The sequence below is a fragment of the Streptomyces sp. NPDC048111 genome (genome assembly GCF_043202815.1).
GTDB lineage: Bacteria > Actinomycetota > Actinomycetes > Streptomycetales > Streptomycetaceae > Streptomyces.
Window position 1 is genome coordinate 56,908 of the sequence record NZ_JBIDBD010000023.1, and the last position, 41,717, is coordinate 98,624.

Annotated in this window: 40 protein-coding genes and 6 tRNA genes (1 of these 46 running past the window's edge); 12 read left to right on the forward strand and 34 right to left on the reverse strand. The window is 72.6% G+C overall.

Features of this window, described 5'->3' with window-relative positions; translation table 11 throughout:
* A protein-coding gene (locus ACGF3I_RS27410) for a DUF349 domain-containing protein (protein WP_393136483.1) crosses the window boundary here: on the forward strand, positions 1-988 show its 3' portion. 242 nt of this gene lie to the left of the window's left edge; 988 of the gene's 1,230 nt are visible here — the last part of the coding sequence; its start codon lies off the left edge, out of view; it ends in the stop codon at positions 986-988.
* A 97-nt stretch (positions 989-1,085) separates the two neighbouring features.
* Here ACGF3I_RS27410 and ACGF3I_RS27415 read toward each other — a convergent pair whose 3' ends face one another.
* The 15 genes from ACGF3I_RS27415 to pgsA all read right to left on the reverse strand — a co-directional run bounded on the left by ACGF3I_RS27415 (position 1,086) and on the right by pgsA (position 16,897).
* Positions 1,086-3,599, reverse strand: a complete 2,514-nt coding sequence (locus tag ACGF3I_RS27415) for a RelA/SpoT family protein (RefSeq protein ID WP_393136485.1) — start codon at positions 3,597-3,599, stop codon at positions 1,086-1,088.
* A 193-nt stretch (positions 3,600-3,792) separates the two neighbouring features.
* Positions 3,793-4,344, reverse strand: coding sequence for an adenine phosphoribosyltransferase (locus ACGF3I_RS27420; protein ID WP_393136487.1), 552 nt, complete (start codon positions 4,342-4,344; stop codon positions 3,793-3,795).
* On the reverse strand, positions 4,341-5,438 hold the full coding sequence (gene secF, locus ACGF3I_RS27425; RefSeq protein WP_393136489.1) for a protein translocase subunit SecF: 1,098 nt from the start codon (positions 5,436-5,438) through the stop codon (positions 4,341-4,343). The genes ACGF3I_RS27420 and secF overlap by 4 nt, the downstream gene beginning before the upstream one ends.
* 1 nt (position 5,439) lies before the next feature.
* Positions 5,440-7,203, reverse strand: coding sequence for a protein translocase subunit SecD (secD, locus tag ACGF3I_RS27430; protein WP_393136491.1), 1,764 nt, complete (start codon positions 7,201-7,203; stop codon positions 5,440-5,442).
* Between the two features lie 141 nt (positions 7,204-7,344).
* The gene (gene yajC, locus ACGF3I_RS27435) at positions 7,345-7,842 is read right to left on the reverse strand and encodes a preprotein translocase subunit YajC (RefSeq protein ID WP_393136493.1); all 498 of its coding nucleotides are present in this window, start codon (positions 7,840-7,842) and stop codon (positions 7,345-7,347) included.
* A gap of 164 nt (positions 7,843-8,006) precedes the next feature.
* The gene (gene ruvB / locus ACGF3I_RS27440; RefSeq protein WP_393136495.1) at positions 8,007-9,098 is read right to left on the reverse strand and encodes a Holliday junction branch migration DNA helicase RuvB; all 1,092 of its coding nucleotides are present in this window, start codon (positions 9,096-9,098) and stop codon (positions 8,007-8,009) included.
* A 49-nt stretch (positions 9,099-9,147) separates the two neighbouring features.
* A complete protein-coding gene (ruvA, locus tag ACGF3I_RS27445; protein WP_393136497.1) occupies positions 9,148-9,753 on the reverse strand; it encodes a Holliday junction branch migration protein RuvA in 606 nt (201 codons plus the stop codon).
* Positions 9,750-10,280 carry a crossover junction endodeoxyribonuclease RuvC gene (ruvC, locus tag ACGF3I_RS27450; RefSeq protein WP_393136498.1) on the reverse strand — a complete coding sequence of 177 codons (531 nt, stop codon included), beginning with the start codon at positions 10,278-10,280 and terminating at the stop codon, positions 9,750-9,752. The genes ruvA and ruvC overlap by 4 nt, the downstream gene beginning before the upstream one ends.
* A gap of 127 nt (positions 10,281-10,407) precedes the next feature.
* Positions 10,408-11,160, reverse strand: coding sequence for a YebC/PmpR family DNA-binding transcriptional regulator (locus ACGF3I_RS27455; RefSeq protein ID WP_393136500.1), 753 nt, complete (start codon positions 11,158-11,160; stop codon positions 10,408-10,410).
* Positions 11,161-11,273: 113 nt separating this feature from the next.
* Complete coding sequence (gene pdxT / locus ACGF3I_RS27460) at positions 11,274-11,861, reverse strand: pyridoxal 5'-phosphate synthase glutaminase subunit PdxT (RefSeq protein WP_393136501.1); 588 nt, start codon at positions 11,859-11,861, stop codon at positions 11,274-11,276.
* Between the two features lie 6 nt (positions 11,862-11,867).
* Positions 11,868-12,788: a pyridoxal 5'-phosphate synthase lyase subunit PdxS gene (gene pdxS, locus ACGF3I_RS27465; RefSeq protein WP_393136503.1), complete on the reverse strand. Its 921-nt coding sequence runs from the start codon at positions 12,786-12,788 to the stop codon at positions 11,868-11,870.
* Positions 12,789-13,099: 311 nt separating this feature from the next.
* A complete protein-coding gene (locus ACGF3I_RS27470; protein WP_393136505.1) occupies positions 13,100-13,654 on the reverse strand; it encodes a hypothetical protein in 555 nt (184 codons plus the stop codon).
* Between the two features lie 527 nt (positions 13,655-14,181).
* Positions 14,182-15,342, reverse strand: coding sequence for a glycosyltransferase family 4 protein (locus tag ACGF3I_RS27475; RefSeq protein ID WP_393136506.1), 1,161 nt, complete (start codon positions 15,340-15,342; stop codon positions 14,182-14,184).
* Positions 15,339-16,235, reverse strand: a complete 897-nt coding sequence (locus tag ACGF3I_RS27480; protein WP_393136508.1) for a phosphatidylinositol mannoside acyltransferase — start codon at positions 16,233-16,235, stop codon at positions 15,339-15,341. Before ACGF3I_RS27480 ends, ACGF3I_RS27475 begins: the two co-directional genes overlap by 4 nt.
* The gene (pgsA, locus tag ACGF3I_RS27485) at positions 16,232-16,897 is read right to left on the reverse strand and encodes a phosphatidylinositol phosphate synthase (RefSeq protein ID WP_393136509.1); all 666 of its coding nucleotides are present in this window, start codon (positions 16,895-16,897) and stop codon (positions 16,232-16,234) included. Before pgsA ends, ACGF3I_RS27480 begins: the two co-directional genes overlap by 4 nt.
* A gap of 260 nt (positions 16,898-17,157) precedes the next feature.
* On the opposite strand from pgsA, the gene ACGF3I_RS27490 reads away from it, so the two are divergent.
* Both ACGF3I_RS27490 and ACGF3I_RS27495 read left to right on the forward strand, forming a co-directional pair.
* Positions 17,158-19,344 carry an elongation factor G-like protein EF-G2 gene (locus ACGF3I_RS27490; protein WP_393136511.1) on the forward strand — a complete coding sequence of 729 codons (2,187 nt, stop codon included), beginning with the start codon at positions 17,158-17,160 and terminating at the stop codon, positions 19,342-19,344.
* Positions 19,345-19,520: 176 nt separating this feature from the next.
* Positions 19,521-21,194: a hypothetical protein gene (locus ACGF3I_RS27495; protein WP_393136513.1), complete on the forward strand. Its 1,674-nt coding sequence runs from the start codon at positions 19,521-19,523 to the stop codon at positions 21,192-21,194.
* A 51-nt stretch (positions 21,195-21,245) separates the two neighbouring features.
* Here the strand turns inward: ACGF3I_RS27495 and ACGF3I_RS27500 are convergent, their stop codons facing one another.
* The 4 genes from ACGF3I_RS27500 to ACGF3I_RS27515 form a co-directional block, all read right to left on the reverse strand.
* Positions 21,246-21,806 (reverse strand): HIT family protein, encoded by a 561-nt coding sequence (locus tag ACGF3I_RS27500; protein WP_393136515.1) that lies wholly within the window; start codon positions 21,804-21,806, stop codon positions 21,246-21,248.
* A 103-nt stretch (positions 21,807-21,909) separates the two neighbouring features.
* Positions 21,910-23,892 (reverse strand): threonine--tRNA ligase, encoded by a 1,983-nt coding sequence (thrS, locus tag ACGF3I_RS27505; RefSeq protein WP_393136517.1) that lies wholly within the window; start codon positions 23,890-23,892, stop codon positions 21,910-21,912.
* A 99-nt stretch (positions 23,893-23,991) separates the two neighbouring features.
* Positions 23,992-25,215 carry a hypothetical protein gene (locus ACGF3I_RS27510; RefSeq protein ID WP_393136519.1) on the reverse strand — a complete coding sequence of 408 codons (1,224 nt, stop codon included), beginning with the start codon at positions 25,213-25,215 and terminating at the stop codon, positions 23,992-23,994.
* On the reverse strand, positions 25,215-25,787 hold the full coding sequence (locus ACGF3I_RS27515) for a DUF4365 domain-containing protein (protein WP_393136521.1): 573 nt from the start codon (positions 25,785-25,787) through the stop codon (positions 25,215-25,217). The genes ACGF3I_RS27510 and ACGF3I_RS27515 overlap by 1 nt, the downstream gene beginning before the upstream one ends.
* Before the next feature lie 192 nt (positions 25,788-25,979).
* Here ACGF3I_RS27515 and ACGF3I_RS27520 point away from each other — a divergent pair, with 192 nt between their 5' ends.
* Positions 25,980-26,705 carry a 3'-5' exonuclease gene (locus tag ACGF3I_RS27520; RefSeq protein WP_393136523.1) on the forward strand — a complete coding sequence of 242 codons (726 nt, stop codon included), beginning with the start codon at positions 25,980-25,982 and terminating at the stop codon, positions 26,703-26,705.
* 63 nt (positions 26,706-26,768) lie between these two features.
* On the opposite strand, the gene ACGF3I_RS27525 is transcribed toward ACGF3I_RS27520, so the two are convergent.
* The 4 genes from ACGF3I_RS27525 to ACGF3I_RS27540 form a co-directional block, all read right to left on the reverse strand.
* A tRNA-Val gene (locus ACGF3I_RS27525) sits at positions 26,769-26,840 on the reverse strand.
* A gap of 39 nt (positions 26,841-26,879) precedes the next feature.
* Positions 26,880-27,380 carry an SRPBCC family protein gene (locus ACGF3I_RS27530; protein WP_393136525.1) on the reverse strand — a complete coding sequence of 167 codons (501 nt, stop codon included), beginning with the start codon at positions 27,378-27,380 and terminating at the stop codon, positions 26,880-26,882.
* A 133-nt stretch (positions 27,381-27,513) separates the two neighbouring features.
* Positions 27,514-27,585, reverse strand: a tRNA-Val gene (locus tag ACGF3I_RS27535).
* 52 nt (positions 27,586-27,637) lie between these two features.
* The gene (locus tag ACGF3I_RS27540; protein ID WP_393136527.1) at positions 27,638-28,039 is read right to left on the reverse strand and encodes a TIGR02611 family protein; all 402 of its coding nucleotides are present in this window, start codon (positions 28,037-28,039) and stop codon (positions 27,638-27,640) included.
* 199 nt (positions 28,040-28,238) lie between these two features.
* Here ACGF3I_RS27540 and ACGF3I_RS27545 point away from each other — a divergent pair, with 199 nt between their 5' ends.
* Both ACGF3I_RS27545 and ACGF3I_RS27550 read left to right on the forward strand, forming a co-directional pair.
* The gene (locus ACGF3I_RS27545) at positions 28,239-28,655 is read left to right on the forward strand and encodes an SsgA family sporulation/cell division regulator (RefSeq protein WP_053723613.1); all 417 of its coding nucleotides are present in this window, start codon (positions 28,239-28,241) and stop codon (positions 28,653-28,655) included.
* Between the two features lie 194 nt (positions 28,656-28,849).
* Positions 28,850-29,407, forward strand: coding sequence for a CGNR zinc finger domain-containing protein (locus tag ACGF3I_RS27550; protein WP_393136529.1), 558 nt, complete (start codon positions 28,850-28,852; stop codon positions 29,405-29,407).
* A 51-nt stretch (positions 29,408-29,458) separates the two neighbouring features.
* Here ACGF3I_RS27550 and ACGF3I_RS27555 read toward each other — a convergent pair whose 3' ends face one another.
* Both ACGF3I_RS27555 and ACGF3I_RS27560 read right to left on the reverse strand, forming a co-directional pair.
* Positions 29,459-29,632 carry a hypothetical protein gene (locus ACGF3I_RS27555; RefSeq protein WP_393136531.1) on the reverse strand — a complete coding sequence of 58 codons (174 nt, stop codon included), beginning with the start codon at positions 29,630-29,632 and terminating at the stop codon, positions 29,459-29,461.
* A gap of 287 nt (positions 29,633-29,919) precedes the next feature.
* Positions 29,920-30,360, reverse strand: coding sequence for a hypothetical protein (locus ACGF3I_RS27560; RefSeq protein WP_393136533.1), 441 nt, complete (start codon positions 30,358-30,360; stop codon positions 29,920-29,922).
* A gap of 141 nt (positions 30,361-30,501) precedes the next feature.
* On the opposite strand from ACGF3I_RS27560, the gene ACGF3I_RS27565 reads away from it, so the two are divergent.
* On the forward strand, positions 30,502-31,020 hold the full coding sequence (locus ACGF3I_RS27565) for a DsbA family protein (RefSeq protein WP_393136535.1): 519 nt from the start codon (positions 30,502-30,504) through the stop codon (positions 31,018-31,020).
* Between the two features lie 17 nt (positions 31,021-31,037).
* Here the strand turns inward: ACGF3I_RS27565 and ACGF3I_RS27570 are convergent, their stop codons facing one another.
* The 3 genes from ACGF3I_RS27570 to ACGF3I_RS27580 are packed head-to-tail and all read right to left on the reverse strand — an operon-like array spanning position 31,038 to position 33,787.
* On the reverse strand, positions 31,038-31,868 hold the full coding sequence (locus ACGF3I_RS27570; RefSeq protein ID WP_393136537.1) for a GNAT family N-acetyltransferase: 831 nt from the start codon (positions 31,866-31,868) through the stop codon (positions 31,038-31,040).
* Positions 31,869-31,909: 41 nt separating this feature from the next.
* Entirely contained in the window at positions 31,910-32,731 is an 822-nt protein-coding gene (locus ACGF3I_RS27575; protein ID WP_393136540.1) for an aminotransferase class IV, read from the reverse strand.
* Positions 32,732-33,787: a chorismate-binding protein gene (locus ACGF3I_RS27580; RefSeq protein WP_393136543.1), complete on the reverse strand. Its 1,056-nt coding sequence runs from the start codon at positions 33,785-33,787 to the stop codon at positions 32,732-32,734. It abuts the gene before it with no gap.
* Positions 33,788-33,989: 202 nt separating this feature from the next.
* Between ACGF3I_RS27580 and ACGF3I_RS27585 the strand changes: the two genes are divergently transcribed.
* The 4 genes from ACGF3I_RS27585 to ACGF3I_RS27600 all read left to right on the forward strand — a co-directional run bounded on the left by ACGF3I_RS27585 (position 33,990) and on the right by ACGF3I_RS27600 (position 34,369).
* Positions 33,990-34,062 (forward strand) — tRNA-Gly (locus ACGF3I_RS27585).
* 38 nt (positions 34,063-34,100) lie between these two features.
* Positions 34,101-34,174, forward strand: a tRNA-Cys gene (locus ACGF3I_RS27590).
* Position 34,175: 1 nt separating this feature from the next.
* Positions 34,176-34,247: transfer RNA gene (locus tag ACGF3I_RS27595), tRNA-Val, on the forward strand.
* A gap of 47 nt (positions 34,248-34,294) precedes the next feature.
* A tRNA-Val gene (locus ACGF3I_RS27600) sits at positions 34,295-34,369 on the forward strand.
* A gap of 102 nt (positions 34,370-34,471) precedes the next feature.
* Here the strand turns inward: ACGF3I_RS27600 and ACGF3I_RS27605 are convergent.
* The 4 genes from ACGF3I_RS27605 to ACGF3I_RS27620 all read right to left on the reverse strand — a co-directional run bounded on the left by ACGF3I_RS27605 (position 34,472) and on the right by ACGF3I_RS27620 (position 37,236).
* On the reverse strand, positions 34,472-34,795 hold the full coding sequence (locus ACGF3I_RS27605) for a zf-TFIIB domain-containing protein (RefSeq protein ID WP_393136545.1): 324 nt from the start codon (positions 34,793-34,795) through the stop codon (positions 34,472-34,474).
* Between the two features lie 45 nt (positions 34,796-34,840).
* Positions 34,841-35,884 (reverse strand): phosphotransferase family protein, encoded by a 1,044-nt coding sequence (locus ACGF3I_RS27610; protein WP_393136555.1) that lies wholly within the window; start codon positions 35,882-35,884, stop codon positions 34,841-34,843.
* A gap of 565 nt (positions 35,885-36,449) precedes the next feature.
* Positions 36,450-36,659, reverse strand: coding sequence for a hypothetical protein (locus ACGF3I_RS27615; RefSeq protein WP_053723606.1), 210 nt, complete (start codon positions 36,657-36,659; stop codon positions 36,450-36,452).
* A 298-nt stretch (positions 36,660-36,957) separates the two neighbouring features.
* Entirely contained in the window at positions 36,958-37,236 is a 279-nt protein-coding gene (locus ACGF3I_RS27620; RefSeq protein ID WP_393136547.1) for a hypothetical protein, read from the reverse strand.
* A gap of 200 nt (positions 37,237-37,436) precedes the next feature.
* Between ACGF3I_RS27620 and ACGF3I_RS27625 the strand changes: the two genes are divergently transcribed.
* The gene (locus ACGF3I_RS27625) at positions 37,437-38,711 is read left to right on the forward strand and encodes a protein kinase (RefSeq protein WP_393136557.1); all 1,275 of its coding nucleotides are present in this window, start codon (positions 37,437-37,439) and stop codon (positions 38,709-38,711) included.
* A gap of 635 nt (positions 38,712-39,346) precedes the next feature.
* Here ACGF3I_RS27625 and ACGF3I_RS27630 read toward each other — a convergent pair.
* Positions 39,347-40,165, reverse strand: a complete 819-nt coding sequence (locus ACGF3I_RS27630) for a TrmH family RNA methyltransferase (protein ID WP_393136549.1) — start codon at positions 40,163-40,165, stop codon at positions 39,347-39,349.
* Between the two features lie 79 nt (positions 40,166-40,244).
* Positions 40,245-41,465 (reverse strand): uroporphyrinogen-III C-methyltransferase, encoded by a 1,221-nt coding sequence (cobA, locus tag ACGF3I_RS27635; protein ID WP_393136551.1) that lies wholly within the window; start codon positions 41,463-41,465, stop codon positions 40,245-40,247.
* Positions 41,466-41,717 lie beyond the last annotated feature (252 nt).

The following is a 41,717-nucleotide window of genomic DNA, read 5'->3' on the forward strand; positions in this document are numbered from 1 at the left end:
CGAGCATCACGCGGTCGGTGACCTCGACGCGTTGCGGACGCGCCTGGACAAGCTGGTGGCGACCGTGGAGTCGCGGCGCGAGGAGCGCAAGGTCCAGAAGGCCAAGCAGACCGACGAGGCCAAGCACGCCAAGGAGGCGCTGGTCGCCGAGGCCGAGGAGCTGGCGCAGAGCGAGCAGTGGCGGTCGGCGGGCGAGCGGCTGCGGGCGCTGGTGGACACCTGGAAGGGTCTGCCGCGCCTCGACCGCAAGTCGGACGACGAGCTGTGGCACCGCTTCTCGCACGCCCGCTCGGCCTTCTCCAAGCGCCGCAAGGCCCACTTCGCCTCGCTCGACGCGCAGCGCGAGGAGGCCCGCAAGGTCAAGGAGAAGCTGGTCGTCGAGGCCGAGGCGCTCTCGGGCTCCACGGACTGGGGCACCACGGCCGCGCGCTACCGCGATCTGATGGCGGACTGGAAGGCGGCGGGCCGCGCCCAGCGCGAGGCCGAGGACGAGCTGTGGAACCGCTTCCGCGGCGCCCAGGACGTCTTCTTCGCGGCGCGCGGCGAGGTCTTCGCCGAGCGTGACGCCGAGCAGACCGAGAACCTGAAGCTCAAGGAGGAACTGGCCGTCGAGGCCGAGAAGATCCTCCCGGTGACCGACCTGAAGGCGGCCCGCGCCGCGTTCCGCTCGGTCAACGAGCGCTGGGAGGCCATCGGGCACGTACCGCGCGACGCGCGTCCCAAGGTCGAGGGCCGGATGCACGCCGTGGAGCGGGCGATCCAGGAGGCCGAGGAAGGCGAGTGGCGCCGCACCAACCCGGAGGCGCGGGCACGCGCCGCGGGCCTCACGGGCCAGCTCCAGGACGCCGTCGACAAGCTCCAGAAGCAGATCGACGCGGCCCGCGCGGCCGGCAACGACGCGAAGGCGGACAAGCTGGCCCGCGAACTCGAAGGCCGCCAGGCGCTGTTGGACCAGGCGCTGAAGGGGCTCGAGGAGTTCGGCGGCTGACCCCGCCCCCGCCGCATGAAAGAGGCCCCCGGAACCTTTCGGTTCCGGGGGCCTCTTTCATGACCGCGCGGCCCGCCCCGGGCCCGGGGCGCCCCGGTTACGGGCGCCGGGCCGATGTCACCCGGTACACGTCGTACACGCCCTCCACCCCGCGCACCGCCTTGAGTACGTGCCCCAGGTGCTTGGGGTCGCCCATCTCGAAGGTGAAGCGGGAGGTCGCGACCCGGTCGCGGGAGGTCTGGACGGCTGCCGACAGGATGTTGACGTGCTGGTCGGACAGGACGCGGGTGACGTCCGACAGGAGGCGCGAGCGGTCCAGGGCCTCGACCTGGATGGCGACCAGGAAGACCGAGGACTGGGTCGGCGCCCACTCCACTTCCAGGATCCGCTCCGGCTGCTGGGACAGGGAGTCCACGTTGACGCAGTCCGCCCGGTGCACCGAGACGCCGCTGCCGCGGGTGACGAAGCCGATGATGGGGTCGCCCGGCACGGGCGTGCAGCAGCGCGCGAGCTTGACCCATACGTCGTCCACGCCCTTGACGACCACACCGGGGTCGGCGTTCTTGCGGCGCTTGCTGCGGCCGCGCGAGGGCGGCGCCGACTCGGCGATGTCCTCGTTGGCGGCCTCCTCGCCGCCGAGCGCCTGCACCAGCTTCTGCACGACGCCCTGGGCCGCGACGTGGCCCTCGCCGATCGCCGCGTACAGCGAGGAGATGTCGGGGTAGCGCATCTCGTGGGCGAGGGTGACGAGCGAGTCGCCGGTCAGGATGCGCTGGATGGGCAGGTTCTGCTTGCGCATGGCCCGCGCGATGGCGTCCTTGCCCTGCTCGATCGCCTCGTCGCGGCGCTCCTTGGAGAACCAGCCGCGGATCTTGTTGCGGGCGCGCGGCGACTTGACGAAGCCGAGCCAGTCGCGCGACGGCCCGGCCCCGGCGGCCTTGGAGGTGAAGACCTCCACCAGGTCACCGTTGTCGAGGGTCGATTCGAGCGGTACGAGCCGGCCGTTGACGCGGGCGCCGATGGTGCGGTGGCCGACCTCGGTGTGGACGGCGTACGAGAAGTCGACGGGCGTGGAGCCGGCCGGCAGCGCGATGACATCGCCCTTGGGCGTGAAGACGAAGACCTCGTTGCGCGAGAGGTCGAAGCGGAGCGACTCCAGGAACTCGCTCGGGTCCTCGGTCTCCTTCTGCCAGTCCAGCAGCTGGCGCAGCCACGCCATGTCGTTGAGGTGGTCGTCCTTGCCGGTCTTCCTCGGCACGTCGGTACGCACCTTGGACGCGCCGGCCACGGCCTCCTGCTTGTACTTCCAGTGCGCGGCGATGCCGTACTCGGCGCGGCGGTGCATGTCGAAGGTGCGGATCTGCAGTTCGACGGGCTTGCCGTTGGGGCCGATCACCGTGGTGTGCAGCGACTGGTACATGTTGAACTTGGGCATCGCGATGTAGTCCTTGAACCGGCCGGGGACCGGGTTCCATCGCGCGTGGACCGTGCCGAGCGCCGCGTAGCAGTCGCGGACCGTGTCCACCAGGACGCGGATGCCCACCAGGTCGTAGATCTCCGCGAAGTCACGGCCGCGGACGATCATCTTCTGGTAGACGCTGTAGTAGTGCTTGGGGCGCCCGGTGACGGTGGCCTTGATGCGGGCCGCCCGCAGGTCGGACTGCACCTCGTCGGTCACTATGGCGAGGTACTCGTCGCGCTTGGGGGCGCGCTCGGCGACCAGGCGCACGATCTCGTCGTACATCTTGGGGTAGAGGATCGCGAAGGCGAGGTCCTCCAGCTCCCACTTGATGGTGTTCATGCCCAGGCGGTGGGCGAGCGGCGCGTAGATCTCCAGGGTCTCGCGCGCCTTCTTCTCCTGCTTCTCGCGCTTGAGGTACCGCATGGTGCGCATGTTGTGCAGGCGGTCGGCGAGCTTGATCACCAGGACCCTCGGGTCCTTGGCCATCGCGACGACCATCTTGCGGACGGTCTCGGCCTGCGCCGCGTCCCCGAACTGGACCCGGTCGAGCTTGGTGACGCCGTCGACGAGCAGGGCGACCTGGTCGCCGAAGTCGCGGCGCAGGGTGTCGAGGCCGTACTCGGTGTCCTCGACGGTGTCGTGCAGCAGGCCCGCCATCAGGGTGGCCGGATCCATGCCGAGCTCGGCGAGGATCGTGGTCACCGCGAGCGGGTGCGTGATGTACGGATCGCCGCTCTTGCGCTTCTGGCCGCGGTGCCAGCGCTCGGCGACCTGGTAGGCCTTCTCCACCTGGCGCAGCGTGGCGGTCTCGATCTTGGGGTCGTTGCCGCGCACTATCCGCAGCAGCGGTTCGAGCACCGGGTTGTACGCGGACGAGCGCTGCACGCCCAGACGGGCGAGGCGGGCGCGCACCCGGTTGGAGGAGCCGCCGGAGCGCGAGACCGCACCGGCCGGCACGACGGGCTTGGCGACGGGCGCCGCAGCGGGCTCCTTGGCCGTGGCCCCGGCGCTCTCGGGCGTCGCGGGTTCCGGCTTCGCCGCGGGCTCGGGCTGCGCCGTGGGCTCGGGGGGCGTGGCCGGTTCCGCCGCGGGCCCGGTGGGCTGCTCGTCGGGCTGCGCGGCGGAGAGTGGCTGGGCCTCGTCTGGCAAAAGCGCTCCTCTGGGGGTCCCCCGGACGGCGTCTGGGAGAGGGTCCGGGTCCCCCGGACAGGCCCGGAAGTATCCATGATATCGAGCCGTGCGCCGGCGCTCTCCCCCGGCCGGTGGCGCCTTCGGCCCGCGGAACGCGGAAGGCGGGCGCCGGATTGCTCCGGGCCCGCCTCCGCGGTGTTCCGTGCGCCGCTCAGACGGCGATCAGGGCGTCGAGCGGGGCGGCGCCCAGGGCGTCCTTCAGCCGCTCCCGGCCGCCGAGGAAGCCGAGCTCCATCAGCACCGCGACGCCCGCGACCTCCGCCCCGGCCCGCCGGATCAGCTCCAGACAGGCCCCGGCGGTGCCGCCGGTGGCGAGGACGTCGTCGATGACCAGGACGCGGTCGCCCGCGCCGAGGGCCTCGGTGTGCACCTCGATCTCGGCGGTGCCGTATTCGAGCGCGTACGCCTGCGTGAGCGTGGCTCCGGGAAGCTTGCCCGCCTTGCGGACGGGGACGAAGCCGAGCCCGGCGCGGACCGCGACGGGGGCCGCCAGGATGAAGCCGCGCGCCTCCAGGCCGACGATCTTCGTCGCGCCGTGCTGGACGCACAGCGCGGCAAGCGCGTCGGTGAGGGCCGTGAACGCCTGCGGGTCCGCGAGCAGCGGGGTGATGTCCTTGAACATCACGCCCGGCTTCGGATAGTCCGGCACGTCACGGATGCGGCTGAGCAGCAGCCCCACGGTCTCGGTGGAGACGCCGGTCATCGGCGCTTCCCCCGGTTGTTGCGGCTCGGCTGGCGGCGCTGGCCTACGACCGCGCCGGCGGTCTCGGCGTCGTCGTCCTCGTCGAGCGGCGCCGCGTCCTGCGGCTCCTCGGGCTCGCCCTTGGCGGCGGCCGCGGCGCGCTTGGCCAGGACCCGCTTCTTGAGCGCCTTCATCTCCGGCATGGTCTCCTTCAGGTCGGCGACCAGCGGAGTGGCGATGAAGATCGAGGAGTACGCACCGGCCGCGAGGCCGACGAACAGCGAGAGCGAGATGTCGTTCAGCATGCCGGCGCCGAGGACGCCGCCACCGATGAACAGCAGTCCGGCGACCGGGAGCAGCGCCACGACCGTGGTGTTGATGGAGCGGACCAGGGTGCCGTTGAGGCTCTTGTTCGCCATCTCGCTGTAGGTGAGCCTGGTCTGCTTGGTGATCCCCTTCTGGCCCTCCTTGAGGCCGTCGAAGACGACGACGGTGTCGTAGAGGGAGTAACCGAGGATGGTGAGCAGACCGATCACGGTGCCCGGGGTGACCTCGAAGCCGACCAGGGCGTAGATGCCGACCGTGATCGTGAGGTCGTGGACCAGGGCGATCAGGGCCGCCAGCGCCATGCGCCACTCGAAGGCGATGGCCAGGTAGATCACCACCAGGATCATGAAGACGATCAGGCCCGTCCAGGCCTTGTTGGCGATCGTCTCACCCCAACTGGGGCCCACCAGATCGGCGTTGATGTCGTTCGCGTTGACCTTGAGGTCCTTGGCGAGCTCCGTCTTGATCTGGTCGGACTTGGCGGTGTCGACGCCGCCGATGGTGATGCGGATCGTGCCGTCGCCGAGCTTCTGGGCGATCGCGTCGTGTCCGGAGACCGCTTCGGCCGAGCTCTCCGCCTGCGAGGCGGACATCGACGTCTTGGGCGTGGTGAAGACCGCGCCGCCCTCGAACTCGATGCCCATCGTCAGGCCCCGCACCGCCAGGCCGACGATGGCCGTGATGGTGATCAGGATCGAGATGCCGTACCAGATCTTGCGCTTGCCGACGAAGTCGTAACCGACCTCACCGCGGTACAGCCTGGCGCCGAGAGTGCCGAGCTTCGACATCTCACGCCTCCTTCGGGTTGTCGACGGGGGCGGAGGTGGTGCGGCGGGCCCGGCGCAGCGGGGGCTTGGCGCCGAGCCGCTTCGGGTCGAGGCCGGACCAGGGGTGGCCACTGGCGAAGAACTTGCGGCGGGCCAGGAGCGTCATCACCGGCTTGGTGAACAGGAAGACGACGACCACGTCGAGCAGGGTGGTCAGACCCAGCGTGAACGCGAAGCCCTGCACCTTGCCGACCGTCACGATGAACAGCACCGCGGCGGCCAGGAACGACACGAAGTCGGAGACCAGGATGGTGCGCCGGGCACGCGGCCAGGCCCGCTCGACGGCGGGGCGCAGGGTGCGGCCCTCGCGGATCTCGTCACGGATGCGTTCGAAGTACACGATGAACGAGTCCGCGGTGATGCCGATCGCGACGATGGCGCCGCAGACCGCGGGCAGGTTCAGCGCGAAGCCGATGCCGGGGCCGAGCAGCGTCATGATCGTGTACGTCAGGACCGCCGAGGCGACGAGGCTGAGGATGGCGATCGCGGCGAGCCCGCGGTAGTAGGCCACCAGGTAGATGATGACCAGCGCGAGACCGATGGCACCGGCGATCAGACCGGCGTGCAGCTGGTCGGCGCCGAGGGCGGCGGTCACGGTGGTGACGCTCTGCTCCTGGAAGGAGAGCGGCAGCGCACCGTAGGACAGCACGTTGGCCAGGTCCTGGGCGGTGGACTGGGTGAAGTTGCCGGAGATTTCGGCGGAGCCGCTGAGCGTGGAGCTCACCGTGGGCGCCGAGACGACCTGGTTGTCCAGCGCGATGGCGAAGCGGTTGTTCGGGTACTGCTGCTGCGAGAGCTTGCCGGTGATCGCCGCGAACTTCTTCGAGCCGCCGCCGGTGAAGTCCATCTGAACGATCCACTGACCGTTCTGCTGGTTGATCACGGCCTGCGCCTTGGCGACGTCGGTGCCGTCGACCTCGGCCGGGCCGAGGATGTACTTCTCCTGGCCGTCCTTGTCGCACGCCACGGTCGGCTCGCTGGACTTGGCGCCCTCGCCGGCCTTGGACCGCGCTTCCTTGGTGGAGCAGTCGAGCGACGCGAACTGGGCCTGGAGCTTGGCCGCCGCCGCGGAGTCGCCGGAGGGCGACGGGTTGGGCGCGGGGCTCCCCGGCTTGCTGGCGCCCGGGGTGGGCGAGGCCTTGAGCGCGTCCGAGAGGGCGCGGCCCTGCGGGGTGCTGCCGGAGCTCGGCTTGCCGGCGCTCGGCGTGGCCTTGCCGGAGGCCTTCGGGGTGGGCTTGCCGGAGCTGCCGGCACTGGCCGACGGGCTGGGCTTGCCGGAGCCGCTCGGGGAGGCGCTCGGCTCGGGCGCCGCGGTCGGCTGGGCGGTCAGCACCGGCCGGAAGTACAGCTTCGCGGTCTGGCCGACCTGCTGGCGGGCCTGCTCGGAGTTCGTACCCTTGGGGATGTTGACAATGATGTTGTCGCTGCCCTGGGTCTGAACCTCGGCCTCGGTGACACCAAGACCGTTGACGCGGCGGTTCATGATCTGGACCGCGGTGTCCATGTTGGCCTTGTTGATCGCCGACTCCTGGCCGGGCTCGGCCTTGGCCTTCAGCGTGATGCTCGTGCCGCCCGCGAGGTCGATGCCGAGCCTCGGCGTGGTGTGGTGGGAAATGAACATCCCACCGGTGAGCGCGACCATGACGATGAGGATGAAGGCCAGGGCGCGGCCCGGCTTGCTCTGACCCCCCGCCGCCGGCCTTCGGCCCTTGTTCGGTGCTGCCACCTTGTCGTTTCTCCCTGTCCAACCGCCCTGCGCCGGGTGTGCGCGTGGGCGGCCACGAAGTGTTGTGGGGACGTCCCCCGCAGAAGTCGGCGCGCTCCCGGACCGCCGGCGCCGGTCAGGCGCGGCGGTCCCGGCGCGGGACTACTTCTCCGCCGCCCCGCCGTCGGCCTTGCCGTCCTTGCCGTCAGTGCCTTCCGTGGACCCGGCGGCCTCGGCGTCGTTCGCCTCGGCGGCGCCGTCCTTCTTGCCCAGGTCGATCTTCGCGTCCTCGGCGACCGCGGCGTCCGCCTCGGCGGCTTCGGTGGCCCCGGTCAGCGAGGAGGCGTCGTCCGGCACCGCCGGGAGCTCCTCGTCGGTGTCACCGTGCACGATGCGGTTGTACTCCGCGTCGGACAGGACCGCGCCGATGGCGTTCTTCGCGTAGACGGCGTGGACGCCGGGCGCCACCTCCAGGAGGACCGTCTCGTCGCCGATCTCCTTGACGGTGGCGTACATGCCCCCGATGGTGCGGACGCCGGTGCCGGGCTGCATCTCGTTGCGCATCGCGGCGGCCGCTTGCTGCTTCTTCTTGGCGGACCGGGTCATCAGGAACATGGCCCCGATAAGCACAATGAAGGGGAGGAGAGTGATAGGGCTCACGGGACGGAACTTCCTTCGCATGACCGCACCGGGGGCGCGGCCTGATCTGGGGGTGGGGACGCCGGCCTGGAAGGGCGGCATCGGCGGAGTCTAAGCGAGTCCGCACAGATGGAACAACGCCCAGCATCCCACCGGGGTTCCGTGCCGTGCGACCCTCCGCGCCGTCACGCCCCGAAGAGCCCCTGTTGTCCGCTTCCTGACGCTCCGCCGCCCTGCTGCGGAGGGACGAGGCCGAGGTGGGCCCAGGCGGCGGGGGTGGCCACCCGGCCGCGCGGGGTGCGGGCGAGCAGGCCCTCGCGGACCAGGAAGGGCTCGGCCACCTCCTCCACCGTCTCGCGTTCCTCGCCCACCGCGACGGCGAGCGTGGACAGGCCCACCGGGCCGCCGCCGAACAGCTTGAGCAGGGCCGTGAGCACGGCCCGGTCCAGGCGGTCGAGACCGCGGGCGTCGACCTCGTACACGCCGAGCGCCTTCGACGCGATCTCGGGGGTGATGACGCCGTCCGCCTTGACCTGGGCGTAGTCGCGGACCCGGCGCAGCAGCCGGTTGGCGATGCGCGGGGTGCCGCGGGAGCGGCCGGCGATCTCGGCGGCGCCGCCGGTGTCGATCTCCACGTCGAGCAGCCGGGCCGAGCGGTGGATGACCCGCTCCAGCTCGGCGGGCTCGTAGAACTCCATATGCCCGGTGAAGCCGAACCGGTCGCGCAGCGGCGGTGGCAGCAGGCCGGCCCGGGTGGTGGCGCCGACCAGGGTGAAGGGGGGCAGCTCCAGCGGGATGGCGGTGGCGCCGGGGCCCTTGCCGACGATGACGTCGACCCGGAAGTCCTCCATCGCCATGTACAGCATCTCCTCGGCGGGGCGCGACATCCGGTGGATCTCGTCGAGGAAGAGGACCTCGCCCTCCTGGAGCGAGGACAGGATCGCGGCGAGGTCGCCCGCGTGCTGGATGGCGGGGCCCGAGGTGATCCGGATGGGGGCGCCCATCTCGGCGGCGATGATCATCGAAAGGGTGGTCTTGCCGAGGCCGGGGGCGCCGGAGAGCAGCACGTGGTCGGCGGTGGCGCCGCGGGCACGGGCGGCGCGCAGCACCAGGTCGAGCTGCTCGCGCACCTTCTCCTGGCCGACGAACTCCTCCAGGTCCTTGGGGCGCAGGGCGGCTTCGACGGCGGTGTCCTCGCCGTCGGCGTCGGCCGCCACGAGGCGGTCGGCCGCCGTCGCGGACACATCCGCCGTCTCGGAGCCGTCTTCCCAGTTCATGACGTGTGCCTCGGATCGTGGTCGCGGTGGGGGGTGCGGGCGTACGGGGTCAGCGGGCGCGGTTCAGCGTCCGCAGCGCGGCCTTGAGGAGGGCGCCGATGTCCGGCCGCTCGGCCGCCTCGGCCTGCGGTGCGACCGCGGCGACCGCCTCGTCCGCCTCGCGGGGCGCGTAGCCGAGCCCGATGAGGGCCGCGTGCAGCTGGTCGCGCCAGCCCGGGGCGGCCGGGGCACCGGCTGCGGGGGCGCTGCCGACGGGCGCGCCGAGCCGGTCCTTCAGCTCGATGAGCAGCTTCTGGGCGCCCTTCTTGCCGATGCCCGGCACCGCGGTGAGCGCCTTCTCGTCGCCGGTGGCGAAGGCGCGGCGCAGCGCGTCGGGGGTGTGCACCGACAGGACGGCCTGGGCGACCCGGGGGCCGACGCCGTTGGCGGTCTGGAGCAGCTCGAAGACCTGCTTCTCGTCGTCGTCGGCGAAGCCGTACAGCGTCAGCGAGTCCTCCCGCACGACCAGGGACGTCGCGAGCTTCGCCGGCTGGCCGACGCGCAGGGTCGCCAGGGTATTGGGCGTGCACTGCAGGGCCATGCCGATGCCGCCGACCTCGACCACCGCGGCGTCGGGAGCGAGGGCGGCGACCGGGCCGCTGACGAAGGCGATCATCGGGTGACCTTCCGTACGGAGTGCTGGGCGTGGGCCTGTTGCAGGCGGTTGAGCGCGGGGGCCCGCCAGATGTGGCAGATGGCGAGGGCCAGCGCATCGGCCGCGTCGGCCGGTTTGGGCGGGGCGTCGAGCCGGAGCAGCCGCGTCACCATGGCGCCGACCTGTGCCTTGTCGGCCCGGCCGCTCCCGGTGACGGCGGCCTTGACCTCGCTGGGGGTGTGCAGCGCGACGGGGATGCCGCGGCGCGAGGCGCAGAGCATGGCGACCGCGCTGGCCTGGGCGGTGCCCATGACCGTACGCACGTTGTGCTGGCTGAACACCCGCTCCACGGCGACGAATTCGGGCCGGTGGGCATCGAGCCACTCCTCGATCCCGCGCTCGATGGCGACGAGGCGGTGGCCCAACTCGGCGTCCGCGGGCGTGCGGACGACGCCGACGCCCAGCATGGCCAGCGGCCGGCCCGCGACCCCCTCGACGACGCCGACGCCACAGCGCGTCAGGCCGGGGTCCACTCCGAGTACGCGCACGGCCCCTCCCCTCGCTCCCTCGGTGATCTTTGACGTGCCGCCAGGCTATCCGCTGCCACTGACAACGGCGGCGGGCCGATGGGACGTGTCCCATCGGCCCGCCGAAACCGCTTCACACGCGGCAGCGTTACGCGTCGAGCTTCTCCATGACCTCGTCGGACACGTCGAAGTTGGCGAAGACGTTCTGCACGTCGTCACTGTCCTCCAGCGCGTCGATCAGCTTGAAGATCTTCCGCGCGCCTTCCTCGTCCAGCTCGACCTGCATGGTCGGGACGAAGTTGGAGTCGGCCGAGTCGTAGTCGTAGCCGGCCTCCTGGAGCGCGGTGCGCACCGCGACCAGGTCGGTGGCCTCGGAGATGATCTCGAAGGAGTCACCGAGGTCGTTGACTTCCTCCGCACCCGCGTCCAGAACGGCGCCGAGGACGTCGTCCTCGGAGAGCTCGGCCTTGGGCAGGACGATGACGCCCTTGCGGTTGAAGAGGTACGAGACCGAGCCCGGGTCGGCCATGTTGCCGCCGTTGCGGGTCATCGCGACCCGTACGTCGGAGGCGGCACGGTTGCGGTTGTCGGTGAGGCACTCGATGAGCACCGCGACACCGTTCGGGCCGTAACCCTCGTACATGATCGTTTCGTAGTCGGCACCGCCCGCCTCGAGACCGGCGCCGCGCTTGAGCGCGGAGTCGATGTTCTTGTTGGGCACCGACTGCTTCTTGGCCTTCTGCACGGCGTCGAAGAGCGTCGGGTTGCCGTCGATGTCGGCGCCCCCGGTGCGGGCCGCGACCTCGATGTTCTTGATCAGCTTCGCGAAGAGCTTGCCGCGCTTGGCATCGATCACGGCCTTCTTGTGCTTCGTCGTAGCCCATTTAGAGTGGCCGGACATCTGCCTGTCTCCTTCGCGTAACCCATTCTGCGTCGTTCGGCAGAGATCCTACCGGGACCCGGCCCGCGCGTCGCCCGGCCCCCGCGCGGGGCGGGGGCCGGAGCGGGCGTCGTTCACACGGCGGCGCGCACCATGTCGACGAACAGCGCGTGCATGCGGTGGTCGCCGGTCAGTTCGGGGTGGAACGAGGTGGCGAGCGCGTTCCTGCGGCGCACCGCCACGATGTGACCGCCGTGCTCGGCGAGCACCTCGGTCTCGGCGCCGACCGACTCGACCCAGGGGGCGCGGATGAACACGCCCTCCACGGGGCCGACGCCCGCGACCTCGACGGTCGCCTCGAACGACTCGTTCTGACGGCCGAAGGCGTTGCGGCGCACGATCATGTCGATGCCGCCGAAGGTCTCCTGGCCCGAGCGCGGGTCGAGGATCTTGTCGGCCAGCATGATCAGGCCCGCGCACGTGCCGTACACGGGCATCCCGGCGCCGATCCGCTCGCGCAGCGGCTCCAGCATGCCGAACAGCGCGGCGAGCTTGTAGATCGTGGTGGACTCGCCGCCGGGCAGCACCAGACCGTCCACCTCGGCGAGTTCCTCGGGACGCCTGACCGGCCTGGCCACGGCGTCCGCCGCGGCCAGGGCGATGAGGTGCTCCCGTACGTCGCCCTGGAGGGCCAGCACGCCGATGACGGGGGGGTTTTTCATCGGTGACTACCAGCCGCGGTTGGCGTAGCGCTCGGTCTCGGGCAGGGTGTCGCAGTTGATGCCGACCATGGCCTCGCCCAGGTTGCGGGAGGCGTCCGCGATGATCTTCGGGTCGTCGAAGAAGGTGTTGGCCTTGACGATGGCGGCGGCGCGCTTGGCCGGGTCGCCCGACTTGAAGATGCCGGAGCCGACGAAGACGCCCTCGGCGCCGAGCTGGCGCATCAGCGCGGCGTCGGCCGGGGTGGCGACGCCACCGGCGGAGAACAGCACCACGGGGAGCTTGCCGAGCTCGGAGACTTCCTTGACCAGCTCGTACGGGGCGCGCAGCTCCTTGGCGGCGGCGTACAGCTCGTTGTTGTCGAAGCCGCGCAGCTTGGCGATCTCGTTCTTGATCTGGCGCAGGTGGCGGACGGCCTCGACGACGTTGCCGGTGCCGGCCTCGCCCTTGGAGCGGATCATGGCCGCGCCCTCGGCGATGCGGCGCAGGGCCTCGCCCAGGTTGGTGGCGCCGCACACGAACGGCGTGGTGAAGGCGAACTTGTCGCTGTGGTTGACCTCGTCGGCCGGGGTGAGGACCTCGGACTCGTCGATGTAATCGACGCCGAGGGACTGCAGGACCTGGGCCTCCACGAAGTGGCCGATGCGCGACTTGGCCATCACCGGGATGGAGACCGCGGCGATGATCTCCTCGATCATGTTCGGGTCGGACATCCGGGCCACGCCGCCGTCCTTGCGGATGTCGGCGGGCACCCGCTCCAGGGCCATGACGGCGACGGCGCCCGCGTCCTCGGCGATCTTCGCCTGCTCGGCGTTGACCACGTCCATGATCACGCCGCCCTTGAGCTGCTCGGCCATGCCGCGCTTGACGCGGGCGGTGCCGAGGGCGGGGCTGTCGGACTGGGGGGTGCTGGAAGGCGTGCTGGACACGGAGCGACCTCACTGGGCGGAGAAGGGATTCTGCTCTCCCGAGAGAACCCTGGGCGAGCAGGCCACATCAAGGGCCAATGAGGAGCCGGTGGATCGTTTTCGGCCGGGCTGCCGTTCGGCCCGGCTCGATGCCCGGCCTGTCGCCCGGCCGGGGCGGGCGTCGGGGCCCGGCTTCCGGGCCGGCCCGGAGCGGGGCTGGGCCCGGCTGTCCGGCTAGCCGGCCCGGGGCGGGCGGTTGCCGGGTTCGGCTGCCGGGCCGGTGCGGCCGGGGCGGGGTTGGGCTCAGGATCCTGGCCGGGCGGGCGTAGGGCTCAGGTGCCGGGCCGGTCGGCCAGGGCGGTCGGGGGCTCGTCGTCCATCTCGAAGGCCAGGGGGAACGGGGCATGGCCGGCGAGCCGGAGCCAGCGGACCGTGCGGTGCCGGCGCAGCGCGCGCGCCGCCCGCACCGCGTCGTTGTGGAAGCGCCGCGCCATCGGAACCCTGCGCACCGCCTGCGCCAGTTCCTCGGCGGCCTCGACGCCGCCGGGGGCCTCCCGTACGGCGTCCATCTGCGCGGGCTCACCGAAGACGGCCCGCAGCGTCTGGCTGAGCTCGCTCTCGGCGACCTCCCGGTGCTCCTCCTCGGCCTGGCGCGCGGCGTGCGCGGCCTCGTACAGGACGATGGAGGCGGCCGGGTCGAGCACGCCGCTGGTGGCCAGCTCCTGGGTGACCGAGGCGCGGCGCAGCAGTTGGGCGTCGAGGGCGGCGCGGGCCGCGTCGATGCGGGCGTGCAAGCGGTCGAGCCGGCCGGCGGTCCAGCTGAGGTAGAGGCCGATCGCGACGAGGGCGACGGCGATCCAGATGAGGGTTACGGTCACGGGCGGCAAGGCTACCCGGGGGGCCTTGGCAGGGCGGGCAGTGCGGCCGGGTTCACCCCGCCGGGCCGCTCAGCCCTGGCCCATGCGGCCCACCCCACCCGGCCCCCGGGTGCGGGCCGTGCCCGCGTCTCGCGCAGTTCCCCGCGCCCCTGTCAGCACCGGTACTGGGCCGCACCAACACCCCCAGCCCGTCCGGCGATTGAGGACGAGGGCCGTCCAGGCCCGAAGGGGGTCCGGGGCACAGACCCGGGCGACCCCGCCTCCAGGTGCGGACCGTGGGCGCTCCTCGCGCAGTTCCCCGCGCCCCTGGGAGGCTGACCCTGAGCAGGACGGCCCGCGCGGCCCCCCCGTCCGACAACCCCGCCTCCGGGTGCGGACCGTGCCCGCGTCTCGCGCAGTTCCCCGCGCCCCCGACAGCACCGGCACTGGGCCGCACCAACACCCCCAGCCCGTCCGGCGATTGAGGACGAGGGCCGTCCAGGCCCGAAGGGGGGCGGGGGCACAGCCCCGGGGAACCCCGCAACCCCCGACGGGGGTCAGTCGCGGGCCAGGCCGAAGCGGGCGCGCAAGGTCGGGCGTTCGTCGGCCGCCACCGCCGCCGCCCCGTGCGTCACCGTCTCGTACACCGCGAGGATGTCCGCACCGACCGTCGCCCAGTCGAAGCGCCGCACATGCGCCGCGCCGCGCTCGCTCAGGCCCGCCCGGCGCGCGGGGTCGGCGAGCAGGCGCACCGCCGCATCGGCGAGCGCGTCGGCGTCCTCGTTGGCGAACAGGTCGCCCGCCGCGCCCTGGTCCAGGACCTGCGCGAACGCGTCCAGGTCACTGGCGAGGACCGCGGCGCCCGCGGACAGCGCCTCGACGAGGATGATGCCGAAGCTCTCGCCGCCGGTGTTGGGCGCCACGTACACGTCCACGCTGCGCAGCAGCCGCGCCTTGTCCTCGTCGCTGACCATGCCCAGGAACTCGACCCGCGTGCGCAGCTCGGCGGGCAGGGACGCGACCGCCTCCTCCTCGTCGCCCCGGCCCGCGACCAGCAGCCGGGCCTCGGGGTGCTCGGCGAAGATCCGGGGCAGCGCCTTCATCAGGACGGGCAGGCCCTTGCGCGGCTCGTCGATGCGGCCGATGAAGCCGAGGGTCTGGCCCTGCCACTCCTTCTTCGGCTCGGCCCGCGCGAAAAAGTCGACGTCCACGCCGTTGGGGATGACCACCGCGTCGCCGCCGAGGTGTTCCACCAGCGTGCGCCGCGCGTACTCGCTCACCGCGATGCGCGCGCTGATCTTCTCCAGGGCGGGCTGCAGGATCGGGTACGCCGCGATCATCGCGCGGGAGCGCGGGTTGGAGGTGTGGAAGGTCGCCACGATCGGCCCCTGCGCGGCCCAGCAGGACAGCAGACCGAGGGACGGCGAGGCCGGCTCGTGGATGTGGATCACGTCGAACGTGCCGTCGTGCAGCCAGCGCCGCACGCGGGCCGCGGACAGGAACCCGAAGTTGAGCCGCGCGACCGAGCCGTTGTACGGCACGGGCACGGCCCGGCCCGCCGAGACGACGTACGGCGGCAGCGGGGTCTCGTCGTCCGCGGGGGCGAGCACCGACACCTCGTGCCCGAGCCGGATGAGGTGCTCCGCCAGGTCACGGATGTGGAACTGGACGCCGCCCGGGACGTCCCACGAGTAGGGGCAGACGATGCCGATCTTCACGGCCGTCGTTCCTCCAGGTCCGCGAGCCACAGGCGTTGCAGCATGTGCCAGTCCTCGGGGTGGTCGGCGATTCCGGAGGCGAAGGCATCGGCCATCGCCTGTGTCATGGAGGACGTCCGGGAGGCCCGGTCGCCCGTCCCGGGCACGTCGATGGGCGGGTGGACCCGGCCCTGCATGATCGGGGAGTCGTCGTACCAGAGCGTGACCGGAAGCAGCACCGCGCCGGTCTGCTGGGCGAGCATCGCCGGTCCCGCGGGCATCCGCGCGGTCTCGCCGAAGAACGTGACCTCGACGCCGGAGGCCGACAGGTCCCGGTCGGCGACGAGACAGACCAGACCGCCCGCGCGCAGCCGCCGGGCCAGCGTGCCGAAGGCCGCGCCGCCGCTGTGCGGCAGCACCTCCATGCCGAGGCTCTCGCGGTAGGCGACGAAGCGGTCGTACAGCGTCTCGGGCTTGAGCCGCTCGGCGACGGTGGTGAAGGGGATGTCCAGCTTGCTGGTGACCCAGGCGCCGGCGAGGTCGTAGTTGCCCATGTGGGGCAGCGCGACGATCACCCCGCGCCCGGAGGCGAGACCGTCGACGAGGTGGTGCACGTCCTTGGGCACGAAGCCGTTCGCCATCCGGTCCCGGCTCCACGACGGCAGCCGGAAGGACTCCATCCAGTACCGCATGTAGGAGCGCATTCCGGCCTGCGACAGCTGGGCCAGGCGCTCGGGCGAGGCGTCCGGCACGACCCGGGCCAGGTTGGACTCCAGGCGCAGCACGCTCTTGCCGCGCCGCTTCCAGACCTGGTCCGCGATGCGCCGCCCGAGCCCGTTCGCGACCGGTTCGGGGAGCTTCTTGACGGTGGACCAGCCGAGCCCGTACAGCGCGTCGGTCAGCCTGTCCTTCATGCGCCCGCCTCGCCGGCCGCCCGCGCGGCTTCCGCGTCGGCCTCGGCGGATTCGCGGCGTACCGTCACCACGCGCTGGATCAGTGTGATCAGGCTGCCCACGGCGACGATCCACAGCGCGATGGGAAGCAGCACCTGGATGCCCGGCACCCCGAAGCCGTGCAGCCCCGCGAGGCCCGCCGCGACCAGCGAGATGACGAGGCGCTCGGCGCGCTCGACCAGGCCGTTGACGGCGACCGGCAGTCCGATCGCCTCGCCGCGCGCCTTGGTGTACGACACCACCTGGCCGCTGGCCAGGCAGAAGATGGCCACCGCGCACAGCACGTCGTCGTCGCCGCGCCCCGCGTACCAGAGCGCGAAGCCGCCGAAGATCGCGCCGTCGGCGACGCGGTCGAGCGTGGAGTCGAGGAACGCGCCCCAGCGGCTGGAGATCCCGGCCTGGCGGGCCATGTTGCCGTCGACCAGGTCGGAGAAGACGAAGAGGGTGATGACGATGGTGCCCCAGAAGAACTCGCCACGGGGGAAGAAGACCAGCGCACCCGCCATCACTCCGGCCGTGCCGATGAGGGTCACCGCGTCCGGGCTGACTCCACGGCGGAGCAGAAATGCGGCGAACGGCGTGAGGACACGCGTGAAGAATGCACGCGCGTACTTGTTCAGCATGGCCTTCCCGAGGGGTCGGTGTGGCCGCGCGGCCCCTGCTGGCCACCGGCCGACCCATCGTAGCCACGACTGCGGGGCCGCACCGCCGGGCACCCGCCGGGCCGGCTCCGGGGCGCGGTCCCGTACGACGTATGGACGCACCGTGACCGGAGTGGAAAGCTCGAATTACCGCGGGCGTCGCAGATGCCGCCTCGGCACGCGGAGTCCGCGTGTCCGCGCCCCTCACCACCTCACCGCGCACGAAACCGGGAGGAACGGACATGGGCGACAAGACACACGCACACCCCGGGGCCGCCGGCAGGGCCACGGCGGCCGACCACCCCGCATCCGTACGGAACGTGGTGCTGGTCGGCCACAGCGGATCGGGCAAGACCACGCTGGTGGAGGCGCTCGCGCTGGCGGCCGGGGCCGTCAACCGCGCGGGCCGGGTCGAGGACGGCGGCACCGTCTCCGACTACGACGAGATCGAACACCGGCAGCAGCGTTCCGTACAGCTGTCGCTGGTGCCGGTCGAATGGGACGGATTCAAGATCAATATCCTGGACACCCCGGGATACGCCGACTTCGTCGGAGAACTCAGGGCCGGTCTGCGCGCCGCGGACGCGGCCCTCTTCGTCGTCTCGGCGGCCGACGGCGTGGACGGCTCGACGCGGATGGTCTGGGAGGAGTGCGCGGCCGTCGGAATGCCGCGGGCCATCGTGGTGACCCATCTGGAATCGGCGCGCGCCGACTTCGAGGCCATGACCGGGATCTGCGCCGAGGCCTTCGGCGGCGACGACCCCGACGCCGTCCTCCCGCTCTATCTGCCCGTGCGCGGGGCGGCCGCGCCCGACGGGCACGCGCCGGTGACCGGCCTGATCGGACTGCTCTCGCAGCGGGTCTTCGACTACGAGTCCGGTGAGCGCAAGGAGACCGGGCCCGACGCCGCCCAGCTCCCGCTGATCGAGGAGGCCCGCAACCGGCTCATCGAGGGGATCATCGCGGAGAGCGAGGACGAGACCCTCATGGACCGCTACCTCGGCGGCGAGGACATCGACTTCACGTCCCTGGTGGCCGATCTGGAGCGGGCGGTGGCCCGCGGCACCTTCCACCCCGTGCTCGCCGCGGCCCCCGCGGCCGAGGGCGCCCGGCACGGCCTCGGCACCATCGAGCTGCTCGAACTCGTCACCGGCGGCTTCCCCTCCCCGCTGGAACGGGCCGCCCCCGACCTCACCACCCCCGAGGGCGCCGCGCGCCCGGCGCCCGGCTGCGCCGTCGACGGGCCTCTGGTGGCCGAGGTGATCAAGACCTCGTCGGATCCGTACGTCGGCCGCGTCAGCCTGGTCCGGGTCTTCTCCGGCACCTTGCGGCCCGACGAGACGGTGCACGTGTCGGGGCACGGCATGGCCGACCGCGGCCACGAGGACCACGACGTCGACGAGCGCGTCGGCGCGCTGTCCTCACCGTTCGGCAAGCAGCAGCGCCCGCTGGCCCGGTGCGTGGCGGGCGATCTGGCATGTGTGGCGAAGCTGTCCCGCGCCGAGACCGGCGACACCCTGTCCGCCAAGGACGACCCGCTCCTGATGGCGCCCTGGGACATGCCCGACCCGCTCCTGCCGCTGGCCATCGAGGCGCACAGCAAGGCCGACGAGGACAAGCTCTCGCAGGGGCTCGCGCGCCTGGTGGCCGAGGACCCGACGATGCGGCTCGAACAGAACCCGCACACCCATCAGCTGGTGCTGTGGTGCCTGGGAGAGGCGCACCGCGAGGTCGCCCTGGAGCGGCTGCGCAGCAGGTACGGCGTGCAGGTCGACGCCGTGCCGCACAAGGTGTCACTGCGCGAGACGTTCGGCGCGAAGGCGACCGGGCGCGGCCGGCACGTCAAACAGTCCGGCGGACACGGCCAGTTCGCGATCTGCGAGATCGACGTGGAGCCGCTGCCCGCGGGCAGCGGCATCGAGTTCGTGGACAAGGTGGTCGGCGGCGCGGTGCCGCGCCAGTTCATCCCGTCCGTCGAGAAGGGCGTACGGGCCCAGGCGGCCCGGGGCGTGGCGGCGGGCCACCCGCTCGTCGACGTGCGCGTCACGCTGCTGGACGGCAAGGCCCACTCGGTGGACTCCTCCGACGCCGCCTTCCAGACCGCCGGGGCACTCGCCCTGCGGGAGGCCGCGGCCGAGGCCCGGATCCATCTGCTCGAACCGGTCGCCGAGGTCCGGGTCGTGGTGGCCGACGACTACGTGGGCCCGGTGATGAGCGATCTGTCGGGACGCCGCGGCCGGGTGGTCGGCACCGAGCAGGCGGGGCCGGGGCGCACGCTGGTGCGGGCGGAGATCCCGGAGATCGAGATCGGCCGGTACGCGCTCGACCTCAGGTCGCTCTCGCACGGTACCGGCCGGTTCAGCCGCACCTATGCCCGGCACGAGCCGATGCCGCCCCAGCTCGCCGACAAACTGCGCGAACAGGCGTAAGCCAGGCCATAGTTGACAGGGCATCAGGTGCCCGCCCACCGCAATCCCGTTGCGGTGGGCGGCCTTTGCGGTGCCCCCTGACGGACGGGCCGCGTCCCCGATACGCTGTGGTCCCTGTTCAGCAGGTGTGCGGGGTGCGGTGGTCGGGAAGAGGCCGCAGAGCAAGGACCGCGGCGATGGGGGCGGCAGTGACGACGGAAGAGCCATTCTTCGACTTCTTGCCCAGGCCACAGGTGCCGCTCCAGGGCTCCGCGGGCACGACGGCCGCGACCCAGGCACTCGCCTCGGCGGCGTACCGGGACAGCCCGGTGCAGGACATCCTGAAGGCGAACGGCGACGGACACGAGTCCACGGTCACCAAGGGCATGTTCTCGCTGTTCGAGCCCAACCTCGGCGAGGCGTTCTCGCGCGCCGTGCAGTCCCGGATGCTGGGCGCCACCCGCAAGGGGATCATCCAGTCCTTCGGCACCGAGCCGGGCACCATCGTCGAGCACTGCCTGGCCTCGATCCGCATCCGCAAGGAGCGCGACACCAAGCTCACCCTGGTCATGTCCGTCTTCGGGCTGCTCTTCCTGCCCGGCCTGCTGCTCTGGCTCGCCGTCTTCCAGCTGCGCCGCACGCTGGCGGGCGCCAAGGACCGGCGGGCCGGCGCGCTCGGCACGATCCTGCTCGCGGCGGCGGCCGTGCTCGCCGTGCTCTTCCTGGTCAAGCTGCCGTTCAACGGGGTGCTCGGGCTCTATCTGCGGGCGATGATGGTCGCCCCGGTCATCGGCTGGTACTGGGCCAAGGTCATCTGCGAGAAGACCGCACGGGACCTGCGCTCGCGCTGGGACAGCCTGCTGGGCGGCGGCGGCATCGGCGCCCGGATCCCGGAGGCGGTGCCCAAGAGCGCGGCGGCCGGCTCCGCCGAGCAGCTGCGCCAGTCCCTGGTCAAGCTGGCCGCCGAGGACCAGAGCAACATCGTCTTCTACGCCGGCCCCAAGGGCGTACTCGGCATGGGTACCCGGTGGGGCAGCTGGCAGCTCGCGGAGGAACTGGAGCCCAAGGAGCCCGGCAAGGAGATCCACGGCTTCCGCAGCTGGGACGTCATACGGGCCATCCAGGACCGCCTCCAGCTCCTGGAGCGCGGCCCCCTGCACACCGGGGGCTTCCCCACCCCCTCGATCAGGAACTGGGTGGTCTCGCCGATCGGCGAGGGCGCCAAGGAGGTGTCGCGGCCCAGCGGCCAGGACATCGACAACTTCCAGGTGCGCCAGCACGAGATACAGCGCATCTGCAACGAGCAGCAGTTCTCCAGCGGCAACCGGCACTACCTCGGCGTCCAGTTCACGCTGTGGGACGGCCAGTTGGTCATCACCATGATGGTCACCGTGACCGTGCTGCACGAGACGCTGCGGATCGAGGTGACCGGGCACGCGCTCGGCCCGGTGCACGGTCTGTTCACCACCAAGCCTGCGCCCAAGACCAAGGAGGTCGACAAGACCTTCCGGTTCTGGGAGAAGAAGACGGTCGCGCTGCCCCTGGTCGACGCCAACGAGGTGGTGCGTCTGACCGCCCGCGCCCCGCTGACCTGGTACCCGCCGCTGCTCGACCATCTGGGCGGCCGCATAGTGCTGCCCGAGCCGTTCGGTCTGCGGCACGCCTGGGCCGACAAGCCCTGGCGCCACCGCTTCATGGCCGACGACGCCATGCGGGCCGCGACGCCGGTCCTGCGGGTGGTGCACTCCGCGGCCATGAAGGTGCTCGACGAGCACGGAGTGAACACCGACCGCTTCACCAACCGCTCGATGATCCTCAGCGGCCTGGTCCAGGACCCGGCCCCGAGGAAGGCCGACGTGTACGACGCGTAGCGCCGGGCCGGGCCCGCTGCCGCGGCGCCCCGGCGCCTGCGCCGCCGGCGCCTAGTCCTGCGGCCAGGCGTCGGCCAGCATCGCGCGGGTGTCCGCGAGGAGTTGGGGCAGCACCTTGGTGTGGCCGACGACCGGCATGAAGTTGGTGTCGCCGCCCCAGCGGGGCACGATGTGCTGGTGCAGATGGGCGGCGATGCCGGCGCCGGCCACCGCGCCCTGGTTCATGCCGATGTTGAACCCGTGCGCGCCCGAGGCGGCGCGCAGCGCGGTCATCGCCCGCTTGGTGAGGTCGGCGAGCTCCAGCGTCTCGGAGGGGTCGAGCTCGGTGTAGTCGGCCACGTGGCGGTAGGGCACGACCATGAGGTGCCCGCCGTTGTACGGGTACAGGTTGAGCACCGCGTAGACGTGGGCGCCGCGCCGGACGATCAGCCCGTCCTCGTCCGACTTCGCCGGAATCGAGCAGAACGGACACCCGTCGCCGGACTCCGGCCCCGTCGGCTTGTTCTCGCCCTGGATGTACGCCATCCGGTGGGGCGTCCACAGGCGCTGGAACGCGTCCTGCGTCCCCACTCCGATCTGCTGCTCCGGCTCAGTCGTCATGGTGTGCAGCATATGACTTCGGCGGCCGGGGGCGTCGCCCGGGTGGCCGCCCGCCCACACGCACGGGCCCCCGGGAAGCGGGGCTTCCCGGGGGCCCGTGGGCCGCGGTGCGGGGTCAGACCTGGGCCCGCTCCGCCACGACCTTCTCGATCTTCGCGATGGCCTCGGCCACCGGGATGCCGTTCTCCTGCGAACCGTCGCGGTAGCGGAAGGAGACGGCGCCCGCGGCCATGTCCTCGTCACCCGCGATGATCATGAACGGCACCTTCTGCTTCTGCGCGTTGCGGATCTTCTTCTGCATGCGGTCCGAGGACGCGTCGACCTCGACCCGCAGCCCCTGGGCCTTGGCCTGGCGGGCGAAGTCCTGGAGGTACTCCACGTGCGCGTCACCGATCGGGATGCCGAGGGCCTGGACGGGGGCCAGCCACGCCGGGAAGGCGCCCGCGTAGTGCTCGAGGAGCACCGCGAAGAAGCGCTCGATGGAGCCGAACAGCGCACGGTGGATCATGACCGGCTGCTGCTTGGTGCCGTCGGAGGAGGTGTATTCGAGGCCGAAGCGCTCGGGCTGGTTGAAGTCGACCTGGATGGTCGACATCTGCCAGGACCGCCCGATGGCGTCCTTGGCCTGCACCGAGATCTTCGGCCCGTAGAACGCGGCGCCGCCCGGGTCCGGGACCAGCGGGAGGTTCTGCTTCTCGGCCGCCAGGCGCAGCGCCTCGGTGGCCTCCTCCCAGGCCTCGTCGGAACCGATGAACTTGTCCGACTCCGGGTCGCGGGTGGACAGTTCGAGCTCGAAGTCGTCCAGGCCGTAGTCGCGCAGCAGGTCGAGCACGAAGGTCAGGAGCGAGTCCAGCTCCTGCGGCATCTGCTCCTTGGTGCAGTAGATGTGCGAGTCGTCCTGCGTGAAGCCCCGGGCGCGGGTCAGGCCGTGCACCACGCCGGACTTCTCGTAGCGGTAGACGGTGCCGAACTCGAAGAGCCGCAGCGGCAGTTCGCGGTAGGAGCGGCCGCGCGCCTTGAAGATCAGGTTGTGCATGGGGCAGTTCATCGCCTTGAGGCGGTAGTTCTGCCCGTCGAACTCCACCGGCGGGAACATGCCGTCGCCGTAGTGCGGCAGATGGCCCGAGGTGACGAAGAGCTCTTCCTTGGAGATGTGCGGGGTGTTCACGAACTCGTAGTCGGCGGCCTCGTGCTTCTGGCGCGAGTACGCCTCCATCTCCCGGCGGACGATGCCGCCCTTGGGGTGGAAGACCGCGAGGCCGGAGCCCAGCTCCTCGGGGATGGAGAACAGGTCGAGCTCGGCACCGAGCTTGCGGTGGTCGCGCTTCTCGGCCTCGGCGAGGAACTCCAGGTGCGCCTTGAGCTCTTCCTTGGTCGGCCACGCGGTGCCGTAGATGCGCTGGAGCATCGGGTTCTTCTCGCTGCCGCGCCAGTAGGCACCGCCCGAGCGCATCAGCTTGAACGCCGGGATGGTGCGGGTGGTCGGCAGGTGCGGGCCGCGGCAGAGGTCCTTCCAGCACAGCTCGCCGGTCTTGGCGTCGAGGTTGTCGTAGATCGTCAGCTCGCCGGCGCCGACCTCCGCGTCCGCGCCGTCGGCGGCCTGGGCCGCGTTGCCCTTCAGGCCGATGAGCTCCAGCTTGTACGGCTCGTCGGCGAGCTCCTCGCGGGCGGCCTCATCGGTGGTGACGCGGCGCGAGAAGCGCTGGCCGCGCTTCTGGATCTCCTGCATCTTCTTCTCGATGGCCTTGAGGTCCTCGGGCGTGAACGGCTTCTCGACGTCGAAGTCGTAGTAGAAGCCGTCCCGGACCGGCGGTCCGATGCCGAGCTTCGCCTCCGGGTGCAGCTCCTGCACGGCCTGGGCCATGACGTGCGCGGTGGAGTGGCGCAGGATGTTGAGGCCGTCCTCGGAGGTGATCTCGACGGGCTCGACCTCCTCGCCGTCCCGCACCTCGTACGCGAGGTCCTTCAGTTCGCCGGCCACGCGGGCCGCGACGACGCCGCGCTCACCGGTGAAGAGCTCGGCGGCCGTAGTGCCCGTCGTCACCACGCGCTCTTCCCGCTCGGAATCGCGTTGGATGATCACACGGACGTCTGACACCGGACTTCTCCTGCCGTAGGGGGCGCGCAGCGCGTGTCGCGTACGCGGGACGATCCTACCGAGCCGGTGGGGTACGCCGCGAAACGGCTGCGGGCCCCCTCAGCCGGGGCCCCGGCCGGGTTCGGCCGCGCGGGGCGGAGCGGGCGCCTCCGCCCCGCAGGCCTCCTCGAAGAAGTCGACGTTCTCCTGGAGCGACTTCATCAGCCGGTCCCGTTCGGCGTCGTCGACCTGGACGGGCGTCACCTCGCCGGCGGCGGAGAGCCGGCGGAAGCCGCCCCGGCTCTCCAGGCGCCCCACCACCCGGATCGGCAGCCCGACCAGATGCGCGTGCCCGGCGATCCGGTAGGCCTCCTCGTCGAGCTCGATGCGCACGTAGGGGACCTCCGCCCCGGCGAGCACCCGCAGCCGTACGACGCCGGGGCCGCGCGGCCCCGTGCGCCGCAGCCGGACCACGGCCCCGGTGATCCGCACCGCCAGGGAGGGCTCGCGGCTCAGCAGACGGGCGCCGGCGGCGCGCAGGGCCGGCAGGTCGCCGGGCGAGAAGTCGACGGGCTCGGGGCGCGCGGCGCAGCCGGCCGGCACGCCGGCCGCGGGCGCCCAGTCCAGGGCGATGCGCACGCCCTCGCTGCCGTGCACCAGGGCGACCACGGACTCGGTCAGCTCCCGGCTGACGCCGGCCCGCACGGCGGCGTCGAAGGCCTCCATGCCGCCGGTGGTGCGCTGGTAGTCGACCGCGTCCCGCACCGCGTTGAGGGCCTCGTACAGCCGCACCACCGCCGGCCGTCCCGAGACGGCCGGCACGTACGCGGTCAGCCCGCCGCCGGCCGCCGGCTCCACGAGGACGCCGTCCAGCGAGGCGAGGGCCTTCGCGCGGTGGCGGGCCCCGTAGTACCCGGCGGCGCCGCGCGCGGCCAGCGCGCCGGCGAGCAGCATCCGGTGGGCGGCGCCGCGCAGGTGGTCCTGCTCGCTCCAGGAGGCCGCGCCGGCCGGGCCCTTGGGCACCTCGCGCCACCAGCGCACCTCGTCGCTGGGCACCGCGAGCGAGACCAGCACCTCGCGCGCGGAGGGCGCGGCGCTGCGGGCGAGCGCGGTGAGGGCCTCACCGAGCAGGTCGGCGCTGTCGGGATAGGCACGGCTCTCGGGGACGAGGAGGCTGGTGCCGGAGCCGGCCGCGCCGGGCGGCGTCCAGCGCGCGTAGCGTCCCGCCGCTCCCCCGCGCCGCTGCCAGCCGTGCCGCCGCAGCAGTGCGCCGAGCACCGCCGGATCGATCCGGTCCGCCGCCGGCGGGGTCGTACCGCCGGTTCCGTCGTCGGGCCAGCGCATCAGGGCATCCCTCCCACCCCGACCCGCGTCATGATCTCGCAGAGCGCGCGGTCGTCGAAGATCCGCGAGGTCGGTATTCGCACCGTGGTCCTGCGCCGGCCGGTCACCGGGTGTCCGGCCAGGTTGGTCCAGTAGCAGCAGTGCCGCAGCGCCAGCCGGTCGTGGCCCGCGAGCAGCCAGGCGTCCCGGTCCCTCGGCGCCAGCATCACGACCAGGATCTTGTGCACCGACACCGGAGTGCGGGCCAGCTTCACCAGGTGGTCGTTGTCCAGCGTGAAGGAGAAGGCCCCGCCCGGCGGATGCGGCGGGATCTGGTACGTGCACTTGAGCTGCACCTTGATCGTCACTTCGTCGTCGACCGTGTGGCCGGGGGCGCTGTGGCTCACGTGCCAGTCGATGCCGTTGTCCGGAAAGGGCTGCGACAGCGAGCACCCCGCGGCGGCGGCCACCGCGTGCAGGTAGCCCACCTGGAGGGTCTCCATGCAGGCGGTGGTGGCGAGCGAGCCGCGCAGCGATGCGATCCCCCCGGGCAGCAGCCCGGGCGCGGCCGGATCGGGCTGCGCGAGCGCCATGGCTGTCGTGTGCCTTCCGGAACTGTGCCGAACCCATTCCTTGACGGAGCGTCAAACAGCCGTCCCGTCACCTGAGTTGTCTCCGCACTCGGGACCCCGCAAACGGCGTATGTCGCAAACGGCCCGGGTATCACGGAATCGGGCAGGGGGACGCACGCCATCTGCCAGGAGTGCGCGAGGAGTTGAGTGAACATGACGTGCTGGTACGAGGGCCCCCTGGCGGCGTTCGACACGGAGACGACCGGGGTGGACGTCGAGGGGGACCGCATAGTCTCGGCGGCCCTGGTGGTCCAGGACGGTCCGGGCGCCCGGCCGCGGGCGACGCGCTGGCTGGTCAACCCGGGCATACCGGTGCCGGCGGGCGCCACCGAGGTGCACGGCCTCACCGACGAACACCTCCAGCGCAACGGCCGCTGGCCGGCGCCCGTGATGGACGAGATAGCGCGGGGCCTGGCCGAGCAGTGCATGGCGGGACGGCCGCTGGTCATCATGAACGCGCCCTTCGATCTGACGCTCCTCGACCGGGAGTTGAGGCGGCACCGGGCCGCGTCGCTGGGGCACTACCTGGGGCAGAACCCGCTGCGGGTGCTCGACCCCCGGGTCCTGGACAAGCATCTGGACCGCTATCGCAAGGGCCGCCGCACGCTCACCGATCTGTGCGAGCACTACGGGGTGACTCTGGAGGGCGCGCACGACGCCTCGGCCGACGCGGTGGCCGCCCTGGAGGTCGTGCGCGCGGTGGGCCGCCGGTTCGCGGCGCGCCTGGAGCGCCTGTCGCCCACGGAGTTGCACACGCTCCAGGCGACCTGGCACGCGGCGCAGGCACGCGGTCTGCAGGCCTGGTTCACCCGTCAGGGCACTCCGGAAGTGGTGGACACGGCGTGGCCGCTGCGGCCCGAACTCCCGGCGGCGGCCTGAGAGTTGCGCGCGGGGCGGACAGCAAGAAGGCCGGTCCGTCAGCGACGGACCGGCCTTTCCCGGTGGGCGATACTGGGTTCGAACCAGTGACCTCTTCGGTGTGAACGAAGCGCTCTCCCACTGAGCTAATCGCCCGGGAACGCACTGAACAATACAGGCCCCCGGGCCCAGCTTTCAAACCGCCCGCCCCTCCCCCGCCGGCCGCCCCCCGCCCGGGCGTTCCGCGCGGCCCGTCCGCGTCAGGAACCCGGCCAGCCCGCGTCTGCCGGAACGCATCATCAGGGCGTGGTTGGCGCGGAACACCGGGCGCCCCGGCACCGCGAGCCGCCGCATCAGGGGCTTGCGCACCACGACCTCCTGCTCGTAGACGGCCCGGGTGCCGCCCCGGTGCGCGCGCAGCGTCCAGCGCGCCCAGCCTTCGAGATCGCCGGTGAGCGCGGCCTCAAGGACGAGCGCCGCCGGGTCGCGCCGGCGTTCGCGGGCCGTGACGAACAGGTCGTACGGCACGAGGGAGCGCAGCCGCGCGGTGGCGGTGCGGTCGTCGACGGGGGTCACCTCGCGGACCTCGGGCCACCAGTGCGGGTACTCCTCGGTGCGCTCCAGGACCGGGTAGACGGCGTCGGGGGCCGCCGGCAGGTCCCAGACGCTGCGGAAGCGATAGCGGCACCAGTCCATGCCTCCAGTGTGCGCGCGGCCGCCGGGCGCAAACGCGCGCGCCGCCTCGCGGCCCGGACCGCACCGAACTCCGTACCCGGACAACGCCGAAGGCCCCGGAGATCGTGATGATCTCCGGGGCCTTCGGTCCGGGTGGGCGATACTGGGTTCGAACCAGTGACCTCTTCGGTGTGAACGAAGCGCTCTCCCACTGAGCTAATCGCCCGGGCGCAGCGCCAACATTACCGCATGTCAGCGGGGCCTTTGACCACCTGCGGTCACTCGTCGATCCGCCACGGCATCACGAAGCCGAACTTCCACACGTAGATGCCGACGAGTACGGCGACGATCACCAGGCCGGCCGTGGTGAGAATGATGTTGCGACGGCGCACCTTGGGGTCCAGCGCCTTCTGGGCGGCCTCGGTGACCTTGCGCTTGGTCCAGCGCAGGACCAGCTGCGCCCAGACGAATTCGGTCGCCCAGATCGCCATGCCACCGAAGATCACCAGCCAGCCGGGGCCCGGCAGCGGGAGCATCACGATGCCGGCGGCCACGACCGCGAGCCCCACCACGAAGACGCCGACCTGCCAGCTCAGATGCAGCGGCCTGGACGCCTTGATGAACTCCGGCGCACGCGATCCGAGGGCCGCGCCACCCTGTTCGTCACTCCCCGTATCCATGCACCCCAACCTACCGGACCGGTGTCGCGGATTGGCTTCACCGAAATGGACCTATGACTCAAAGTAATAGTGGGCCGTACGAGCTACGTGAAGCCCCGCAAAACGGTCAGAGGGGTTTACAACGGCACCGTAGGTGGCATGTCGATTTCGCCGACGTGCGAATCCCCGAGCGCACACTGAGCGAAAGGCCCTGGCGCTTATGAACACCACGGTCAGCTGCGAGCTGCACCTGCGCCTCGTTGTGTCGAGCGAGTCCTCACTGCCTGTACCCGCGGGCCTGCGGTATGACACGGCCGATCCCTATGCCGTGCACGCCACCTTCCACACCGGAGCCGAGGAAACCGTCGAGTGGGTCTTCGCTCGCGACCTCCTCGCCGAGGGCCTGCACCGGCCCACCGGAACCGGCGACGTAAGAGTCTGGCCGTCACGCAGTCACGGCCAGGGCGTCGTCTGTATCGCCCTGAGCTCGCCGGAAGGAGAAGCCCTGCTCGAAGCCCCGGCGCGGGCCCTGGAGTCGTTCCTGAAACGGACCGACGCCGCGGTGCCGCCCGGCACCGAGCACCGTCACTTCGATCTCGACACGGAACTCTCGCACATCCTGGCCGAGAACAACTGAGGCCAGGCAGAGAGCCGCACGGCGCCGTCCGACTCGGGGCGACGGCGCCGCGCGGACAACCCCATCACGGCAGCCACCGGCGCCGTCCCCCACGAAGCCGTCGTGGGGGACGGCGCCGGTGCGCGTCGGGCACGAGCCGCTAGAGTCGGCCAGCATCGACGGGCGCCCGCCCGCCGCAGGCCAGGGAGCGAATCGTGCTGATCCCTCACGACACCCGGATCGCGCTCGACATGGTGGTCGATCTGGTGAACACCGCGCCGGAGAGCGGGGCGGACGACCGCCTCGCCGACGTGGACGCGCTGTACGGCTTCGTCCAGGACCACAGCGTCAGCGGTGTGGAACGGCTCTCCCCCGGTGATCTGCTGGGCGTCCAGGGGGTGCGGAGCCGGTTCGCGGAGATCTTCGCCGCGCCGGACGCCCGCACCGCCGCCGAGCTCGTGAACCAGCTCGTCGCGGCCGCCGGCACCACCCCCCAGCTGACCGACCACGACGGCTACGACTGGCACGTGCACTACTTCGCGCCGGGCGCCTCGGTCGCCGACCACCTGGCCGCCGACGGCGGCATGGCGCTCGCCTTCATCGTCGTCACCGGCGAGCAGGAACGGCTGCGCCGGTGCGAGGCGCCCGACTGCGGCCGGGCCTTCGTGGACCTCTCCCGCAACCGCTCCCGCCGCTACTGCGACAGCCGTACCTGCGGCAACCGCCTGCACGTCGCGGCGTACCGGGCCCGGCGCAAGGAGGCGGCGGGCTGAGTCGGACCGGGCGCCCGGACGGCCTCGGGGCCGGGCCCCGGCGGGCCGGGCTCACATCAGGAACAGGTCGTGCACGGCCGCCATCAGCAGGAGACAGCCGATCACCCCCAGGAAGATCATCAGGGGTGGCTGCGAGAGCGCGAAGAGGCAGCCCCGCGCCTGGGGGTCCGGTGCGCTCGGCTTGTCGGGCGGTGCAGGGGCTGAGCCCTGGGAAGTGTCCAGCATCTCGGGGCCGATGATGACTCAGCCCGGGCGCATGGATATACCAACCCGGCCATATACAGCGGGAGTTCACCCGATCTTGTAGCGCGTATGGGAACAGCCGCGCGGACTCCCGGCGCCGTCGCGCGCCCTGCGGTGACGTTCGGCGCGCCCTCTGCCGGGACGGCTCGACGCACCTTCCGCCGGGACTCCCGACCGGGTCGAAGGCCGGAAGCGCCGGGGGCTGCCGGCCGGGGCGGGCCCCGACGCGGCGGGGCTGCCGGCCGGGACGGGGGCCGGGCGCGGCGGGGTCAGATCCCGTGTTTCTTCAAGATCGCCTCGATATCGCTGAAGTCCTCGCTCGCGGCCGGCTTCGCCTTGGCCGCGGGCTGGGCGGCCGGCGTGCGCGTGGCGCCGGGCAAGGGGGCCGACGCGGCGGGGGCGACCGCGTCGCGCCGGGCCGCCGCCGCGGCCCTGCGCTCCTTGCGCGTGCCGCCGCCGCGCCGCTCGACGGCGCGGGTCGTCAGGAAGAGCAGCCAGGCCGCCCCGAGCAGGCCGAAGCCGAGCCACACGCTCGGCTTGAAGACGATGCCGGACACCCATGCCACGACGCCGGTCATCACCAGGCCGAGCGGCACCAGCGAGTAGGCGGCGATCCGCGTGGCCGTGAGGAAGCGCTTGCGGTACGCAGTGACGGCGGCGATGCCCAGTCCGGCCGCGGAGACGGCGGAGCAGACGGTCTCGGCCAACATCCGGTTCCTCCTGGCATGGGGGGTATGGCTTCTTCCATCCTGCACCGGAACCCACCGCCGGGGCCACGGCCGGAGGCCGGCATCAGGGAGATCTCCGGGGCGGCCTCCTCCCCAGGTGCCGGTAGCTGGGAGACTGGTCCCATGAGCGAGACCACCCCCTCCGGCACCGCAGGCCCCGTCGTCCTCGATGTGTGGTGCGAGCTGCAGTGCCCCGACTGCCACGCCGCCCTCGACGACGTCCGGGCCCTGCGCGCCCGCTACGGCGACCGCCTCGACATCCGGCTGCGGCACTTCCCGCTGGAGAAGCACAAGCACGCCTTCGCCGCGGCCCAGGCCGCCGAGGAGGCCTTCGAGCAGGGGCAGGGCTGGCCCTACGTGGAGGCCGTGCTCGCCCGCACCGAGCAGCTCGCCGGGCAGGGCGAGTCCGTCCTGGTGCGGACCGCGGCCGAACTCGGCCTGGACGCCGACGAGTTCGACACCGCCCTCATCGACGGGCGGCACATGCTGATCGTCGACGCCGACCAGGCCGAGGGCAAGGCCATCGGCGTGACCGGCACACCGACGTACGTCATCGGCGACGAGCGCCTGGACGGCGGCAAGAGCCAGCAGGGGCTGCGCGAGCGCGTCGAGGAGATCGCCGACCGGCTCCTCGCCGGCTAGCCCTCCGGCTCAGCGGCTCAGAGCAGGTCCTTGAACTGGTGGTACTGGGTGGACCGGTAGCCGAGCGACTCGTACAGGCGCAGCGCCGGGGTGTTGCCCGCGAAGACGTGCAGACCGAGCGTGTCCCGGCCGCCGGCCACCGCCACGCGTTCGGCCAGGAGCATCAGGGAGCGGCCGTGGCCCCGGCCCCGGTGCTCCTCGGCGACCTCGACGTCGTAGACGTAGGCGCCGTCCCGCGGCTCGCGCAGCGCCACCCACAGGTGCCCCACGGCGCTCCCGCCGTCCTCCAGGACCATCAGGCGCGTCCCGGCGGTGGCGAGGCCGTCCGGCAGCAGGGAGCGGTGCTCCGTCTCGGACTTGGCCCGCGCCTCCGCCTCGGGCATGCCGCGCTCGGTCCAGCTGCGGGCGTAACTGCGGACCGCCTCGACATCCCAGCGCTCGAACTCGTCCCCGTCCATCGGGCGCCCCACCGCCCCGGCGGGCAACTCCGGCGCCGTGGGCGGGAGTTGCTTGACCATGTTGCGGCTGCGCTCCTGGTACCCGAGGGCGCTCGCCATGCGCAGCGCGGCGTCCGCCTCGGCCGGAACGGTCACCCGGACCTGGCCGCACCCCCAGCCCCGCAGCACCTCTTCGGCCGCGAGCGCGGCCACCGTGCCGCGCCCGCGACCCCGGTCGGGGCGGTCGATGGTGAGCCCCTCGATGCGGCCGACGGCGGCCCCGAACCACACATCGGTGGCGATCTTGACGTGTCCGACGCGTCGGCTGTTCACACACACGTCGTACGTACGCGACTTGGCGCCGTCGGCGCCCTGCTGAAGCGGCTCGGTCGGCCGAATGGTGGTGGTCATCAACGCCGTTGTACCTGCCGCGGCGCCGCCCGTCACCAGCTTTACGGGTCGAGATCCGATCCGGCGCGCTCCTCGAAGATCCGCATGGCCTTCGCGGTGACCGGACCCGGCGCCGTCGCCGACCGCCGTCCGTCGACCCGGTGCACGGCCTGCACGTCGCGCAGCGTGGAGGTGAGGAAGACCTCCTCGGCGCGCTCCAGGACGTCCATCGGCAGCGCGGTCTCGTGCGCGCCGGTCCATTCGAGGGTGAGGGCGCGGGTGATCCCGCCGAGGCAGCCGGAGGCGAGGGGCGGGGTGTGCAGGAGGCCGTCGACGACCACGAAGACATTGGAGCCGGTGCCCTCGCACAGCTGCCCCGCGGTGTTGGCGAACAGCGCCTCCGAGGCCCCGGCCCGGTGCGCCCTGGCGAGGGCGACGACGTTCTCCGCGTACGAGGTGGTCTTCAGGCCCGCGACCGCGCTGTGCTCGTTGCGGGTCCAGGGGACCGTGATCACGGCGGTGGTGTCGGGCCTGCGGTGGGTCTCACCGATGGCGACGACCAGCGTCGGGCCCGCGTCGCCCCGGTCGGAGCCGAGCGGCGAGAGCCCGCCGGTGTAGGTGATCCGCAGGCGGCCGAGCGCCATCGGGTTGGCGTCGAGGACGGCGGCGCACGCGTGCCGCACCTCGTCGAGGTCCGGGTCGGCGAGGCCGAGGCCGCGGGCCGAGCGGGTCAGCCGGTCCAGATGGCGGGTGAGCGCGAACAGACGCCCCCCGGTCGCCTTGACCGTCTCGAAGACGCCGTCGCCCACGGTGAGCCCGTGGTCCAGGACGGACACCTGCGCGGCATCGGCGTCCCGCAGAGCGCCGTTGACCCAGATCTGCATTTACGCGGTCCTTCCACTGTGCCCGCTGTGGGCGTACTCGCCCGACGCTACCGCCAGCAGGCGGGAGGCCTTCAGCTCGGTCTCCGCCCACTCCCCCTCCGGGTCCGAGCCCCAGGTGATGCCCGCCCCGGTGCCGAAGCGCAGCAGGCCCTGCGGCCGGTCGATCCAGAAGGTCCGTATGCCGACGGCGAGCTCGGCGGTGCCGCGGTCGGCGTCGACCCAGCCGATGCCGCCGCAGTACGGGCCGCGCGGCGCGCTCTCCAGGGCCTCGATGATCCGCAGCGCGCTGGACTTGGGGGCGCCGGTCACCGAGCCCGGCGGGAACGTGGCGTCGAGCAGGTCGCGCCATCCGGCGTCCTCGCGCAGTTCACCGCGGACGGTGGAGACGAGGTGGACCAGGCCCGGGTGCTCCTCGACCGCGCACAGCGCGGGCACGCTCACCGAACCGGTGGCGCAGACCCGGCCCACGTCGTTGCGGACCAGGTCCACGATCATCACGTTCTCGGCGTAGTCCTTCTCCAGGAGGTCGGCCGCGGTCCGCCCGGTCCCCTTGATGGGACCGGACTCCACGATCCGGCCGGTGCGCCGCAGGAAGAGCTCGGGCGAGGCGGTCGCGATCTCGACGCCGTGCGCGGGCAGGCGGATCGTTCCGGCGTAGGGCGCCGGGTTCCCACGGGCGAGCAGCGCGGTGAGCGCGTCCACGTCGGCGGACTCCGGGTCGGGCAGCGGGGCGCTCAGCACCCGGCAGAGGTTCGCCTGGTAGACCTCGCCGGCCGCGATGTGGTCCCGGATGCGGCGCACCCCGGCCGTGTAGGCGGCCCGGTCGAGGGAGGAGGTCCAGGCGTCGGGGCCGGGCCCGCGCCAGGCGCCGGGCAGCGGTGCGGGGACCGCCTCCGTCCGCACGTCCGCGAAGCGGGCGCAGACGAGACGGCCCTCGAAGTCGGCGGACACGGCCCAGAAGCCGGCGGAGTCGAGGGCCTCGGGATCACTGGTGACATCACGCAGGTCCGAGGCGACGAGGCGGCCGAAGCGGGCCAGCGGAGCGAGGTCGTGCACGGTTGCGAGTCTAGGGCCGGTGCAGGTGGGGTGCCCCTGAGCGGCCCCGGGGCGGCCACCGGGCCGGGGCCGGGCCGGGGTCCGGCGGTGGCCCGGGCCGGGCACAACGCAGCACGCTGCACAAACGCGTTTTTGTACTGGCCCGGGAATCCGCTAGAGTTCAACACGTCGCCGGGACGCGCAAGCGGAACGGAAACGACAAGCGGACGTGGCTCAGTTGGTAGAGCATCACCTTGCCAAGGTGAGGGTCGCGAGTTCGAATCTCGTCGTCCGCTCGATGTGGGGGATCTTCCCGAACCCCATATGCACTCCTGGTGGAGTGGCCGAGAGGCGAGGCAACGGCCTGCAAAGCCGTCTACACGGGTTCAAATCCCGTCTCCACCTCCAAGCGCGATTAGCTCAGCGGGAGAGCGCTTCCCTGACACGGAAGAGGTCACTGGTTCAATCCCAGTATCGCGCACGCAGTAACACGAAGTAACCGGTCCCGGCAACGTCGGCGGCCGTCCCGCGCGATTAGCTCAGCGGGAGAGCGCTTCCCTGACACGGAAGAGGTCACTGGTTCAATCCCAGTATCGCGCACCACCCGGAACCCCCGGCCTTTCGAGGCCGGGGGTTTTGTCGTACGCGCCCCGGCCTCCGTGCGCGCCCGCAGGTCCGAGGCCTGCGGGCGGAACGCAGGCCGTTTCAGGACGAGAAGAGCATGTGACCGAAGCTCTTGTGCCGCTTGTGTCCGTGGTGGTCGCCGTAGTGACCGCCGTGGCCGCCGTGCTGCGGGGCTCCCCAGGCCGGGGCGTGCGGGGCGGGGGCCGGGTAGCCCTGCTGGGGGTAGCCCGGCTGCGGGTAGGGCTGCGGGGGCGGGGCCTGCTGCGTCCACTGGCCTTCGAGCCGGGTCAGCGACTCCAGCTCCCCGTAGTCGAGGAAGATCCCCCGACAGCCGCTGCACTGCTCGATCTGGACGCCGTTGCGGTTGTACGTGTGCATCGGCGCGTGACACTTGGGACACTGCATCGTCGGCTCAGCTCCTCGCCGCTCGTTCTCTCTGGCCTCCGCAGCCTACGTCGGGGCCCCCTCCAACTCCGCCCGGGCGGCGCACACTCGGGCGCAGCTGTCCAGCATCATGCGCTCCGCCTCGTCCGGGGCGCGACCCTGCTCGGCGCACTTTGCGAGCGCGAGTGCGGCGGTCTGTACGGTCAACGCCCTTGCGGGTACGTCGAGTTGGGGCCAGGGATCGCCGTCCGCCGGTACGGCGGGACCGCCCTCGGCCCGGTAGGCGGCGAGGAAGCGGGCCCAGGTGTCCGGGGCCAGCAGCCCCGCGGCGAACCAGGCGGCCGGGCGGGCCAAGTCCCAGGCGGCGACGCCCAGTCCGAGGTCGTCGATGTCGATCAGCGTCCAGGCGCCCGCTCGCGCGGGGTGGCGGACGAGCTGCCCGAGGTGGAAGTCCCCGTGACAGAGCCGGGCCGGACCGGGCGCCGGCGCCTCTCCCCGGGCCCAGCCGGGCAGTTGGGCCCATGCGCCCAGCACGGGCTCGGCCGCGGGGTCCGTGTCCGCTGCGCACGCCCGCATCCGCCGGATGGCCCGGGCGGCCTTCTCGGGCCCGCGCGCGGGCGGCAGCGGGCCGGGCAGCACCGCCGGCGGCACCCGGTGCAGCCGCGCGAGCAGCCCGGCGGCGGCCTCCCAGGGCGCGGCGTCGGGATCGTGCGGGTCGATGGGGACGCCGTAGGGCCAGAGCGTCACGGGACGGGTGGGTGCGGTGCGGGCGGCCGGCACGTGCCGCGGAGCGGGGCGGGGGCCGTCGTGGGTGGCCGGTCCGAAGGGGGCGGGCTGGGGGGTGGGCTGGGGGGTGGCCGCCGGGTCCGGAGCGAGCGGGGTAGGGGCCGGCGCCGGGTCCGGAGCGAGCGAGGTGGGGGCTGCCGCCGGGTCCGGAGCGAGCGGGGTGGGGGCCGGCGGGGCCAAGGGGGCGAGGAGGATGCCGTCGAGCAGGGGGTGCGCGGCCACGGCGAGGCGGGTCCTGAGGGCGCCGGCGTCGGTGTCCTCGGCATGCGCCTTGGCCACGACGCCGCCGTGCCGGACGACGGTGCCGTCGGGCCGGTCCGCCAGGACGGCCTTGACGGGGGCGCCGTCCTCGGCGGGCTCCGGCGGGCCGGGGGTTCGCCGCGGGTCCTGCCGCACGGGGGCGTCCCGCAGCGGCGCCGGGGCCGAGGGCGTGGGTGAGTGACGCGGGGCCGGGGGTGCGTGCCGGGCCGGAGGTGTGCGGTGGGCCGTGGGTGTGCGGTGGGCCGTGGCGCGGGCCGCTTCGGTCAGCTCGGCGATGATCGCGTCGGTCACTTCTCCCCCGGGGTGCGTACGGCCCTGTCCGGCGAGGGTACGGCGTAGCGCGGCAGGCGGGCGGGGCAGAGGGGGGCGGCAGATGGGCGGGGCAGGTGTGGGCGGGGCAGGTGTGGGCGGGGCAGGTGTGGGCGGGGCAGGTGGAAAAGGGGGGGGGGGGGGGGGGGGGGGGGGGGGGGGGGCCGGCGCGGCGGGGCCCCCCCCCCCCCCCCCCCCCCCCCCCCCCCCCCCCCCCCCCCCCCCCCCTTCTACTGCCGTCCGCCGCACCCCCGTCCCCACGGGGCTGTAAGGCTGGATGTCCCCGACCCGGTCCGCTCTACCAGGTCCGGAGCGCCGCTCAGCGCCCCAGCATCACGCCTACGGACGACGCCTGTGTGACCACCGCGTCCCAGCCGCCGAAGACGACTACGAGCAGGGCCGCCAGGGGAAGGACCATGGCCGTTGCCACCAGGGGGTGGCGCGGGCCGGAGCGACGGGCACCGAACGCGGCGCTGTACGCCCTGCGTCCCTGCGTGCGGATGATCGTCCGCGCGGCTGTGTCCGCCATGGTCCCTCTCCTGTTCGTTCATGGGGCTGTTCTGTTGACTCGTCCGCGCCGACCGGCCCGCGCCGACCGGCCCGTGTCGACCGATCCGCGCCGACTGGTCTGCCGCGCCCCGTCCGCGAGGGACGGAGCTGGTAAGCGGCGGGCGTCTGACCTCGGGGGACGAGTGCATCACCCGCCGCTTGACTTCAACACTAGGGATTCGCGCGGCGCCGGACGTCATGCCCTCGTACTGATTGCAGGCCTCCCAGGGGAGGAGCCGTCACCCTCGTGCGTACTCCCCAGGGTGGAGACGGGACTCCTACGCCTTGGGGTCTTCCCGGAGGGGTCGGGCCTGGGCGCGCGGCTCGGCCTCCCCCGCGTCCTCCCTCGGGACCGGCTGCTCGACCAGGGCGAGCACCCGTGTCGCCATGAAGCGCGCCGTGCGCACGACCGTGCCGCTGCGGGTGACTTCGCTCACTTCCACCACCCCGCGCCGGACCGCCGTTTCCACCCTGCGCCCCGCCCGGCTTGCCACCACTTCGTACGTCCGGGTCGTGTCTCCCGCGTCCACCACTATCTCCACGCGGTCACCCTTCATAGATCCAAACCCCCTTCTGCGACGGACCGTTGAGATCTCGCACGGGTCAGCGCCCCTGGATCCACGGGCTGCTGACCACTCTTCAAGTTTCCCACCCGGCACTGACAATCGCCCGGCCCGCGAGGGCGCGGCCTATGAGCGCACCGGGCGGCGGGTACGTAAGCTGTGCCCCGTCAACAGGACTGGCAGCGGGGATGAAAATGGCGATGATGCGGCTCCGGCGCGAGGACCCGCGTGTCGTCGGCTCGTTCAGGCTTCACCGGCGACTCGGCGCGGGCGGTATGGGTGTCGTGTACCTCGGTTCCGACCGGCGCGGGCAGCGGGTGGCCCTGAAGGTGATCCGGCCCGACCTCGCCGAGGACCAGGAGTTCCGGTCCCGGTTCGCCCGTGAGGTCTCGGCCGCCCGGCGGATCAGGGGCGGCTGCACGGCGCGGCTGGTGGCGGCCGACCTGGAGGCCGAACGGCCCTGGTTCGCCACGCAGTACGTGCCCGGGCCCTCGCTGCACGACAAGGTCGCCGAGGAGGGTCCGCTCACGGCCGCCGAGGCCGCGGCCATCGGGGCGGCGCTGTCCGAGGGGCTCGTCGCGGTGCACGAGGCGGGCGTGGTCCACCGGGACCTCAAGCCGTCCAACATCCTGCTGTCCCCCAAGGGGCCCAGGATCATCGACTTCGGCATCGCCTGGGCCACCGGCGCCTCGACGCTGACCCACGTCGGCACGGCCGTCGGCTCCCCCGGCTTCCTCGCGCCCGAGCAGGTGCGCGGCGCCGCGGTCACTCCGGCCACGGACGTCTTCTCGCTCGGCGCGACGCTGGCGTACGCGGCGATGGGTGACTCGCCCTTCGGGCACGGCAGTTCCGAGGTGATGCTCTACCGCGTGGTGCACGAGGAGGCCCAGCTGCGCGGGGTGCCGGACGCGCTGGCCCCGCTCGTACGGGCGTGCCTCGCCAAGGACCCCGAGGAGCGGCCCAGCACGCTCCAGCTCTCGATGCGGCTCAAGGAGATCGCGGCGCGGGAGGCGCAGGGCGGGTTGCACGGGCACGGCGCGGATGTCCGGCCGCCGGTTCAGCGCGACCGGGTCGAGAGCGAGCGGGCGACCGGGCGGCTCGACGAGCGCACCCAGCGCTACACCGAGGCGGGGCGGGGCACGGGTTCCTCGGCCTCCCGGCCCGGGGCGCGTACGGGGGGATCTGGATCGGCTTCGCGTACGGGGTCCGGTTCGGCTTCGCGTACGGGATCTGGTTCGGCTTCCCGTACGGGGGGGTCCGGATCGGCGTCGCGTACGGGGGGCTCTCGGCCCGGGGGGGCGCGGAGCAACGCGTCCCGGACCGGGGGGCGTCCTGGTACGCGGCCCGGGGCACGCACCTCGGGCGGGTTGCGGCCGGCCAATCCCCGGTTGCTGCGGCAGCGGCTGACTGTCTTCGTGCTGGTCACGCTGATCGTGTTGTTGGGGATTGCTGCGGTTAAGCAGTTCTGAGGGGGCTGGCGGGGGCGGGGCCGGGGGTGTAGGTGCGGGGTGCCTCGCCTCTCGGGTCCGTGCGGGCCCTGGGTGGCTGGGCGCGCAGTTCCCCGCGCTCCTGGCAGGGCTGGGGGTACCGGGGTTTGCGCAGTTCCCCGCGCCCCCTGACTCCGCGGTCGTCTGCGGACCGTGGTCGCTCCTCGCGCAGTTCCCCGCGCCCCTGTAGGGCGCCCAGTCCGTGAAGGGGAGCAACTCCGCGCGCAGACCTGTAGGGCGCCCCGTCCATAAACGGGACCAACCCCGCGCACAAGCCTGTAGGGCGCCCCGTCCATAAACGGGACCAACCCCGCGCACAAGCCTGCAGGGCGCCCCGTCCGTGAACGGGACCAACCCCGCGCACAAGCCTGCAGGGCGCCCCGTCCGTGAACGGGACCAACTCCGCGCACAAGCCTGCAGGGCGCCCCGTCCATGAACGGGACCAACTCCGCGCATAAGCCTGTAAAGCGCCCCGTCCATGGAGGGGACCAACTCCGTGCGCAGGGCTGTAGGGCGCCCAGTCCGTAATAGGGACCAACTCCGCGCGCGCCTATAGGCTGCTCGCCGCTCGGAGGGGGCCCACTCCGGGCGGTCGGTGCCCTGGGGGGGCTTGGTGGTCAGGTTGTGGGGCGGCCTGTTGCCACTGCGTAGAAGGCCACTGCCGCTGCCGCGCCCACGTTCAGGGAGTCGACTCCGTGGGCCATCGGGATGCGGACCCACTCGTCGGCCGCCACCAGGGCCTGGGTGGAGAGGCCGTCACCCTCCGCGCCCAGCATCAGGGCCACCTTGTCGAGTCTGTGCGGGGCCGCGTCCTCGATGCTGGAAGCCTTCTCGTCGGGGGTCAGGGCGAGCAGGCGGTAGCCCGCCCCGCGGACGGTTTCCAGGGCCTTGGGCCAGGACTCCAGGCGGGCGTACGGGACCGAGAAGACCGCGCCCATGGACACCTTCACCGAGCGCCGGTACAGCGGGTCCGCGCAGTCCGGTGAGAGCAGCACCGCGTCCATGCCGAGGGCGGCGGCGCTGCGGAAGATCGCACCGATGTTGGTGTGGTCGTTGACGGCCTCCATGACCACCACCCGCCGGGCGGTGGCGAGGAGTTCCTCGGCTTGCGGCAGCGGCTTGCGCTGCATCGAGGCGAGCGCCCCGCGGTGCACGTGGTAGCCGGTGACGCGCTCGGCGAGCTCGGGGCTCACCGCGTACACGGGGGCCGGGAGTTCGTCGATGACGTCCCGCATGACGTCGACCCACTTGGCGGAGAGCAGCATGGAGCGCATCTCGTAGCCGGCGTCCTTGGCCCGTCTGATGACCTTCTCGCCCTCGGCGATGAAGAGGCCTTCGGCGGGCTCGCGGCGGCGCCGCAGTTCCACGTCGGTCAGGCCCGTGTAGTCGCGCAGGCGGGGGTCGTCGGGATCATCGACGGTGATGAGATCGGCCACAGGGTGATACTGCCTTGTCCTGGGTGTGGTGCCAACGGCTGGGACGGGGGTTCCGTCACCGATGGTCACGGGCGGTGATTCAGGGGCGGGGGTTCACGGTGACGACGTCGCCGACGACGATGACGGCCGGGGGCCGTACGTCCTCGGCCCTGACCACCTCGCCGACGGTGCCCAGGGTGGCGTCCACCCGGCGCTGGGCGGCGGTCGTGCCCTCCTGGACGAGCGCGACCGGGGTGGCGGCGTCCTTGCCGTGCGTGACCAGGGCCTCGGCGATGGCGCCGATCTTGTCCACGCCCATCAGGATCACCAGGGTGCCGCGCAGCCGCGCCAGCGACTTCCAGTCGACGAGCGAGCGCGGGTCGTCGGGCGCCACATGGCCGCTGACGACGGTGAACTCATGGGCCACCCCCCGGTGCGTGACCGGGATGCCGGCCGCGCCCGGCACCGAGATGGAGCTGGAGATGCCCGGCACCACCGTGCAGGGGATCCCGGCCTCGGCGAGCGCCTGGAGCTCCTCCATGCCGCGCCCGAAGACGTACGGGTCGCCGCCCTTGAGCCGCACGACGGCCCGGCCCGCCTTGGCGTGCTCGATCAGGGCGTTGTTGATGGCCTCCTGGGCCATGAAGCGTCCGTACGGGATCTTCGCGGCGTCGATCACCTCGACGTGCGGCGGGAGTTCGTCGAGGAGGTCGCGCGGGCCGAGCCGGTCGGCGATGACGACGTCCGCCTCGGCGAGCAGCCTGCGGCCGCGCACGGTGATCAGGTCCGGGTCGCCGGGGCCGCCGCCGACCAGGGCGACGCCCGGGGTGCGGGTGCGCTGCTGCGGGGCGACGAGGGTGCCGTCGCGCAGGCCCTCGACGACCGCGTCCCGGATCGCGGCCGAGCGGCGGGGGTCGGGGGTGTCGGTGGTGAGGACCGCGACGGTGACGCCCTCGGAGCGGCCGGTGGCCGGGGTCCAGGCGGTGGCCGCGGTCGCGTCGTCGGAGCGTACGCACCACACGCGGGAGCGCTCGGCCTCGGCGGAGATGCGCTCGTTGGCCTCGGTGTCGGCGGTGGCGACCAGGGCGTACCAGGCGTCCGCGAGGTCGCCGTCGGCGAAGCGGCGCCGCTCCCAGCGGATCTCGCCCGCGTCCGCCATCGCCTCGACGGAGGGGGTGGCACTCGGCGACACCAGGGTGATGTCCGCCCCGGCGGCGATGAGGGCCGGCAGGCGGCGCTGGGCGACCTGGCCGCCGCCGACGACGACGACGCGGCGGCCGGTGAGGCGGAGGCCTACGGGGTACGCGGGGTGTTCGACCATGGCGGCGGTGCTCCTCGGGCGGAGTGACGTGCGGTGGGCCGCTGCGGCGGTGAAGCGGCTGGTGGGAGGGGGTGGGCCCGCGCACAGCCTAAGGGGCGGGCGGGCGGTGCGGCATGAGCGGGGGGGGGGGGGGGGGGGGGCCCCCCCCCCCCCCCCCCCCCCGCGGGGCGGGGCGGGCCCGGGCCCCCGCCGTCACGGCGGGGACCCGCGAGGAGACTCCGGCGCGCCCGCGACCCACCCCCCCCGGGCGCC

Bases quoted from the DNA above. Each gene is read 5' to 3' on its own strand.
- ACGF3I_RS27500 (WP_393136515.1), bottom strand. From the start codon at position 21,806: ATGCTGCACACCATGACGACTGAGCCGGAGCAGCAGATCGGAGTGGGG.
- ruvB (WP_393136495.1), bottom strand. From the start codon at position 9,098: ATGAACTGGGAAGACGGCTCCGAGACGGCGGATGTGTCCGCGACGGCG.
- ACGF3I_RS27455 (WP_393136500.1), bottom strand. From the start codon at position 11,160: ATGTCCGGCCACTCTAAATGGGCTACGACGAAGCACAAGAAGGCCGTG.
- cobA (WP_393136551.1), bottom strand. From the start codon at position 41,465: ATGGTCGAACACCCCGCGTACCCCGTAGGCCTCCGCCTCACCGGCCGC.
- ruvA (WP_393136497.1), bottom strand. From the start codon at position 9,753: ATGATCGCCTTCGTCAGCGGCCCGGTCGCCGCCCTCGCTCCCGACGCC.
- ACGF3I_RS27515 (WP_393136521.1), bottom strand. From the start codon at position 25,787: ATGGCGCTCGCGCAGCCCGATCCGGCCGCGCCCGGGCTGCTGCCCGGG.
- ACGF3I_RS27540 (WP_393136527.1), bottom strand. From the start codon at position 28,039: ATGGATACGGGGAGTGACGAACAGGGTGGCGCGGCCCTCGGATCGCGT.
- pdxT (WP_393136501.1), bottom strand. From the start codon at position 11,861: ATGAAAAACCCCCCCGTCATCGGCGTGCTGGCCCTCCAGGGCGACGTA.
- ACGF3I_RS27495 (WP_393136513.1), top strand. From the start codon at position 19,521: ATGGGGGCGGCAGTGACGACGGAAGAGCCATTCTTCGACTTCTTGCCC.
- ACGF3I_RS27615 (WP_053723606.1), bottom strand. From the start codon at position 36,659: ATGGCGGACACAGCCGCGCGGACGATCATCCGCACGCAGGGACGCAGG.
- ACGF3I_RS27575 (WP_393136540.1), bottom strand. From the start codon at position 32,731: ATGCAGATCTGGGTCAACGGCGCTCTGCGGGACGCCGATGCCGCGCAG.
- ACGF3I_RS27530 (WP_393136525.1), bottom strand. From the start codon at position 27,380: ATGGACTGGTGCCGCTATCGCTTCCGCAGCGTCTGGGACCTGCCGGCG.
- pgsA (WP_393136509.1), bottom strand. From the start codon at position 16,897: ATGCTGAACAAGTACGCGCGTGCATTCTTCACGCGTGTCCTCACGCCG.
- ACGF3I_RS27620 (WP_393136547.1), bottom strand. From the start codon at position 37,236: ATGAAGGGTGACCGCGTGGAGATAGTGGTGGACGCGGGAGACACGACC.
- ACGF3I_RS27545 (WP_053723613.1), top strand. From the start codon at position 28,239: ATGAACACCACGGTCAGCTGCGAGCTGCACCTGCGCCTCGTTGTGTCG.
- secF (WP_393136489.1), bottom strand. From the start codon at position 5,438: ATGTCGAAGCTCGGCACTCTCGGCGCCAGGCTGTACCGCGGTGAGGTC.
- ACGF3I_RS27520 (WP_393136523.1), top strand. From the start codon at position 25,980: ATGACGTGCTGGTACGAGGGCCCCCTGGCGGCGTTCGACACGGAGACG.
- ACGF3I_RS27510 (WP_393136519.1), bottom strand. From the start codon at position 25,215: ATGCGCTGGCCCGACGACGGAACCGGCGGTACGACCCCGCCGGCGGCG.
- ACGF3I_RS27490 (WP_393136511.1), top strand. From the start codon at position 17,158: ATGGGCGACAAGACACACGCACACCCCGGGGCCGCCGGCAGGGCCACG.
- ACGF3I_RS27555 (WP_393136531.1), bottom strand. From the start codon at position 29,632: ATGCTGGACACTTCCCAGGGCTCAGCCCCTGCACCGCCCGACAAGCCG.
- ACGF3I_RS27420 (WP_393136487.1), bottom strand. From the start codon at position 4,344: ATGACCGGCGTCTCCACCGAGACCGTGGGGCTGCTGCTCAGCCGCATC.
- ACGF3I_RS27480 (WP_393136508.1), bottom strand. From the start codon at position 16,235: ATGAAGGACAGGCTGACCGACGCGCTGTACGGGCTCGGCTGGTCCACC.
- ACGF3I_RS27625 (WP_393136557.1), top strand. From the start codon at position 37,437: ATGGCGATGATGCGGCTCCGGCGCGAGGACCCGCGTGTCGTCGGCTCG.
- ACGF3I_RS27565 (WP_393136535.1), top strand. From the start codon at position 30,502: ATGAGCGAGACCACCCCCTCCGGCACCGCAGGCCCCGTCGTCCTCGAT.
- ACGF3I_RS27560 (WP_393136533.1), bottom strand. From the start codon at position 30,360: ATGTTGGCCGAGACCGTCTGCTCCGCCGTCTCCGCGGCCGGACTGGGC.
- ACGF3I_RS27570 (WP_393136537.1), bottom strand. From the start codon at position 31,868: ATGACCACCACCATTCGGCCGACCGAGCCGCTTCAGCAGGGCGCCGAC.
- ACGF3I_RS27605 (WP_393136545.1), bottom strand. From the start codon at position 34,795: ATGCAGTGTCCCAAGTGTCACGCGCCGATGCACACGTACAACCGCAAC.